This is a genomic window from Streptomyces sp. NPDC007901, from assembly GCF_042959465.1.
Lineage (GTDB): Bacteria > Actinomycetota > Actinomycetes > Streptomycetales > Streptomycetaceae > Streptomyces.
Genome location: NZ_JBIBKW010000019.1, coordinates 57,236 through 112,108 on the forward strand (window position 1 = coordinate 57,236; position 54,873 = coordinate 112,108).

Here is a 54,873-nt window from a genome sequence, read left to right on the forward strand (position 1 = left end):
CCGGGGCGGCCCGGTCGCCTCCCTCGACGCGGCGACCCGAGCGGCGATCGACCAACTCCGCGCGCTCCCCGCCGAAAACGTCGACTGCGACGCCGCCACCGCCGTATGGGAGCAGGCCCTACGGGCCCCGGCCTCGCAAGAACCCCCCGTCTGGCTGCACGCCGACCTCATGCCGGGCAACGTCCTCCTCGACGCCGACGGCAGACTGGCCGCAGTCATCGACTTCGGCTGCGCGGGCACCGGCGACCCGGCCTGCGACCTGTTCCCGGCCTGGAACCTCCTCCCGCCGCCCGCCAGAAAAGTCTTCCGCGAAACATTGTCCATAGACGACCCGACCTGGACCCGAGCCCAAGGCCGCACCCTCTCCCAGGCCCTCATCGCCCTCCCCTACTACCGCACCACCAACCCCTCCATGGCCCACAACGCCCGCCACGTCATCACCGCACTACTGACCACTTCCTGACCGCGACCACACCCCTCCGAGACGGCGCGGCACGGGGCATGGGACCGTGGGTGGCGACGGCGCGCCCCTCCGGGGGCGCGGGGAACAGCGCGAAGTCTCACGACGGCGCGGCACGGGGCATGGGACCGTGGGTGACGACGGCGCGCCCCTCCGGGGGCGCGGGGAACTGCGCGAAACCGCACCACGGCGCCGCACCGGCCATCCGACCGTCCGCCCCCCCCGGCGCTCCTGCCCAACCAGCCACCCGGGCAACGAAAAGGGCCGACCCGGTATCGAGTCGGCCCCTTACGGCAGCTGCCCGCTCAGTCCGTGCCCAGCTCCATCGCGGCCCGGTCCAGCAGCTCGTCGGCGTCCGGCGCCGCCTCCCCGCGGGACGCGATCGCCTCGGCGCCGCCCTCCGGCATGGTGCCGATCAGACCGGTCGCCGCCGCCTGCGCCGCACCGATCGCCGGGTTGGCGGAGCCGATCAGGCCCAGCCCGGCGTACTGCTCCAGCTTCGCGCGGGAGTCGGCGATGTCCAGGTTCCGCATGGTGAGCTGGCCGATCCGGTCCACCGGACCGAACGCCGCGTCCTCGGTCCGCTCCATCGACAGCTTGTCGGGGTGGTAGCTGAATGCGGGACCCGTGGTGTCGAGGATCGAGTAGTCCTCGCCGCGCCGGAGGCGGAGCGTCACCTCGCCGGTGACCGCCGCGCCGACCCACCGCTGCAGCGACTCCCGGATCATCAGTGCCTGCGGGTCCAGCCACCGGCCCTCGTACATGAGCCGACCGAGCCGCCGGCCCTCGTTGTGGTACTGCGCGACCGTGTCCTCGTTGTGGATCGCGTTGACCAGCCGCTCATACGCCGCGTGCAGCAGCGCCATGCCCGGCGCCTCGTAGATGCCCCGGCTCTTCGCCTCGATGATCCGGTTCTCGATCTGGTCCGACATGCCGAGCCCGTGCCGGCCGCCGATCGCGTTGGCCTCCATGACCAGCTCGACGGCGGTCTCGAACTCCTTGCCGTTGATGGTGACGGGGCGGCCCTGGTCGAAGCCGATCGTCACGTCCTCGGGCAGGATCTCGACCTCGGGGTCCCAGAACCGCACGCCCATGATCGGCTCGACGGTCTCGATGCCGTTGTCCAGGTGCTCCAGGGTCTTCGCCTCGTGCGTGGCGCCCCAGATGTTGGCGTCGGTGGAGTACGCCTTCTCGGTGCTGTCCCGGTAGGGCAGCCCGTGGGCCACCAGCCACTCGGACATCTCCTTGCGGCCGCCGAGCTCGGTCACGAAGTCCGCGTCCAGCCAGGGCTTGTAGATCCGCAGGTGCGGGTTGGCGAGCAGGCCGTAGCGGTAGAACCGCTCGATGTCGTTGCCCTTGAAGGTCGACCCGTCGCCCCAGATCTGGACGTCGTCCTCCAGCATCGCCCGGACCAGGAGGGTGCCGGTGACGGCACGGCCCAGCGGGGTGGTGTTGAAGTACGCCCGCCCGCCCGAGCGGATGTGGAACGCACCGCAGGTGAGCGCGGCGAGGCCCTCCTCGACCAGCGCGGCCCGGCAGTCGACCAGGCGCGCGATCTCGGCACCGTAGGTGTGCGCGCGGCCGGGCACCGAGGCGATGTCGGGCTCGTCGTACTGGCCGATGTCGGCGGTGTAGGTGCACGGGACGGCGCCCTTGTCGCGCATCCACGCGACCGCGACCGAGGTGTCGAGCCCGCCGGAGAAGGCGATGCCGACGCGCTCGCCGGCGGGAAGGGAGGTGAGGACCTTGGACATAGGAAGATTATGCATGAGACCGCATGGTCATGCAACGTCCCTGTTGGAACCGCCCCGGTCCGGCGCAGGCGGCCGGCGCGGTGGTGATCATCCAGTGGCTGAAGGCCGCGTACCGCTCTGCGAACTCCTCCCCGTCGGCGGCCCGCTCGACGGCGTCCGCGTGCGCCCGGACCTCCTCGAGGCGGGCGGCGCGCGCGGCCTCGTACCGCGCGAGCGCCTTCGCGGTGTCCGGCTCGTCCGTCAGGGACGCGCGCAGGACGCCCACGTCCTCGATGCCGAGGGTGCCGCCCGCCGGGATGTGCGGGGGCAGCCCGTGCGCCGCGTCCCCGATCAGCGCGACCCGCTCGCTGGTCCAGCGTGCCGGCGGGGGGACGTACATGATCTGGTTCTCCAGGATGGCCTCCTCGGTGGTCTCGGCGATCATCCGCGGCAGGTCGTCGTGTCAGCCCGCCTCGGCCAGGTTCCGTGCCCGCCGCAACGCGCGGTCCCGGTTTGTGCCGGTGCGACACCCCGGCCGTCCCCGCCGTCCTGGCCTGGCAGGCCCGCCACGACCGCGACGCCGCGCACCGCTGGCTGCGCACGCCGATCGCGGACACCCTGACCGCGATCGGCAATAGGGTGCGCCCGTGACCGATCGCGCGGAGCGCCCACTGCTGTTCCTGGACGTCGACGGCACGCTGCTGCCCTGTGCGGGAGCGCGGCTTCCGACGACCCCGCAGGGGTGGGCGGACTGGCAGCCGGCGTCCAATCCCCAGCTGGCGCGCATCGACCGCGGGCACGGTCCCCGTCTGCTCGCGCTGCCCTGCGTGCTGATGTGGGCCACCGCGTGGATGACGGACGCCAACACGGTGATAGCTCCGCGGCTCGGCCTGCCGGTGCTGCCGGTGGCGGATCTGCCCCCGGCGCCGGAGGAGTATCCGGCCGACACGCTCAACTGGAAGACCCAGGCCCTCGTCCGGGCGGCCGCGGGCCGCCCGTTCGTCTGGGTCGACGACTCGATCACCGACCTGGACCGGGCGTGGGTCTCGGCGCACCACCGGGGCGGCCGGGTTCTCCTGCACCGCGTCGACCCCATGACCGGCCTCACGGCCGCGGACCTCACGGTCGTCGGCGACTGGTTGCGGGCCGCACGCTAGCCGCCTCTCCGGTGACCTGTGACAGCGAAGTTGGGCCATTTGCCACCAAAGTCGGGCCAACGCTAGTTTGTGGCAGCGAAGTTGGGCCTGTGGGGAAATCGTCAGGCGGGGGACACGGTGGAGTTACCTGTCCGTGCAGTCGATCAGGCTGTGCTCACGGGCTTTGAGCTGGACTTCTCTGTCGACGGGGTGCGTAGGCGTCGGCTGCTGCAGACGAGCTGGGATGTCCGGTTCGAGGCGGTGGAGCCCGTCCGTGAGTTCACCTGGCACAAGTACTGCCGGGGCTTCGCGGGCTGGTACTACTCGGTGACCGTACGGGATCACGTCGGCTACGAGTCGTGGCTGGAGCGGGACCGGTTGGTCCTGCTGGACCGGGACCCGCAGGTCACAGTCATCGCCTCGCAGCCGTTCTGGCTGCACTGGCACGACGGTGTCCGCAAGCGTCGGCACGCTCCCGACTACTTTGTCCGGCTGGCTGACGGGCGGGCCCGCGTGGTCGACGTCCGTGCCGAGGACGACATGGACGAGGAGACGCGGGAGTCCTTTACCGCGACTGAGCGCGCTTGCGAGGCGGTGGGCTGGGAGTTCGCCTGGGTCGGGCGGCCCGATCCGGTGTTCATGGCGAACATCCGCTGGCTAGCCCGCTACCGGCGGACGCGCTGCGGTCGGCCCGCGGTGGTGGCCGACCGGTTGTTGGACGTCTTCCGCGAACCGAAGGGGTTGTGGGAGGGCGCCGGTCTGGTCGGGGACCGGTTGCGGGTCCTGCCGGTGCTGTTCCACCTGCTGTGGTCCGGCGCATTGGGAACGGACCTGGTGGGCGGCTTGATGGAGACCGACAGCCTGGTCTGGACGGAGGGAGGCAAGTGAGCGGGTTGAGGAGACCGCCGGCCCTGGCGGTCGGCCACAGGATCCGGTTCGAGGGTCAGGTGAGGGGGGTTCTCGAGGTCACTGCCCAGGTGGTGACGCTGGAGGACGCGGAGGCTCCGCACCGGGTGGTCGCCTTGATCGACCTGTTCGAGGCGGCGGACTTCGAGGTCCTGTTCCAGCCCGGGCGGATGCCGTTGCCCCAGGTCGGGCTGCTGGAGGCGTTCCCGCCCGAGGTGGTGAAGCAGGCGCTGTGGTGGGAGAGGCAGATCCTTGAGGTTCTGCACGGGATCGCGCCTGACGCGGAGCCCGGCACGGAACCGCGGCCGGGTTACGGACCGGGCTCGTCGGTGACGTCGCGGCAGCGGGTGAAGGCGGCCGAACTGGCTGTCGCCGGGCACGATGTCGCGGCCAAGACGATCGGCAACCGGCGTCGCCGCTACCAGGAACAGGGCCTGGTCGGGCTGGCCGACCATCGCCCGGTCCGCAGGCGCGCGGAGTTCGGCTCGGTGCCCGAGGCCGTCGTCGAGGCGATGCGGAAAGCGATCAAGGAGGGCGTCGACACCTCGACCCGCAACGGGGCCTACCTGATCTGGCGGACCGGGGAGATCCTGCGGGAATCGGGCGGTGAACCGGTCGAACTGCCGGCCCGGCGGACCCTCTACCGGCTGCTGGCGAAGCTGACGAAGGGCACCCACACGACCGGCTCGGCCGTCACGCGCCGCTCGAAGGCCCACGGGGCGGCGGCCCCGTTCGGCGAGCTGACGGTGTCGGCTCCGGGCGAGGTCATGCAGATCGACTCCACCCCGCTGGATGTGATGGTCCGCCTCGACAACGGGGTCGTCGGCAAGGTCGAGCTCACCGGCATGATCGACGTCGCGTCCCGGACACTGTCGGCGGCGGTGCTGCGGCCGACGACGAAATCGGTGGACGCAAGCGTGCTGCTCGCCCGCACCGTCACCCCTGAGCTGATGCGGCCGGGCTGGGTCGAGGCGCTGAGGATGTCCCGGTCGGTTCTGCCACACCGCAGGCTCCTGACGTTGGACGAGCGGCTGGAGTACGCGGCGGCCAAGCCGGTCATCGTCCCGGAGATGATCGTCTGCGACCACGGCAAGGCATTCATCTCCCGTAACTTCCGGGCTTCCTGCCGGTTCTTGGAGATCGACTTCCAGCCCACCCACAAGGGCTCGCCCTTCCAGAAGGGCCACATTGAAAAAATGCTGGGCTCGGTGGCCACGATGTTCGCCCAGTTCCTGCCGGGCCACACCGGCCGCAACACGGACCAGCGCGGCAGGCACCCCGAGCAGGAGAACCTGTGGTCGCTGCCCGAGTTGCAGGACCTGCTGGACGAGTGGATCGTCGCGCACTGGCAGAACCGCCCGCACGAGGGCCTGCGTGACCCCGACCACCCGGGGCGGCTGTTTACCCCGAACCAGAAGTACGCGGCCCTGGTCGAGGCATGCGGCTACGTCCCGGTCGCGCTCAGCGGGCAGGACTACGTCGAGCTCCTGCCCGCGGCCTGGCGGGCCGTCAACTCCTACGGCATCCGGATCAACAACCGCACCTACGACAGCCCCGACCTCGGTCCGATGCGCCTGCGTGACTCCGGTGTCACCGCGAAGCGGGGGCTCTGGGAGGTCCACCGCGACCCCTACGACGTCTCCTACGTCTGGGTACGCAACCGCCGAGGCGAAGGCGAGTGGGTCCAGGCGACCTGGAAATACCTGAACCGGGCGCCGGTCCCCTTCGGAGACCTGGCCTGGGATCACGTCAGCCACCAACTGCCCGGAGCCACCGAGGAAGAGCTCGCCCAGGCCGTCGCCGACCTGCTGACCCGCGCCCACGCCGGCCCCGACCGGCCGGCCGCGAAGAAGAAGGACAGGAAGGTCGGGTCGGGCAAGGCGGTCAAGGCCGAGCGGCGGGTCGCCGCCCGGACGAAGGCCGCCCCGGCCACCGTCCCTTCCCCGACGCCCGAACCCCCGCAGCAACCTGAGGCCGAAGCACCCGCCGAGGACGACGATCTCGCCGAGGTGATCCCGCTCGGACTGTTCAACCCGCTCGAAGACCCCTGGGGACGCTCGTGACCACGCTGCCTGCCGACGATCCGGACGCGGACTTCGGACAGCAGCTGACCACCCTGCCCGGCTGGCGCGAGTTCGTCGGCGCGTCCCTCAGCGAACCCATGGCGGCGCTGACGAAGGCCGAGTACGACGCGTTGGAGGCGGAGAGCCAGGACGCCTACGACGACGACCGGCTCGACCACCATGCCCGCCTCCAGGTGGTCGCCACCTCTACGGTCCGCTCCACCGTCACCTGCGGGCGCCGACTGACCATCCTCAACCGCGGGGCGATCAGCGCTCGCCGCGGCCTGATGGTCTCTGGTCCGGCAAACACCGGCAAGACGATCGCCCTGACCCAGCTCGGCCTGGCCCACGAGCTGCAGGACCGCCGTCGGCACCCCGGACAGGATGACCGCATCCCGGTCATCTACATCACCGTCCCGCCGGCCGCGACACCCCGCATGATCGCCGCCGAGTTCGCCCGCTTCCTGGGCCTGCCGGTCCTGCGGCGTTCGAACATCACCGACCTCACCGAAGCCGTCGTCGGGGTCTGCACCAAGGCCCGGACCGGCGTGATTCTGGTCGACGAGATCCACAACATTTCGCTGATGACACGTCACGGAGCCGAAGCCTCGGACACGTTGAAGTACTTCTCCGAGCGCATCCCAGCGACCTTTGCCTACGCGGGCATCGACGTCGAGTCCGGCAGCCTGCTTTCCGGCACCCGAGGAGACCAGATCGCCGCCCGCTTCACCTCGATGGCCACCCACCCCTTCCCCTACAACACCGAGTGGAAGGCGCTGGTCGCTCAGATGGAGGCGAACCTCATGCTGCACGAGCACAAACGCGGCACCCTGACCCGCCTGGACCGCTTCATCCACACCCGCACCGGCGGCATGATCGGCACCCTCTCCCACCAGATCCGCGGAGCCGCCGTCGACGCCATCCTCGGCCGCACCGAGAAGATCAACAAGGCGGGCCTGCTGGCCGTCGACCTGGACATCGCGTCCCGCCGCAAGCGCCCGGACGCAGGCCGGTGATCCCGCCGGCCGGGGAAAGCCCCGTCGTCCGGCTGCCGTTCCAGGTCCGTCCGCAGAGCGGCGAAGGAGCCCGATTGTTCATCACCCGGCTCGCTCATGCGAACTGTCTTCCGCCCGCCTACCTGCGGAAATACCTCGCCGAGCCGCCCTCGCACCGCGGCACCCCGAGCTGGGACCGTATCGCCGCAGCTGCTGGGCGCGATCTGGTCGAACTGCGGCAGGTCCTGGAGACCATCGAGTGCGAGGAGTGCGGCGCCCCGATGCGGCCGATGGCGAGCTTCGGCGTCAAGCCTCGAACCTGCTCGAAGGCCTGCCGGCAGAAGAGATACCGCCGACGCATCCCAGCGGCGGACTGGAAGAAGGTCCCCTGCCGCGTCTGCGGGCAGATGATGAAGCGGCTCGGACAACGCCGCCACATGTGCTCCTCGCACTGTCGACGGGTCGCTTTCCAGTTCCGCCAGCGCGGTGAACCACTGCCGAGGCCGCCGAACTCCAAGGCCGACGCCGGGCCCGCCGACGAGGACGAACTCACAGGCCGCTGCCCGGTCTGCGAAAGACCGATGAACATCGCCACCAGGCGAAAAGCATGCTCGAAACGCTGCAGTGTCAGGATCTCCCACTGGACCCGCAGCCAGCTCCCGACCGCGACCTGCCGTCACTGCCAGGAACCACTCCTTCCCAGAGCCGACGGCCGGCCCCGCGAGTGGTGCTCGTTCGACTGCAGAACCAAGGAACGGCGCGGCCAGCGGAACCCGGTCGACGCCGCGATCCCGTCCCAGGGAGCGGAAGTCGAGCTCGATCCGGCTGGACTGGAGACCTCTGGCCCCTTCGGCACGACAGCCTGTCGGGGTTGCAGGCGGTACTACCGGCCCCTCAGGCCCAACCCCTGGTGCTCTCGCGACTGCCTGGGGCACGAGGTGCTGAAACGCGCTGAACTGCAGGAATGCGGGGGCTGCGGGGCCTCGATGGCCCACCTCAAGCAGCGAACTGCCCGCATCTGGTGCTCGATCTCATGTCGCCAGAGAGCCATCAACTGGAAAGCGGAATTTCGGGCCCGAGCCCAGTTGATGATTAGCGTCTGCGAAGGTCGGCCAGAGCCGCGCCCGCCGACCTGTCGGGGCTGCCACCGCAGCTACCAGCCCCTCAGACCCAACCCTTGGTGCTCGTATCAGTGCTTTGACCAGGAAGCCCTCGCTCGATCCGACCAGCAGGAATGCGCAGCCTGCGGCACCTCCATGGCCCAACGCAAGCCGGTTACGGGTCGCAAGTGGTGCTCGGGCGCCTGTCGGCAGAGGGCGATCCGCTGGCGAGCGGAGCTCCGCGACCGCACAACGCGAGTCACTATCGGTCCAACTTCACTGTCACAAACCATGCAGTGACCCATCTTCGGTGACACAGATGGCCGTCGGTCCAACTTCGGTGACAAACGGGCCACCTCCACTGTCACAGATCATCCGGGCTCTTCCGAGGGGCTTGCCATCCGAATGCTTCCGATATATCGTTGAGGCATCGCGAACGATACGCGACAGATCAACGATGGAATGGAGTGGTTGTCATGCGTTCCCACGGATTCGAGCGTGGACATGGCCAGGACCGCCCGCACGGCCGGGGCGGCTTCGGAGGACGTGACGGTCGCCGTGCGGCGTTCGGGCCCTTCGGCCCGGGCGGGCCCGGTTTCGGTCCCGGCGGACCCGGCTTCGGACCGGGGTCCTGGGGGCCGCGAGGGCGCGGCGGTCCCAGGGGAAGGGCGCGGCGCGGTGATGTACGGGCCTCGATCCTGGCCCTGCTGAAGGACCGTCCGATGCACGGTTACGAGATGATCCAGGAGATCGCCGAGCGCAGCGGCGGCGCGTGGAAGCCGAGCCCCGGCTCGGTCTACCCCACCCTGCAGCTGCTGGAGGACGAGGGCCTGATCACCAGCGAGAGCGAGGGCGGCAAGAAGCTGTTCTCCCTCACCGACAGCGGCCGCACGGCCGCCGACGAAGGCCCGGACGCCCCTTGGGAAGAGGCTTCCCGCGGTGTCGACTTCGAGGCGCTGAACGAGATCCGCCAGGCCGGCTTCGGTCTGATGGAGGCCTTCGGCCAGGTCTGGAAGACCGGCAGCAAGGAGCAGCGCGAGAAGGCGCTGGCCGTCATCAACGAGGCCCGCAAGAAGCTGTACCTCATCCTCGCCGACGAGGACTGACCAGCGCACAGGGCGCCCCTCGGATCACTCCGGGGGGCGCTTTTCCATGCGTGGGGGCTCAGGCCACCAGCCCGCCCAGCTTGCGCAGCGACTCGTTGAGGGCCGCTGTCGCCGAGTCCTTGAGCTTGCCCGCCATCAGCGACACGGCCGCGCCCGTGAACTCGCCGTCGATCCGCACCCCGGTCGCGTCCCCTTCGGGAGTCAGGGTGTAGCGCGTCGCGACGGTCACCGCCATCGGTCCCTTGCCGCGGATCGCCAGTACCCGGGCCGGCTCCAGCTCCTCGATGGTCCACTCGACCTCGGCCGGGAACCCCATCAGTTTCATGTTCTCCTGGAAGGTCCCGCCCACTGCCAGCGTCTCGGGGCCGCCCTTGGGGAAACTGGTGTGGGTCGCGTTCCACTCGCCGTACGCCGACCAGTCGGTGAGCTGTGCCCACACCTTCTCGGCCGGTGCCTGGATGCGTGACTCCGCGCTGACTTCGGCCATCGGGCCACCCCTTCGTGTCGGGCTACGGTGTCGCGGAACGTAGCCCCGGGGCCTCGAACATTCAATACTGATGAACCGTCAGGAAATGTGTGCGTCCGGCCCCGATCCGTGCCGGGTCCGGCTTCTCAGCCCACGCGCCGTATCTCCGCCGCGTCGAACAGGTCCCACGCGCGCGGGAACGCGCTCTCGTCATGGCAGTGCCACGCCTCCCAGAACAGGTCCGCGAGCAGCGCGTCCTCCGGGGCGTACACCCGGTACACGTACTGTCTGCCGTCGACCGCCGGCAGGGCGACCAGCCGGCAACCGCACCCGCTCTCCACATCGGTGAGGGACGTACGACCGGTGCGCGGCGGTTGCGCGAGGGGCGCACGGCAAGGCGGCGCGCGCCCCAGGTGGCACCTCGGCCTGATCTCATCCGTAAGGAGGAGATTTGGGCCGTCGCCGTCCACTCTGCGTGGGACGCGAAAATGCTTCCCTCCGCCGATGACTCAGGCCGCGGGGGTTGATGAGGTGGGGGATGTGCAACCCCGTATTCCCCGCCAGCCCGCCCAGGACCACGGCAGTATCCACGCGGACGACGATGCCGGGCTCGGTGCCGAGCTGGCAGCGGTGGTGGCCGGTGCCCGCCGCAGGGCCGTGCGGGACGGGGACCGTCAGGTCGACACCGCCCATCTGCTGCACTCGCTCATCGAGTACGACCCCGAGGTCCGGGACGTCATCGGCGACGCCCCGCAACTCGCCCGTCTTCTTGGCTACCTCGTGCAGCGCAGCATCGGCTACGGGCTGCGCTGGCAGAGCGGGGTCGAGGACTCCGGCGCGCTGCCGGCCGTCCCGCACGCCGCGGGCAGGGCCGACGGCGCCTGGTCGCCGGTGGCCGCGGCCGCCCTGGAGTACGCCCGCTGCCGCGCCCGGCACCGCGGCGACGGCCCCGCGGACGGCATCGACCTGCTGGCGGGACTCGTCGTCGACCCGGAGTCGCGTGCCGTGGAGGTGCTGGAGCGGGCCGGTGTGGCCGCCCGTGCCCTGGCCGTAAGGATCGACGGGGACGGCGAAATCCGGGACGCCGGGGCGGAGCGCCGCACGTCCAGCCGCTGAGACAGGTGCCATTGGGGGTGACGCTCATGTCGCCCCCTGCCATCATGTGCCGGTGCACACCACTGACAGCAGCCATGGCAAAGGCCTCGGGCTCTCCCTCGCCCTCGGATCGGCGCTCGCCTTCGGGGGCTCCGGCGTCGCCGCCAAACCCCTCATCGAGGCCGGACTCACGCCGCTGCAGGTGGTGTGGTTGCGGGTGGCGGGCGCCGCACTGGTGATGCTGCCGCTGGCCGTCCGTCACCGGGACCTGCCGCGCCGCCGGCCCGCGCTGCTCGCCGGGTTCGGGCTGCTCGCCGTCGCGGGCGTCCAGGCCTGCTACTTCGCCGCGATATCCCGCATACCGGTGGGGGTGGCGCTGCTCGTGGAGTACCTCGCTCCGGCGCTGGTGCTCGGCTGGGTCCGCTTCGTGCAGCGACGGCCGGTCACCCGCGCGGCCGCGCTCGGGGTGGTCCTCGCGGCCGGCGGCCTCGCGTGTGTCGTGGAGGTGTGGTCGGGGCTGCGTTTCGACACGCTGGGACTGCTGTTGGCGCTGGGGGCGGCGTGCTGCCAGGTGGGGTACTTCGTGCTGTCGGACCACGGCGGTGGCGAGGGGGCCGATCCCCTGGGGGTGATCGCGTACGGGCTGCTGGTCGGGGCGGGGCTGCTGACCGTGGTGGCCCGGCCGTGGGAGCTGGACTGGTCGGTGCTGGGCGGCTCGGCGCGGATGAACGGGACGACGGTGCCGGCGGTGGCGCTGCTGGGGTGGATCGTGCTGGTCGCGACGGTCGTCGCCTACATCACCGGGGTGGTGTCGGTGCGGCGGCTGTCTCCGCAGGTGGCGGGGGTCGTGGCCTGTCTGGAGGCGGTGGTGGCCACCGTGCTGGCCTGGGTGCTGCTGGGGGAGCACCTGTCGGCGCCGCAGGTGGTGGGCGGGGCGGTGGTGCTGGTCGGGGCGTTCATCGCGCAGTCGTCGGCGCCCGCCAAGGGCTCTGCCGAGCCCTTGGCGCGGAGTGAGGGTGTCGTACGGGAGCCGGCTGTCTGAGCGGTGTCGGCTGTCGGTCCGTTGTCCTTGCCGTGACTCCGGTCAGGCGCCGTTCTTCAGGTACGACGGGACCGCGATGTCCGCCGCCACGTCGTCGTTCGTGATCGGGGCGTCGTAGCCCTTCCGCAGCGGGACCACGCCCGCCCAGTAGGGGAGGTCCATGTCCTCGGGCTCGTCGTTGGCGCCGCCGGTGCGGGTCTTGGCGGAGACCTCGTTCAGGTCCAGGCGGATCACCGCGGTCGCGGCCAGCTCCTTCTTGTCGGCCGGGCGGGAGTCGGCGGAGCGGCCCGGCACCACGTGGTCGACCAGGGCGTCCAGCGCGAGGCGCTTCTCCTCGGGGTCGGTGACCTGGTGGGCGACGCCGTGCACCACGACCGAGCGGTAGTTGATCGAGTGGTGGAAGGCCGAGCGGGCCAGCACCAGGCCGTCGACATGGGTGACCGTCACGCACACCGGGAGCCCCGGGTCGGTCTGCCCGGTCATCCGCAGCGGCCGCGAGCCCGTCGAGCCGTGCACGTACAGCACCTCGCCGACCCGGGCGAACAGCGTCGGCAGCACCACCGGCGCGCCGTCGCGGACGAAGCCGAGGTGGCAGACGTAGGCCTCGTCGAGGATCGAGTGCACCGCTTCCCTGTCGTACGACGCCCGTTCGGCGGAGCGGGTGGGGACGGTGCGGTCGGTCTTGGGGTAGGCGGCGGGCTGGGCCGGGACGGTGCCCTGGACGGCGGTCTCCATGTGACATCTCCATTGCACTAGTGCATAATATGCTTTGTGCTAGGAGAATATCGGATCGAAGGGCGTGGCGCAGCAGAGATTGCGGCCAGCGTCGAGCGCGCGGTGGGTTCCGGAGAGCTGGAGCCGGGGCAACTGCTTCCGCCCATGCGGGAGTTGGCGACCCGGCTCGGGGTGAATCCCAATACGGTCGCGGCCGCCTACCGCACCCTGCGCGAGCGCGGGGTGATCGAGACCGCCGGCCGGCGGGGCAGTCGTATCCGCCCCAAACCGGCCACCACCGGGCGGGACCAGAGCCGGATCGACGTCCCCGCCGGGGTGCGCGACCTGTCCTCCGGCAATCCCGACCCCGCCCTGCTCCCGTCCCTCGCACCGGCCCTCGCGGCCGTGGCGGCCGAGGGGGACCGGGCGCCGGTCCTCTACGGCGCCGACCCCGTCGAGCCCGAGCTGGAGCGGATCTCGCGTGCCGAGTTCACCGCCGACGGCGTGCCCGAGGGGCCGTTCACCGTCACCTCCGGCTCCCTGGACGCCGTCGAACGCGTGCTGCTGGCGCACCTCAAGCCCGGCGACCCGGTGGCCGTCGAGGACCCCGGCTGGGGCCGCACCCTCGATCTCATCCCGGCGCTGGGGCTGCGCACCGTCCCGGTGGCCGTCGACGACGAGGGGCCGCGCCCCGACGGTCTGCGCCGGGCGCTGGAGTCCGGGGCGCGCGCCCTCATCGTCACGGCCCGGGCGCACAACCCCACGGGTGCCGCGGTGAGCGCCGCACGCGCGCGTGCGCTCCGTGCCGTCCTGCGCGAGCACCCGCACACCGTGCTGATCGAGGACGACCACGGCCACGGCATCGTCGACCTCCCCCTGCACCCCCTGGTGGGCGGCACCCACCACTGGGCCTTCGTCCGCTCGGTCGCCAAGGCCTACGGACCCGACCTGCGGCTGGCCGCCCTGACCGGTGACGAGACCACGGTCGACCGGGTCAGCGGCCGGCAGCGTCTGGGGCCTGGCTGGGTGAGCCGTCTGCTGCAGCGCACCGTGGTGCGGCTCTGGACGGACGGCGCGGTGGACGGGCCTGCGGTGGCGGCGGCCTACCGGGACCGCCGCGACCTCCTGATCGGCGCGCTGGCGGACCACGGTGTCGAGGCCCACGGCCGCAGCGGCATGAACGTCTGGGTGCCGGTCCCGGACGAGACGAGCGTGGTGTCCCGTCTGCTGCACGAGGGGTGGGCGGTGGCCCCCGGCGCGCGCTACCGGCTGGCGACCCCGCCGGGCATCCGCATCACGGTCTCGACGCTGACGCCCGAGGAGACCGGTCCGCTGGCGGACGCGGTGGCGGCGGCGGTGGTCCCGGCGCGGGGGCGGGTCCAGGCCTAGGCGCGGCCGTTCTTCCGGGGCCGCACCTGGGTGAGCGCGGCCCCGGCCAGCACCACGACCGCGCCCACCGGCGTGCTCCAGCGCAGCGACTCGCCCAGCACTGCGACCCCCGCCGCCGTGGCGATGACCGGAATGAAGTAGGTGACCATCTGCGCGGTGGTCGGTCCCACCTCCGCCACCAGGCCGTACTGGATCAGCACCGCGAGTCCCGTGCCCAGCGCACCGAGTGCGGCGATCGCCAGCAGCGGCACCCAGGACACCTGCCCGGGGAACGAGGTGAACAATGGTGTGACGACGGCCAGTTGCAGCGTCGCCAGCAGCAACTGCGCCCCGGTCATGGAGAGATGCGACTCGCCCGTGCCCGCCAGCGTCCGCCGGACGTAGATCCAGCCGATCGGATAGCTGAGCGACGCCAGCAGCGCCATCACCGTCCCGGTGGCGTCGAGGCCGTGGAACCCCTCCCAGGCCCCCAGCACCGTCAGCACCCCGAGAAAGCCCAGACCGAGCCCGGCGAAGCGGACCCGGGTCGGCCGGTCCTCCGACAGGGCGACCAGGGACAGCGCCATTCCCCACAGCGGCGAGGTCGCGTTGCAGATCCCGGCCAGCGTGGACGGGATGGTCAGCTCCGCGTAGGCGAAGAGGGAGAACGGCAGCGCGTTGAGCAGGAACGCGGCGACCGCCAGCCGGCCCCAGGTGCGGGCCCCGCGCGGCAGCCGCTCCCGCTGCACCGCCATCGCCGCCGCCAGTACCGCCGTACCGAACACCAGCCTGCCCAGGGTGACCTGGAACGGCGCGTACCCCTGGGTCCCGACCTTGATCAACAGGAAGCTGAAGCCCCAGATCAGTGACAGGGCGCCGAAGCGGAGGCGCCAGTCGAGGCGCGGGCGGGAACGGTCGGTGCCGAGGGCCGGCCGACCGGTGGTGGTGGCAGTGGTGACGGTGCTCATGCCCTCCACCCTGGGGGAGCCGACGTCGTAGCACAATCGAGATTTCCCACCCGGTATCTCGTAGAATCACTTACATGTTGAACATGGAGCGCCTGCGTACCCTCGACGCCCTCGCCCGGCACGGCTCGGTCAGCGGGGCCGCCGAGGCCCTGCATGTCACGACGTCGGCGGTCTCCCAGCAGATGGGCAAGCTGGAACGCGAGGTGGACCAGCAGCTCCTGGCCAAGAACGGGCGCGGGGTGCGGCTCACCGACGCGGGCCGGCTGCTCGCCGAGCACGCGGCCCGGATCCTCTCCCAGGTGGAGCTGGCCCAGTCCGACCTGGAGGCGCACCGGGGTCAGGTCGTCGGCGAACTCAGACTCTCCGCGTTCCCGACGGCCGCCCGCGGCCTGTTCCCGACCGCGCTGGCCGACCTGCGGGGCCGGCACCCGGCGCTGCGCGTCCGCTCCACCGAGCTGGAACCGGAGCGGGGCATCGCCGGAGTCGTCCGCGGTGACCTCGATCTCGCGGTCGTCCTCGACTGGTACAACAAGCCGATGCCGCTGCCCGACGGACTGGTCAAGGCGCCCCTCCTGGACGACCCCGCCGAGGTGGCGCTGCCGGTCGGGCACCGGCTCGCCGACCGGGACGAGGTGGACCTGGGTGAGTTCGCCGACGACGAGTGGATCACCTGGGGCGAGGGCGAGTTCTGCCACGAATGGCTGATGTTCACCCTGCGCTCGCGCGGGATCGAGCCGATCGTCGGGCACCGCGCGGCCGAGACGCACACCCAGCTCAACCTGGTCGCCGCCGGCCTCGGGGTCTGCATCGCCCCGCTGCTGGGCCGTCACCCGGTGCCCGGGGGCGTGGTCATGGTGCCCCTGAAGCAGCGGGTGCGCCGCCATGTGTACGTCGTCTGGCGGGCCGACGCCGACCGCCGCCCCTCGATCCGGGCGGCGGCGCAGGCCCTGCGGGGCGCGGCCGAGACGATCGCCTGAACCTGCCTACGCCCCGCCCAGCTTGCGGAAGTCCCAGGACGCGGTCTTCGTCGGGGTCAGCCGGGCCCAGGCGTGCCGGCCGTCGTGCGGCATCTCGTCCAGGCCGAAGTTCTTGCGGGCGAACAGCGTCTCCACGTAGTCGAGTTCGGCGACCAGTTCGCCGGTGCGCGGGACCTCGCCCACGAACTCGACGGACCCGCGCAGCTCGACCCCGCGCAGACTGTCGTACTCCTCACCGGAGTCGACCACGACCGCCACCCGCGGATCGCGGGTCAGGTCCTTCCAGCGCTGGCTGCGCACCACCGAGTACAGCCACAGCGACGTGCCGTCCCACGCGAACCACAGGGCGCTCACGTGCGGCGCGCCGGACGCCGAGACGGTCGCGACCCGGCAGGTGCGCTGTGTGGTGAGGAACTCGTCCAGCTCACCGGGCGTCATCATGATCTTCCGGCCCCGGCGCTGAGTGACGGTCATGCGGCCCCCCTCTTCTTCTCTTCTTCCGTTCCCGCGCGATGGCGGTTAGTGTCGCCCGCCCCGCACCAAGGCGGAAGGGGGCGCCATGCCGTCGTCGTACGAACGGCTCGCGGAGCTCGTCGATCCCGCGAGCACCGTCCTGCTCACCGTCGAGTGCCAGCAGGGTGTGCTGGGCCCGGACAGCGCACTGCCCGAACTCGCCCACGAGGCACGGGCGTCGGGGGCTCTCAACAACATCGCCCGGCTGGTCGCCGCCGCGCACGACACCGGTGTCCAGGTGATCCACGCGATCGCCGAACGCCGTCCCGACGGCCGCGGCGCGAACCACAACGCCCGGCTCTTCCGCGCCGCCGAACGGCTGCCCGTCCAGCAGCTGTCCGGCACCGCGGCGGTGCGTGTGGCGCCCCCCATCGAGGTCTCGGAGGAGGACCTCGTCGTACGACGGCTGCACGGTCTGTCGCCCATCCAGGGCACCGACGTCGACCCGCTGCTGCGCAACCTCGGCTGCCGCACCCTGGTCGTCACCGGTGTCTCGGCGAACGTGGCGATCCCCAATGCCGTGTTCGACGCGGTGAACCGGGGCTACACGGCTGTCGTCCCGGCCGACGCCATCGCGGGAGTGCCCTCCGAGTACACCCCCGCGATGGTCCGCAACACCCTCGCGTTGGTCGCCACGGTCGCGACCACGGACGAGGTGCTCGGCTGCCTCAAGCGCCCGCGCCGACGGACCTGAGCGTCAGGCCAGCGTGATCTGGTCGCCGGAGACGGTGATGTTCGCGGCCGTCAGACCCGTGGTGGCGGGGCCCTTCTTCACGCTGCCGTCCTCGATGGAGAACTGGCTGCCGTGACACGGGCAGACGATCGCGCCGTTGGCCACGCTGGTCACCGGGCAGCCGGCGTGCGGGCACTTCGTCGCGAACGCCTTGTAGGTGCCCGCCGTCGGCTGGGTCACCACCACGGCCTGGTCCTTGTAGATCGTGCCGCCGCCCTCGGGGATGTCCGTGGTCTTGGCGAGCGCGGTACCGCCGGCCGCGGCGGTGGAGCCGCCCGAGCCGTTGCTGTCCTGGGTGGTGGAGCCGGCGCCGGTGTCGGCCGCGCCGTTCGTGGTGCTCGACGAGTCGTCGTCCGACGACCCGCAGGCGGTCAGCGCGGCGGCGAGCCCCGCCGCTCCGGCCGCCGCCATGACGGTACGGCGGGCCGGTCCGGTTGAGGGGTTGAGCGATGCGCTGGTCATGAGGGGTTCCCTTCCGCGGAGCTTCTCGTTGATCCGTCCAGGGGTACGGCCTACGGGCACCACCTGTTCAGACGGCATCCAGATAGTCATCACCCCGACATGAGGCTTCGATGAACCGGCGCTGTCGGTTCCCTGTCGGTGCCGCCGGCCGGGAACCTGGTTCAGGCCATGGCGTTCCGGATCGCTCCGCGCGGTCGGTCAGCCGGCCGCGGGGAAGCGGTCGATGTCGTCCTCCACCCAGGTGCGCAGGTGGGCCAGGGGGCGGCAGGCGTCCTCGCCGAGCAGGTCGAGCATGTCCCGGCAGGGGCAGCCGTTCGGGCAGGCCGCCGTGGGCGTGCCGGTGCCGTGACCCGGCCGGGTCGGGTTCTGAACGGGGGCGTCCCCCGCCACCGGGGCACACCGCGCCGCCGATCACCCTTCGTTACTATGCTTCTCGCCCACCTCCGGACCGGTCGTGGAGCGCACGGTGCACGAGACGGGTGGCCTGGGAACATGCTGAAAGCGGTCACCGCGACCCGCTACATCACACCCCTGCGGGAGGGCGGTTCGCTGCCGGGGCTCGTCGAGGCCGACGACTTCGGGACGTACGTCCTGAAGTTCACCGGCGCCGGGCAGGGGCGCAAGACGCTGGTCGCCGAGGTCGTCTGCGGCGAACTCGCCCGCCGGCTCGGGTTCCGGATGCCCCGGCTGGTCACCGTCGCACTCGACCCGGTGCTGGGGCTCGGCGAACCCGAGCAGCAGGTGCAGGACCTGCTGCGGGGCAGCGGCGGCACCAACCTCGGCATGGACTTCCTCTCCGGCGCCCTCGGCTTCGACCCGCTCGCGTTCTCCGTGGGCCCCGAGGAGGCCGGCCGGATCGTCTGGTTCGACGCGCTGATCAACAACGTCGACCGCTCCTGGCGCAACCCCAACCTGCTGGTGCACCGCGGCGAGCTGTGGCTCATCGACCACGGCGCCACCATGATCTGGCAGCACAACTGGCCGTCGGCACAGACCTCCGCCGCCCGGCCGTACGACGCCTCGGACCACGCCCTCGCCCGGTTCGCCCCCGATGTCCGGGCGGCCGCCGCCGAGTTGGCGCCCCGGGTCACCGAGGAGCTGCTCGCCGAGGTCACCGCCGAGATCCCGGACGTCTGGCTGGCCGGCGAGCCCGGCTTCGACACGCCCGACGACCTCCGGCGCGCCTACGCCCGGCCGCTGCTGGCCCGGGCCGCCGGCATCCACGAGCGCATCACCGGCATCGAGGGGACCCCGTGAGCGAGACCCATATCCACATGGCCGGGCATGTGACCGAGCGCCACATCACCCGGGCCGGCCAGGGCGGCGACCGGGACGTCTTCGAGTACGCCCTGCTGCGGGTCGTACCCCGCGTGGAGCGCGGCGAGTGCATCAACGCCGGCGTGATCGTGTACTGCCGGGCCAAGGCCTACGTCGGTGCCCGCACCCATCTGGACGAGGCCCGGCTGCTGGCCCTGGACCCGGACGCGGACGTCGCCGGGGTGCGGGCCGCGCTCGGGGCCGTCGAGGGCGTCTGCGCGGGCGGGGCGGCGGCGGGACCCGCGGCCGGGGACGACCCGGGCAGACGCTTCCGCTGGCTCGTCGCGCCCCGCTCCACCGTCGTACAGCCCGGGCCGGTGCACACCGGGCTGACCCGCGATCCGGCCGCCGAGACGGCACGGTTGCTGGACCTCCTGGTGAGGTAATGGATCACACCCGCGCGGTGTGACGTTGACACCGCGTGCCAGGGCTTCTAGCGTCACGTCTACTGAAGGTACTAAGCGGTCGCTCACCGCGGAGGGGCTCCGCGAGCGGGCTCTCTCGATCAGTTCTCTCAAGGGCGAGGAGACACAGGAATGTCCACCACTGAGCAGCGGGTAGCCGTCGTCACCGGTGCGGCGCGCGGTATCGGCGCCGCCACCGCCGTACGCCTGGCCGCCGAGGGCCGCGCGGTCGCCGTCGTCGACCTCGACGAGGCCGCCTGCAAGGACACCGTCGAGAAGATCACCGCGGCCGGCGGCAAGGCGATCGCGGTCGGCGCCGACGTCTCCGACGAGGCCCAGGTCGCGGCCGCGATCGCACGGGTCGTCGAGGAGCTCGGGGCCCCGACGATCCTCGTGAACAACGCCGGTGTGCTCCGCGACAACCTGCTGTTCAAGATGTCCGCGTCGGACTGGGACACGGTCCTGAACGTGCACCTGCGCGGCTCGTTCCTGATGACCAAGGCCGTCCAGCAGCACATGGTCGAGGCCGGCTGGGGACGCGTGGTCAACCTGTCCTCCTCCTCGGCGCTCGGCAACCGCGGCCAGGCCAACTACTCCGCCGCCAAGGCCGGTCTGCAGGGCTTCACCAAGACCCTCGCCATCGAGCTCGGCAAGTTCGGCATCACCGCCAACGCCGTGGCCCCCGGCTTCATCGCCACCGAGATGACCAAGGCCACCGCCGAGCGGGTCAAGATGGGCTTCGAGGAGTTCAAGGCCGCCGCCGCCACCCAGATCCCCGTGCAGCGCGTCGGCGAGCCCGAGGACATCGCCAACGCCATCGCCTTCTTCACGAACGAGGCGGCCGGCTTCGTCTCCGGCCAGGTCCTGTACGTGGCCGGCGGGCCGCTGGACTAGCGGGCAGCAGAGACCCATCGGGACTATCGAGGATCACACACATGACTGAACTGCCCGAGCTGTCCGGCAAGGTCGCCGTCGTCACCGGCGCCAGCCGTGGCATCGGCTACGGCGTCGCCGAGGCGCTGATCGCCCGCGGCGACCGGGTCGCCATCACCGGCCGCAACGAGGAGGCCCTCAAGGAGGCCGTCGAGAGCCTCGGTTCCGAGCGGGTCATCGGCATCGCGGGCAAGGCGCACGACCTCGCCCACCAGGCCGAGGTCGTCGAACGCACCATGGAGGCCTTCGGCCGCGTCGACTACCTGGTCAACAACGCCGGCACCAACCCGGTGTTCGGCCCGATCGCCGACGTCGACCTGGACGTGGCCCGCAAGGTGTTCGAGACCAACGTGATCTCGGCCCTCGGCTTCGCCCAGAAGACCTGGCACGCCTGGCAGAAGGAGCACGGCGGCGCCATCGTCAACATCGCCTCCGTCGCCGGGCTCTCCGCCGCGCCGTTCATCGGCGCGTACGGCATCAGCAAGGCCGCGATGATCAACCTGACCCAGCAGCTGGCGCACGAGTACGCGCCCGGCGTCCGGGTCAACGCGATCGCCCCGGCCGTCGTCAAGACCAAGTTCGCCGAGGCCCTGTACGAGGGCCGGGAGGCGGAGGCCGCCGCGGGCTACCCGCTCAAGCGGCTCGGCGTCCCCTCCGACATCGGCGGCGCCGCGGCCTTCCTGACCTCGGAGCAGTCCGACTGGATCACCGGCCAGACGCTCGTCGTCGACGGCGGCATCTTCCTCAACGCCGGCGTCGCCTGACGGCACCACAGGTCGTCCGACCCGCCTCCGGGCGTCGTTTTCGTCACAGACATTCCGTCCCAGGAGAGACGAAACGGCGCCCGGACGGCTGTCCCCGATCCGCACCGTCAAATGACAACGTCGTCATAGCACATTCGATCAACGCCCGTGTTTCCGGGGTGGTTCAAGGCGCGCAACGCTGCGGTATGGTCTGCCGCCGACCCCTGGTGCGGCGGATCGAGGAGTGTGCGCGTGTTCAACCGGAACCGAAGCCTGCGAAGAGCGGCTGCGGTCGCGTCGATATCCCTGGTGGCCGGCTGCGGCGTGTTCTCCGGCAGCAGTACGACTGACAGCGGGCCGATCGTCGTGGGGACCACCAGCGCTCCCAGCACCCTGGACCCCGCCGGCTCCTGGGACGGCTCCTGGGAGCTGTTCCGGAACATCTACCAGACCCTGCTCGCCTACCCCAACGGCGCCACCACCCCCCAGCCCGACGCGGCCTCGAAGTGCGCCTTCACGGACTCCGGCAACCGCACCTACCGCTGCGAACTGCGCTCCGGCATGAAGTTCGCCGACGGCGACACCCTCGACGCCACGGCCGTCAAGTACTCCATCGACCGGATCCGGAGCATCAACGCGCCCAGCGGCCCGGCCGGACTGCTCGGCAGCCTCGACCGGGTGCAGGCGCTCGGCGACCGCGAGGTGGTCTTCCACCTCAAGAAGGCCGACGCCACCTTCCCGTTCGTGCTCGCCACCCCGGCCATGTCGATCGTCGACCCTGACGACTACCCGGCCCACTCGCTGCGCAAGGACTCCTCCGTGCACGGCTCCGGGCCGTACACGCTCAAGTCCTACGACGAGGGCAAGGAGGCCGAGCTCGTCCGCAACGACAACTACCAGGGCTTCGCCGACCGGCAGAACGGCGCGGTGACCATCCGCTACTTCCAGGACTCGGCCACCATGGTCAAGGCCCTGCGGTCCGGGGACATCGACGTCACCTACCGCGGCCTCGCCGCCTCCGACATCGTCGCCCTGCAGGCGCAGCGGAAGACGGACCTGCAACTGATCGACGGCACCGGCACCGACATCAGCTACCTGGTGTTCAACCCCAAGGACCCGTGGGCCAAGCTGCCGGCCGTGCGCAAGGCCGTCGCCCAGCTCGTCGACCGCTCCGCGATCGCCCACACCGTATACAAGGGAACCGTCGACCCGCTCTACTCCATGGTCCCGGCGGGCCTCACCGGACACACCACCGGCTTCTTCGACGACTACGGCGACCGCAGCACCTCCAAGGCCCGCAAGATGCTCGCCGACGCCGGCATCACCCAGCGGGTCCCGCTCACCTTCTGGTACACCACCGACCGGTACGGCTCCGAGACCGCCAAGATGTTCCAGCTGCTCAAGCAACAGCTGGACGACTCCGGGCTGTTCACCATCACCCTCAAGAGCCGACCCTGGAAGACCTACGTCGTCGGCTACCAGAAGGGCGAGTACCCGGTGTTCGGGCGCGGCTGGTTCCCCGACTTCCCCGACGCCGACAACTTCATCGCCCCGTTCGTCGGCGAGCAGAACGCCCTCGGCACGCCCTACCCGTCGCCCGTGATCACCGGCAGGCTGCTGCCCGAGTCGCGCACCGAGAGCGACCGCGGCGAGGTCGTCAAGGACTTCCAGGAAGCCCAGCAGATCCTCGTCAACGACGCCCGGCTGATCCCGATCTGGCAGGGGCGGCAGTACGTCGCGGCCAGCGACGACGTCTCCGGCGGCGAACAGGCGCTCGACCCGTCGACGATCATGATGATGTGGGAGCTGCACCGCAAGACCAGCTGGTGAACCGGCGGTCCGGCACCCGTTGTCAGTGGTCGCCTGTAGGTTCTTCGTCATCGGCAGGAACCGCAAGTGACCGCAATTCGTGAGGACGTTGACGTGACCGACATCGCCATGCTGCCCGAGTCCTGGCGCGGGGTTCTGGGTGACGAGCTGCAGCAGCCCTACTTCAAGGAGCTGACCGAGTTCGTCGAGGAGGAGCGGGCGAACGGCCCCGTCTACCCGCCCCGCGAGGAGGTCTTCGCCGCGCTCGACGCCACCCCGTACGACCGGGTCAAGGTCCTGATCCTCGGCCAGGACCCGTACCACGGCGAGGGCCAGGGCCACGGCCTGTGCTTCTCCGTCCAGCCCGGCGTGAAGATCCCGCCCTCGCTGCGGAACATCTACAAGGAGATGAAGGAGGAGCTGGGCTGGGAGGCGACGCCGGACAACGGCTACCTGATGCCGTGGGCCCGGCAGGGCGTGCTCCTGCTCAACGCGGTCCTCACGGTCCGCGCCGGTGAGGCCAACTCGCACAAGAACAAGGGCTGGGAGAAGTTCACGGACGCGGTGATCCGCGCGGTGGCCGAGCGCCCCGACCCGGTGGTCTTCGTCCTGTGGGGCGGCTACGCGCAGAAGAAGCTCCGCCTCATCGACGAGACCCGGCACGTCGTCGTCCAGGGCGCCCACCCGTCCCCGCTCTCCGCCAAGAAGTTCTTCGGCTCCCACCCCTTCACCCAGATCAACGAGGCGGTCGCGGCCCAGGGCCACGACCCGATCGACTGGCGCATCCCCAACCTCGGCTGAGCGACGACAGAGGGCGCCTCGAAGCCGACCTGGGGGCAACCCCCTAGGGGCGCGGGGCTCTGTCGATGTGCGGCTCCGCCGCGTGGGCGCGACCAGCCCCCACCGGCCCGCGGCCGCCCACCGGCCCGCCGCGAGACGGCGCCGCCTGACCATAAAAACAGGCGGCTCCACCTAACGTCGGCAACACACAACCGGCCTACAGCCCGGAGGGCCCCGTGGCGGAGCGACAGGAGCGCACGGCACCCGACGCCGTGCTCACGCGAATCGGCCAGGTGGTGATGCTGCACCACGCCGGGGACCGCGAGGAGGCCCGTCGCCGCCTCCTCGACCTGTGGGCGGAGATCGGCGAGCACGGCGCCCCCCTGCACCGCTGCACCCTGGCCCACTACCTGGCCGACACCCAGGACGACCCGGGCGACGAACTCGCCTGGGACCTGAGGGCGTTGTCGGCGGCGGACGAGGCCACGGACGAGACGACGGACGGGACGGAGGGAGCCGCGGGGCTGCGGGGCTTCTACCCCTCCCTGCACCTCAACCTCGCCGCCGACTACGTCAAGCTCGGCCGCACCGAGGCCGCCCGCACCCACCTGCGCCGGGCCCGCGGCGCGTCCGACGCCCTCGGCGAGGACGGCTACGGCGACGGGGTCCGGGCCGCCATCAGCAGACTGGCGCTGCGGCTGGGGGAGGACGACGCACCGGGCGGCGACTCCTGGGGCCCGCCACGGCAGCGCCCGAACTAGCGCCCGAACTGGCGGGCTCACCAGGGCCTCAGCAGCGGCTTCAGTGCCCGTACGTCTGCTCGCAGATCCGCGCCTGAGGACTGTCCGCGCGCCAGCCGCCGTACTGCTTGCCGAGGGCGCAGACGTCCGGCGCCTTCGGTACGGAGCCGGTGACGTCGGGGAGGTCGGTGCGCGGAGTGTGCGTGCGGTGCGGCTGGGGGTGCGGGGTGGCGGCGCGTGCGGCCGGCGGCCGGTGGTGGGCCGGGGGAGGGGGCGGTGCGGGAGGGTGCGGCGGGGTGGCCGAGGGGCGCGCCGGGGGCCGGGACGGGCCGACCATCTCCAGGGCCTCCTTGACCGGCGCCTGGACCACCTTCGGCTCGGCGCTGCCGTCCGGACGAGGCACCGACGGCAGTGAGGGCGCCGTCCCCGGCGGCGGGCCCGGCGCCGCCGGACGCTGGACCGTCACACAGCCGGAGAGGGCCGAGACGGCCACGGTGGCCAGGAGCGCTGCGGTGGTGGTCGTTCGATGCACCCGCGCAACTCTGCTGGCTCGGCGCGGGCGTTGACACCGCCGACGGGAGTTTGGTGCCCCGCACGGGTGATCTCGCGCCCCGTACGGGGGGCGGGTGGGTGCGAGGCTGACGTCACTCGCCCGTCGCGCCGTCGATCCGCTCCCGGATCAGGTCGGCGTGGCCGTTGTGCCGGGCGTACTCCTCGATCATGTGCGTGTGGATCCAGCGCAGGCTGATCTGCTCTCCGGTGCGGCGATGGCGGCCCTTGGAGAGATCGTCCAGGCCGAAGCCGGCCGCGGCGCTCCGGGCGGCCTCGATCTCGGCCTGCCACACCGCGTACGCCTCCTGCCAGGTGTCCGCCTCGGTGAGGTGGAACTCGCCGTCCGGATCCTCGTCGCTCCAGTAGAGCGGCGGCGCCGCCTCGTCGCCGAGCACCCTGCGGTACCAGGACCGCTCCACGTCGGCCATGTGCCGCACCAGCCCCATCAGGGACAGCGGGGACGGCGCCACGGAGGCGGTCCTGAGCTGGGCGTCGGTCAGACCCTCGCACTTCACCGCGAGGGTCTGCCGGTGGAACTCCAACCAGCCCTCCAGCATGGTGCGTTCGTCGGCGTCGACGGCGGGCGCGTGGCGTTCGGTCGTCATGCCCCGCATCCTCGCTCAGTCCGCTCGGGGCCACCACGGATTTTCGGCGCCGTATGCTTCGGGACAGGCACGCGTGGACAACCGCTAGGGGAGCGCCAGTGAAGGTCGGCTGCATCGGGCTCGGCGACATCGCGCAGAAGGCGTATCTGCCGGTCCTGGGCACGCGGCCGGGGCTGGAACTCCACCTCCAGACCCGCACCCCGGCCACCCTGGACCGGGTCGCCGACAGCCTCCACCTGCCCGCCGCCCATCGGCACCGGACCCTCGACGACCTGCTCGCCCAGGACCTCGACGCCGCCTTCGTGCACGCGCCCACGGGCGCCCACCCCGAGATCGTCACCCGGCTGCTGGAGGCCGGCGTACCGACGTACGTCGACAAGCCCCTCGCCTACCGGCTGGCCGACTCGGAGCGGCTCGTGACGCTCGCCGAGGCCCGGAACGTGTCGCTGGCCGTCGGCTTCAACCGGCGCCACGCCCCCGGTTACGTGCAGTGCGCCGACCATCCGCGCGAGCTGATCCTGATGCAGAAGAACCGCATCGGACTGCCCGAGGAACCCCGCACGATGATCCTCGACGACTTCATCCACGTCGTCGACACCCTGCGCTTCCTCGCCCCCGGCCCGGTCGACGACGTCACCGTCCGGGCCCGGGTCGCCGACGGCCTGCTGCACCACGTGGTGCTCCAGCTGTCCGGGGACGGCTTCACCGCGCTGGGCGTGATGAACCGGCTGAGCGGCTCGGCCGAGGAGATCCTGGAGGTCTCCGGGCAGGACACCAAGCGCCAGGTCGTCAACCTCTCCGAGGTGATCGACCACAAGGGGCAGCCGACGGTCCGGCGGCGCGGCGACTGGGTGCCGGTCGCCCGGCAGCGCGGCATCGAACAGGCCGTGCTCGCCTTCCTCGACGCCGTCCGCGCCGGCAAGGTGCTCAGCGCCCGGGACGCACTGGCGACCCATGAGCTGTGCGAGCAGGTGGTACGAGAGGTTGGCCGGCACCCCGGCGCAGCCTGACCGTCCGCAGTCCCTCCGACAGGCAGTAGACCGCCAGCACCAGCAGCGCGCCGTCCACGGGCCAGTCGCCGTACCGCACGAACGGGGTGACACCGCGGGCGATCGGCACCGTGTAGACCTGTGCCGTGCTCGCGTCCGTGCCGAGCCACGGGCCCACCCGTTCCCCGCCCGGGCCGTACACGGCGGAGACTCCGGTCAGGGTGGCGTGCACCATCGTGCGGCCGGTCTCGGCGGCCCGCAGCGCGGCCAGCGAGGCGTGCTGCTCGGGGGCCCAGCTGTGCTGGAACGACGAGGTCGAGGACTGGCCTATCAGCACCTGAGCGCCGTCCTGGGCGAGGTGCCGGCTCATGTCGGGGAAGGCCGTCTCGAAGCAGACCAGCGGGCCGACCCGCAGCCCGTGGCCGACGTTCATCACCACCTGCTCGGTGCCGCGCCGCCGGTCCTCGCCGGCCGCCTTGCCGACCGAGGTGGCCCAGCCGAACAGTGAGCGGGCCGGTATGTACTCGCCGAACGGGACCAGCCGCATCTTGTCGTACCGCTCGCCGGTCGGGCCGTCCGGGCCCACCAGGATGGAGCTCTTGTAGATGCCGGGCCGGTCGGAGCGCCGGGCGTCGACGTTGACCAGGATGTCCGCGCCGGTCTCCCGGGAGAGGACCGCGATCCGCCGCGCGAGATCGGGCCGGTCCCCGAGGTCGTACCCGACGCTGCTCTCGCCCCACACGATCAGGTCCGGATGCTGTCCGGCCAGCTGCCTGGTCAGCTGCTCCTCCCGGTCGAACCGCCGGTCACCGCTGTCGCCGCCGTCGACGACACCGGGCTGTACGACGGCGATCCGGACGTGCCCGTCGACGTCCGGGCGCGGCGCCCACACCCAGGCGGCGGAGGTCGCGGCGGCCGTGGCCACCAGCGAGGCCACCGCCGGTACCCGTGCCTCGCGCACGGAGACGAGCACGGCGACCGCCACGTTGACGGCCACCACCAGGAAGCTCAGCAGCCACACCCCGCCGACGGAGGCCAGCCGCAGCGCCGGCGTCACCTGCCACTGGGTCGCGCCGAGCATGCCCCACGGACCGCCGAGCCCCTGCCAGGACCGCACCAGCTCCACCATCAGCCAGCCCGACGGCAGCACCAGCACCGCGACCGCGGCCCGGGCCGGCGACGGCACCCCGCCCAGCAGCCGGTGCGTCAGCCAGCCCCAGGGCGCCCAGAGCAGGCTCAGCAGCCCGGCTATCAGGAAGATGAAGACGTGCAGGCTCGGCAGCAGCCAGTGGTGCACCGCGACCATGAACCCGAACCCGCCGCACCAGCCGTCGTAGGCCGCCCGCCGCCCGGTCGGCGCCGAGCGGGCCAGCAGCAGCCACGGAACCAGCCCGACATACGCCAGCCACCACAGCGACGGCGCCGGGAAGGCCAGGACCGGCAGCGCGCCCGCCAGCGCCCCGGCGCAGGAACGCCGCCAGGGGGAGGTGAGCCAGCGCTCGACGGTCCTCATGCGTCGCCTCCTGCCTGCGGGTCCTTCCAGTGTGCGGGACCGGGCGGGATCTCCGACAGGGGGCATGGGAGCGGGCTCAGTCGGTCAGGGCGGCCGTGCGCTCGGCCATCTTCCGCCACTTCTCCTCGACGACCACCCGGCGCAGCCGCCAGCCGTCCCGGGTGCGCAGCAGCCCGAAGGAGTAGCGGCCGCCGCACACGAAGTCGGGGGCCGTGGAGACGCCGTCGCCGCCGGCGAAGCGCATGGGGTTGATGTAGTCGGCCTGGACCTGGGCGCTGTCGCCGGTGTCGTGCTCCAGCACCCCGAACCGCGTCCGGCGGTTGACGATCAGATGCTGGCGCATCGCGAACAGCGCGAGGCTCTCGGCGAGCCACCCGGAGATCTGCTCCGCGTCCCCCTCGATCCCGCCGGCGGACCGGTAGTCGGCCCGCCCGTCCGCGGCGAACAGTCCGCGGTACGCGGCCCATTCACCGTCGTCCACGGCCACCGCGTACTGGGTGACCACCTCGTCCACGGCCAGCCGGTCCATCACGGTCGCGAGCTCCACACGCTGCGTCATCGGCACAGTGTTGGGCACGGGGCGGGCCGAGCCAAGGGGTACGGGCGATTTTCGGGGGGTGTTCGATCTCGGCCACGGGTACAACACCGCGGTCACTCGGCAGCAGCCGGCACCTTGCCGAGCTTCTTCAGCTGTGCCCTGATGACCGCCTCCGGCACGGCGGCCGGCTCCTGGCCCCTCGGTCCGCTGGGCAGGTTGAAGGTGGTGAACATGGCGACCGTCGCCCCCTGGCGGACCGCCACCACCGCGTACGGCACCCGCACCGGCTCCTCGTCCGCGCTGCCGGCCGCCAGTTGGGTGAGCCGCAGGGACACGGACTCGTCGCCGTAGCCGGGGTCGGGGCGGACCTGGACCTCGTCGTAGTCGAAGTCCACCAGGACGTCCTTGAAGGTCTTGCACCGCTCGGCGGCCGTCCGCAACGCGTCGATCACCCGCTCCGCCTCTCCGGAGCCGTGCGACGAAAGGGTCAGGTGCGCACTCGGTCCGTGCGCCTTCGAGAAGACGATCCGGGCGGTACGCGCGGTGGCGGCGAAACCGCTGCTGCCGCCCACCGCCTGCACGGCGGGGGCGCATTCGGCGGGCTCCGCCGTCTTGCGGGACGCGGAGGTGGCCGCCAGGTCCCGCTGCACCTCGTAGCCGTCGAGATCCGTACCCGTGAGCGCAGCCTGCTCCAGTGCGGCCTTGCTCAACGGCTTGGCCGAGGCGCCCTCCTGGGCATCCTGCCCGGCTCCGCAAGCGGCGAGCACCCACGCCAACGAGGTCATGACCATGGCAATCCCACTACCGGCACGTCTTCGGCGAACCACTGTTTCCCCACCCGTTTGTTTCCGGAACGCGAGCCCTCTACCCCGGCTCGGAGCATCGAGCAGCAGAGTAGATCGTCGGGCCGGGAACTGAACCGGGTTTTCGCGGACGCCTGGGAGGATGCCCTGTGATCCATTACCTGAGGTTCTTCTTCGAGATCGGCGTGGACACCCCGTTGTGGCCGGAGGACATGGACAGCCCGTACGGCTATCCCGTCGACCTGGACAGGCTGCCGATCGGCGCGGCCACCCGGGAGGAGCTGGCGCGGTTGTCCGCGTGGTACCAGTCGTCGATCGACTGGGCGTATCCGCCGGACCCGTCGCCGTGGTCGGACGAGGAGCGGGAGGCCTTCAAGCAGCGGGCACGCGCGGCCCTGGCGGCGCTGCGTGAGGAGTTGGGGGAGGGGTGGAAGGTCCGGGACGAGAGCCTGCTCTGAAGCCCTCCTTTATTTCTGGGGGCTCGGGTATCTCTGGGGGCTCGGGCGCCGGCGGTCGTAGGATCTTGGTCCGGTCCGGCTTCAGGAGGTTCGTATGACACGTCCCGTCACGGTCGTCACCGGCGGCAGCCGGGGTATCGGCGCCGCGACCTGTCTGCGGCTCGCGGCCGACGGGCACGATCTGGTGATCGGGTACCGCCGGGACGCCGACGCCGCCGAGACGGTCGCGGAGGGGGTGCGGAAGGCCGGGGCGCGCGGTGTCGTCGTACCGGTGGACACGGCCGTGGAGGCCGATGTGGAGCGGCTCTTCGACACGGCGGAGGAGCGGCTCGGGCCCGTCACGGGGCTGGTGAACAACGCGGCCGTGACCGGGCCGTTCGGGCGGCTGGTGGATGCCGGGACCGCGGATCTGCGGCAGGTCGTGGAGGTCAACCTGCTGGGCACGCTGCTGTGTTCGCGGCGGGCGGCGCGGCTGATGGCGGCGCGCGGGAGCGGGGCGATCGTGAACGTGTCCTCGGCGGCGGCCACGCTCGGCAGCCCCGGCGAGTACGTCCACTACGCGGCGACCAAGGCGGCCGTGGACGCGCTCACCGTGGGCCTCGCCAAGGAACTCGGCCCGGACGGTGTGCGGGTGAACGCGGTGGCGCCCGGCGTGATCGAGACGGAGATCCACGCGGCCATGGGCGACCCCGGCCGGGCCGAACGGGTCGGCGCCACCACGCCGTTGGGCCGCGCCGGCCGGCCGGAGGAGATCGCCGGCGCCATCGCCTGGCTGCTGTCGCCCGAGGCCTCCTACACGACGGGCGCGGTGCTGCGGGTCTCCGGCGGGCGCTGAACCCGGCGCCGGGTCAGGCCGCCTCGATGATCCGCTCGCGGATCGCCTCGGCCCACTCGACCACCAACAGCTCGTACTCCGCCCGCTCCTGGGCCGACAGGGATCCGCCCGCACGCAGCCACAGCGCCCGGATGTGCTCGTTGACCTCGGCAGCAGACCGCGCGGAACCAGGGGTTCGGGAATCGGGGGACATACGGAACAGCGTAGGGGCAAGAACTGACGGTGCGCTACCGGACCACTACGCAGACCGTATGGGGTTGGTCACGGGCGATACGGCGGGCGGGTGGCCGCGCCTTGGCATTTGCCGGACGGGTGGTCACGGCACGGACCCGGCCCTGGGCCCCTGGTCAGGCCTTCGCCCTCACCGGAGCCGAGTACGACGGCCCAACGCCCGGGAAAACGGGGGGATTTCGTGGTTGGCCGAGATGTGGCGCCCGGGCCGCACTCACGCCGTGGGCGCCGCCGAGGCGAGCAGGGCCAGCTTCTCCGCGCTGTCGCTGCCCGGGTCCGGGTGGTAGACGACGAGCGTCTGGCCTGCCGTGCCGCTGACGCCCAGCCGCTCCCGGTGCAGCCGGAGCCGGCCGACCTGCGGGTGGTCCAGACACTTGGCGGCACCCTCGCAGGCGGCCACGTCGTGACGGGCCCAGAGGCGGCTGAACTGCGGGCTGGCGAGGGAGAGTTCACCGATCAGGTCGATGACGCGGGGATCGTCCGCGTCGGTCCCGACGGAGCGGCGGAAACCGGCGACCATGCCCGCTCCGGCGTTCTCCCAGTCCGGGTGGAGGGCCTGCTCGGCGGGGTCGAGGAAGGTGTCCCGCAGCCGGTTGGCGCCCACCGTGAGCCGGGGTGACAGCGCGGTCGCCAGGGCGTTGGCTGCGAGCACGTCGAAGTAGCGGCCCTCGACGACGGCGGGCAGCGGCAGCGTGGCGACGAGCTGGACGATGCCGGGCGGGACGGTCTCCCTGCGGGCGCGGCGGCGCCGGCGGGGCCTTGCGGTGCCCGGGCCGACCAGGCCGAGCAGATACGCCGTCGCGTCCTCGTCGAGCAGCAGCACGCGGGCCAGGGCCTCCAGGACCTGTACGGACGGATTGCGGTCGCGGCCCTGTTCCAGACGCAGGTAGTAGTCGGCGCTGATCCCGGCCAGCATCGCGACCTCCTCCCGGCGCAGGCCCGGCACCCGCCGTGTCCCGAGCACGGGGATGCCGGCCTGCTCGGGCGTGACGAGCTCGCGGCGGGCCCGCACATAGGCGCCCAGCAGGTTCGGTGCGTCGGTCATCCCGCCACGGTAGTCCGGGCCGCCGCGCCCGTGCCTGGCCCTGTCACCCCCAGGATCGCCGGGGCTCTGCCGCGGCCGGAGCCGGGCCGGAAGCGTGCTCGGCGACAGCCGCGAACGACCCGAGGAGCACGATCATGTCGACGTATCTGCTGGTGCACGGTGCCTGGCACAGCGGGGAGTGCTGGGAGCGGGTGGTCCCGCTGCTGACCGCGGCCGGGCACCGGGTGTACGCGCCCTCCCTGACGGGCCACGGCGACAAGGCCGGTCTGCTCGGCCCCGACGTCGGCCTGGACACCCACGTGGACGACATCGTCGGACTGATCACGGACGAGGACCTCGACGACGTCGTCCTCGTGGGGCACAGCTACGCGGGGCTGGTCGTCTCGGCCGCCGCCAACCGGGTCCCCGGCCGGATCGGCCACCTGGTCCACCTGGACGCGATGGTCCCGGAGCACGGCGAGACCGCCGCCGACATCCAGCCCGTGACCCGGGCCCTGATCGACCGCGCCCTGGCCTCCGGCGACGGCTGGCGGGTCCCGCCACTGCCCGAACTCCCGCCTCCGTACGGCCTGTTCGGGGTCACCGAACCGGCGGACCTGGCGTGGCTGCGCACGATCCTCTCCGACCACGCGGTGCGCTGCTTCCAGCAGCCGGTACGGCTGGACGACCCGGCCGTGCGCACGATCCCGCGGACCCACATCCACTGCGTGGGCGCCGTACCGGAAGGCATCGTCCGCCGCCCGGTGCCCGCGGGACAGCCGGTGTGGGAACTCCCCACCGGCCACGACTGCATGATCACCATGCCCGCCGAACTCGCCGAGCTGCTGCTCAAGATCGCCTGAGCGCCGGAGAACTCGCTGGGACCGCGCGGCGATCGCCCGTAGACTCCCCTCCCATGACGGACGAGAACGATCAGGCGGTACGGGCGGCGATCGACGCCGAGTCGAAGCTTCTCGATCCCGAGGTGCGCGCCCGCCCGGAACTCGTCCTGGAGCTGCTCGACCCGGAGTTCACCGAGGTCGGGGCCTCGGGCCGGCGCTGGGACGCGAGGTCGATCCTCACCGTGACCAGCGGCGGATCGGTGTCCCCGGACTCGCCGGTCGTGGTGACCGGGATGTCCGGCACCGTCCTCGCCCCGGGCGTCGTCCACCTGACGTACTTCGCGGACCACCAGGGCAGCCGCGTGTGGCGCAGCTCCCTGTGGCGCCTGACGGGGACGGGCTGGCGCATGTACTACCACCAGGGCACGCCGGCGGCCTGAGGGCGCCCGGGGCCCTACCTAGCGCCCGCTGGCGGCGGCGGCCTCGTCGGGGCGAGGCGGCTCGATGCGGTCGATCGTCTGCTCGCTCCAGGCCCGGATGACCGCGGCCTGTTCGGGGGTGAGCGAGTCCAGGAAGTGGCGGCGGATGTTGCCGGCGTGCCCGTCGATGGCGCTCTCCGCGGCCCGGCGGCCCTCGGCGGTGAGCCCGATCCCGGTACGACGGCCGCCGGCCCCGCTCTGGGTCGTCTCCACCAGGCCGCGGCTCTCCATGCGCGTCAACTGGTGGGAGACGCGGCTCTTCTCCCAGTCGAGCGACTCGGAGAGCTCACCGACGCGCATCTCGCGGCCGGGGGCCCGCCACAGCGTCACCAGCACGCTGAACTCGGGTTTGGAGATGCCGCAGTCGCGCTGCAGACCGCGCTCCAGCTCCCGGGCGAGCAGCCGCTGCGCGCGCATCCAGGTGTCCCAGAACTCCCACTCGTCGGGGTCCAGCTTACGAGTCTCCGCCATGGCCGGAATCGTACGAGGGAGCGAGTTGACGCGTCAACTCCATGTTTGCCTAGGATGGGGCGGAGTTGACGTATCAACTCCTCTCGGAAGGGTGCTTCACATGGCACTTCGCATCGGCATCGTCCTCGGCAGCACGCGCCCCGGACGCCGTGGCGAGCAGATCGCCTCCTGGGTGCTGGACACGGCGCGCGCCCACGGCGGCGCCGACTACGAACTGGTCGATCTCGCCCACCACCGCCTCGGCAACCTCGACGAGGGCGGCAACCCGAACCTCCGCCAGTACCAGCACCCGCACACCCGCGACTGGTCCCGGGTGATCGACGGCCTCGACGGCTACGTCTTCCTCGTCCCGGAGTACAACCACTCCTTCCCGGGTGCGCTGAAGAACGCGCTGGACTACGTCTACCGGGAGTGGAACGACAAGGCCGCCGGCATCGTCAGCTACGGCGGCTGGGCCGCCGGGGTCCGGGCCGCCGAGGCGCTGCGGCTGGTCCTCGCCGAACTGCAGGTGGCCACGGTCCGCGCCCAGCCGGCCATCCCCGCGATCCCCGCCTTCGCGACCGGCGCCTTCGTCCCCGGCGAGGGCCTCGACGCCTCGGTCCACGGAATGCTGGACCAGGTCATCGCCTGGGCGGAAGCGCTGCGCGGAGTGCGCGAGGGCAGGGCGGGGGCGGCGGCCTGAGGGCGGGTGCCTGTGCGGGCGAGACCGCCGGGCGGTACGCGAAGACGGCGACCATGTGCCCGGCCGCACCGCACGGCGTCGGGAGGTCCGTGGGGCCACCGTCACGGACGGGCTGGTCCACCCCGACGATGCGAGCGACCCGGCAGGGCGGCTCCATCGCCGCGCGTGCCGAAGGTCCCCGGAGAGGCCGTTCCGGCGCCGGCGCCTAGTGCAGTGACCGGAAAGGTTTGCCGGGAAGCTCGCGGCGTCCGGTGCGGTGCATCGCAAGGCGGAGCATCGCCCGCGTACTGGACGTACTCGGGTGATGCGACAACGCGGCGAGGTGCCGTGCCGGGCGTCGCGAGCCGGTGAACCTTTCCGGTCGCAGCACTAGCTCGCCGACTCCGCCGCGTGCGGGCTCAGTACGTCTGCCGAGACCAGGGCGATGATGACGATGCCGAGGGCGACGCGGTACCAGACGAAGGGCATGAAGCTCTTGTTGGAGATCCACTTCATGAACCAGGCGATGACCGCGTATCCGGAGACGAAGGCGATCACCGTCGCGAGGAGGGTCGGGCCCCAGTCCACATGCCCCTCGCTCACCGAGTCCTTGACCTCGAACGCGCCGGAGGCCAGCACCGCCGGGATGGCGAGGAGGAAGGAGTAGCGGGCCGCCGCCTCGCGCTTGTAGCCCATGACCAGGCCGCCGCTGATGGTGGCGCCGGAGCGCGAGACGCCGGGGATCAGGGCGCAGGCCTGGCAGAGGCCGAAGATCAGGCCGTCCTTGACGCTGAGGTTCTCCAGGGTCTTGCGCTGCTTGGGCGCCCGGTGCTTGCCGCCCGTCTCGTCGCGGGCGGCAAGCCGGTCGGCTATGCCGATGACGACGCCGACGACGATCAGCATGGTCGCCGTGATCCGCAGATCGCGGAACGGGCCCTCGATCTGGTCCTTGAGTGTCACGCCCAGCACGCCGATCGGGATCGAGCCGACGATCACCAGCCAGCCCATCTGGGCGTCGTGATCCGACCGCATCGCCTTGTCGAACAGCGACCGGAACCAGGCGGAGATGATCCGCCCGATGTCCTTGCGGAAGTAGATCAGCACGGCGGTCTCCGTGCCGATCTGGGTAATCGCCGTGAAGGCCGCGCCCGGGTCCTCCCAGCCGGAGAAGGCCGCGGTCAGCCGCAGATGCGCGCTGGAGGAGACGGGCAGGAACTCGGTCAGCCCCTGGACGAGTCCGAGGATCAGCGATTCAAACCAAGACATGAAGGTACGGCGTCCCAGGGGTGAGGGGGCGGCTGGAGGTCGCGGCGGCGCGCGTGATCATGCGTGTGCAACGGCAGCGTAGCGGGCCCGGATGACAGCCCGGACACAGGGGTTGGGCGGGCGGACCGGGGGCAGGGGCGGGCGGGAGAGTGGGCGGGAAGCGGGTGGGGAGCGGGCGGGAAGATCGACATGATCGGCCGGACATCCGAGGGGGTGTTGACCGGTTGAGGTGCCGCCGCTTACGTTTCCCCAGGAGAAAGCGCTTGCTCCCGCACATCCGGGTGCGTGTGCGGCGCACGTCGGGCGGTGGTTCGCACCCATCGTCGGTACACGCCCCGAGGAGTGCTGATCACGTCCATGCCCCGCTCGCCCCGCTCCCCAGCTCCCTTCACCGGCCGGCGCATCCGGGCCGTCGTCGTCGGCGCCGGCGCCATCGGCCGTGGTTCGCACCTGCCCGCGCTCGCCCGGCTGGCCGAAGAGGGCGAGACCGAGGTCGTCGCCGCCGTCGACATCGATGCCAAGGCCGTCGAGGAGTTCTGCGCCGAGGCCGGCATTCCGCACGCCTACACCGACCTGGACCGGATGCTCGACGAGCAGCGGCCCGACCTGGTCACCATCGGCACCCCGCCCACCCTGCACAAGGCCCAGACGCTGGCCGCGCTGCGGGCCGGTGCCTGGGTGTGGTGCGAGAAGCCGCCCGTGCCGTCCCTGGCCGACTTCGACGCGGTCGAGGCCGAGGAGGGCACCGACGGCGGGCCGTACGCCTCGATCGTCTTCCAGCACCGCTTCGGCTCCGCCGCCACCCATGTGCGCCGGCTGCTCGCCGAGGGGGCGCTGGGCCGCCCGCTGGTCGCCCACTGCCAGACCACCTGGTACCGCGACACCGCTTACTACGCCGTGCCCTGGCGGGGCCGCTGGGCGACGGAGGGCGGCGGCCCGGCCATGGGCCACGGCATCCACCAGATGGATCTGCTCCTGGACCTGCTGGGACCGTGGAGCGAGGTGCGGGCGATGGCCGGCCGGCTGGTGCACGACGTGGAGACCGAGGACGTCTCCACCGCCCTGGTCCGGTTCGCGAACGGCGCCCTGGCGACCGTCGTGAACAGCGTGCTCAGCCCCGACGAGGTGAGCCGCATCCGGATCGACTGCGAGCGCGCCACCGTCGAACTGACCCACCTCTACGGCCACCGCAACGAGAACTGGCGCATCACCCCCGCCCCCGGCGTCCCCGCCGAGGAGGCGGCGGCCTGGCAGGACTTCGGCCCGGACGTGCCCAGCTCCCACCTGGCCCAGCTGCGCGAGCTGATCGCCAGCATGCGGGCGGGGGAGCGGCCGCGCAGCAGCGGTGCCGACGGGCGCACCAGCCTGGAGCTGATCACCGCGCTGTACAAGTCGGCGTTCACCGACACGACCGTGCGCGCGGGCGGGATCGGTCCGGGTGATCCTTATTACACGGCCCTGCACGGCGGAGCCCCGGGCTGGGCGCCGGTCGAGCGCGAGGAGGTGTCCGCGTGAGCGGCGAGCTGCGGATCACGCACGCCCACGGCGACCGGGTCACGGTGACCGAGCCGGTCACCGGGGTGCAGCTCTTCGCGTACGTCTACCGTCCGGAGGCGGCCTGGGAGGCGCCGCGGCCCTACCTCCACCCGATCCGCACCCTCGCCGGGGACGTCGTCACCGACTACCGGCCCAACGACCACCGCTGGCACAAGGGCCTCTCCCTGACCGCCTCGCACCTGTCCGGCGCGAACCTGTGGGGTGGCAACTCCTATCTCCACGGCCAGGGTTACGTCGCCATCCCGGAGCGCGTCGGCTCGATGCGGCACCTCGGCTTCGACGAGCTGTCGTCGGCGGACGAGCGGCTCGTCCTCGCGGAACGGCTGAGCTGGCACCCGTACGACGGCACGCTGTGGGCGGACGAGCGGCGCCGCATCGAGGTCCACGACGTCGACCTCGACTCCGGCTCCTGGGCACTGACCTGGGACAGCGCGATCACCAACCGCCGTGACGAGCCACTGCTGTTCGGCAGCCCGACCACCGCCGGGCGCGAACAGGCCGGCTACACCGGCCTGTTCTGGCGCGGCCCGCGCGCCTTCCGGGACGGCCGGATCATCGGCCCGGACGGGGAGGGCCCGGAGCTGATGGGTTCCCAGTCCTCCTGGCTGGCCCTCTCCGGCGAGCACGACGGCGCCGACGGCCATGCCACCGTCGTCTTCGAACACGCCCCGGAGAACGACCACTCGGGCGCGGCCGGCACCCACCCCGCCCACTGGTTCGTCCGCAACGACCCGTTCGCCGGCATCGCCCCCTCCTGGGCCTTCCACGACGAACTCGAACTGGCCCCCGGCGACACCCTGCACCGCCGCTACCGGGTGGTGGTCGCGAACGGCGCCTGGGAGCGCGCGGACATCGCCAAGTACCTGGAGGCGCATCCGTGGTAAACGGCGGGGAGTTCGCGTTCGCGGGCCTGCCGGGCGGGGTCGCGGTCTCCCGCCTGTGCGTGTACGACTGGCCCGCCGCCGACGGCGTTCGCGGCGGAACTCCCCATCTGCACCTGGCCTGTTCGGAGGCGTACGTCGTCACCGGCGGCCGGGGTGCGGTACAGACGCTCACCACCTCCGGATACGAGGTCACGCCCCTCGTGCCCGGCACGGTCGCCTGGTTCACGCCGGGCACCGTCCACCGCCTCGTCAACGAGGACGACCTGCGCATCACCGTCCTGATGCAGAACAGCGGACTCCCGGAGGCCGGGGACGCGGTGCTGACGCTGCCGCCGGAGTACCTGGCCGACCCGGAGACCTACGCGGCCGTGACCACCGTCCCGGCCGACGCGCCGGAGGCCGAGCGGGAGCGGATCGCCCGCGCCCGCCGCGACCTCGCCCTGGAGGGCTACCGCGCCCTGCGCGAGGCCGCGGGACCGGAGCCGCTGGCCGCCTTCCACCGGGCCGCCGCGGCGCTCGTACGGCCCCGGCTCGACGAGTGGCGCGAGCGCTGGCGGCGCGGCGCGCGGGCCGCCGCCGCGGCCACGGGGGAGCAGCTCGACCGCCTCGGACGGGGCGACGTCGCGCACCTGGCCGAGGCCGTCGTACAGGCCGAACAGCCCTTTGAGCAGGGTCGGTTCGGGATGTGCGGGCGGCTCGACGTGTACCGGCAGGGGCAGTAGCGGGCGGTAGCGGCTGTCAGTCGGCCGCGGGGCCGGCGATCGTCCAGCCGGGGGACTGCGGGTGGGCCGTCAGGTCCTCGTGGCGGACCGGGTCGCCGCAGGCCGTGCAGGTGACGACCGGGGTGAGGGTCTTCCCGCAGCTGTGCTCGATCACCATGGGGCGGTCGCCCTCCTGGCGGAGGTGGCGGTCGCCCCAGGCCATGAGGGTCATCAGGATCGGCTCCAGTTCGAGGCCCGCCGGTGTGGGCCGGTACTCGAAGCGCTGCGGGCGCTCGCTGTAGACGCGCTTGGTGAGGATCCCGGCGTCCACGAGCCGGCGCAGCCGGGTGGCCAGGATGTCGCGCGGGGCGCCGATGTTGCGTACCAGCTGGTCGAAGCGGCCGTTGCCCAGGAACACCTCCCGCAGCACCAGCAGCGAGTGCTTCTCTCCGACCAGTGCCAGGGCGTCGGCGATCGAGCAGGGTCGGGGATCTTTCGGGGCGGCCATGTCCGCCAGTCTAGAGGCATTTCCTGGGTGGGTTTGATTTTCCAACTGGTCGAGCTATGGTGAGTCCGGATTTCCTACTCACTGGTAATCAAGAATGGCAATCGAGGTCCCGTGATGCGTGACGCAGTCATCGTCGAAGCCGTACGCACTCCTGTCGGGAAGGGCAAGCCGAACGGCTCCCTGGCGCACGTCCACCCCGTCGAACTCCTCGCCCACACCCTGCGCACCCTCGTCGAGCGCTCCGGCGTCGACCCGGCCCTCGTCGACGACGTCATCGGCGGCACCGTCGACCAGGTCGGCGAGCAGGCCATGAACACCACCCGGTACGCCGTGCTCTCGGCGGGCTTCCCGGAGACCGTGCCCGCGACCACCGTCGACCGGCAGTGCGGCTCCTCCCAGCAGGCCGTGCACTTCGCGGCGCAGGGGGTCATGTCCGGCGCCTACGACATCGTCGTGGCCTGCGGGGTCGAGTCGATGAGCCGGGTGCCGATGTGGTCCAACGTGCCGCCCGGCAAGGACCCCTTCGGCCCCGGAGTCGCCGCGCGCTACCCGGAGGGCCTCGTGCCGCAGGGCATCAGCGCCGAGCTCATCGCCGCCAAGTGGTCGCTCTCGCGGGCGGAGCTGGACGCGTTCGCGGTCTCCTCGCACCAGCGGGCCGCGGCCGCGTGGGAGGCGGGGCGGTTCGACGCGGAGGTGGCGCCGCTGGACGGGGTGAGCCGGGACGAGTCCGTACGGCCCGGGACCACTGCCGAGATCCTCGCCGGGCTCAAGCCCGCCTACTACGACCCCGGGTTCGCCGAGCGCTTCCCGCAGATCGAGTGGAGCGTCACGGCGGGGAACGCGAGCCCCGTCAACGACGGGGCCTCCGCCGTGCTGATCATGGCCGGGGAGACCGCGGAGCGGCTCGGGCTGCGGCCGCTGGCCCGGCTGCACGCGTTCGCCGTGACCGGCTCGGACCCCTTGCTGATGCTGACCGGGGTGATCCCGGCGACGGAGAAGGTGCTGCGGCGGGCCGGGCTCTCGGTGGGAGACATCGACCTCTTCGAGGTGAACGAGGCGTTCTCCAGCGTGGTGCTGGCCTGGCGGCAGGAGACGGGGGCCGACCTGGCCAAGGTGAACGTGCACGGCGGGGCCATCGCGCTGGGGCATCCGCTGGGGGCGAGCGGGACTCGGCTGACCACGACGCTGGTGCATGCGATGCGGGAGCGTGGGGCGCGGTATGGGCTGCAGACCATGTGTGAGGCGGGTGGGTTGGCGAACGCGATGATTCTGGAGGCGGTTCGGTAGGGGGTGCTGTGCGCCTACGGGGGTGGTGGGCTGGGTTGGGGGGCGGCGCCGTGGGGGCTGGTCGCGCAGTTCCCCGCGCCCCTTACGGGGCGCTGTAGTACGGGGCGTTGAAATGTGTGGGCGTTCGGCAGGTGGCTTATTTCGCTCGCAGGTGGTGGCGTTTGCGCCAGGCCACCACTGCGCCGGCGACCGCGGGGACGACGATGGCCGCGACCGAGATCAGGAAGACCGGGGAGGTCGGAGTGGAGGCGCGGGCGCCCGCTACCACGTACGCGGCCACGTTCGGGATCGAACCCAGGCCCGTGGCCAGCAGATACGGGGCGTAGCGCATGCGGGAGACGGCGGCGGCGTAGTTGGCGGCCCAGAAGGGGACGCCGGGGAAGAGGCGTACCGCCAGCATCGAGCGGAAGCCGTGCCTGCTGAACTGGTGGTCGGCGGCCTTCAGCAACCGGCCGCGCAGCAGCGGGCGCAGGGCCTCCTGACCGAGCATCCGGCCGAGCGCGAAGGAGAGCCAGGCGCCGAGCAGGGTGCCCGCCATGGCCGCGCCCAGGCCCAGTGCGGAGCCGAACAGCGCGCCGGCCGCGAGGTTCAGGATGGGCCGGGGCACGAACGCCACCGTGATCAGGCCGTACGCCACGGCGAAGATCACCACCGCGGTGGTCCCCTCGACCTGCGGCGGCCAGCCCCGGGTCATCAGTCTCTGCGGCTCGAAGAGCAGCACCGACGCCCCGGCCGCCGCCAGCAGGGCGACGAGCAGGGCCAGCCGCGACCACGGTGACAGCAGCACGCGGGTGCAGCGCGCGGTGAAGTTCACCGGAGCGGGCAGGGCAAGGGGCAGCTCCTTGGCGGCGGCCGGGGGAACGGCCGTGGCGGTGCCAGAGCGGTTGGCATCGAGCATTCGGTGACAGTAACCGAAGCCGATGTGTGATCGCCGTATGGATGCTGTCCATTGGGCGAACCGGCGCCGGAGAAAACCGTTCGACGTGGGGCGACGCATCGGCAATGATCTGCGTCATGTTCCGGTTCGCCTTCCTCGTCGCAGCATCCGCAGTCGCGGATGCGCCGAAGGCTGCCGTCCCCGTTCTCACGGCCGCTGTCGACGGCGCCCGAAGCTGACCCTCCCCGGATCGCCCGGCGGACCCCGCAGGGGGAGGGTCGGCGGATCACCCGGGGTCCCCGCGTCCCGCCATGACGAGACGCATCACCGCAGTTCAGGCTTTGAGGTAGAGCCATGCCCAAGACGGCATACGTCCGCACCAAACCGCATCTCAACATCGGCACGATGGGCCACGTCGACCACGGCAAGACCACCCTGACCGCCGCCATCACCAAGGTCCTCGCCGAGCGCGGCACCGGCACGTTCGTGCCGTTCGACCGCATCGACCGGGCCCCCGAGGAGGCACTGCGCGGCATCACCATCAACATCGCGCACGTGGAGTACGAGACCGACACCCGGCACTACGCCCACGTGGACATGCCGGGCCATGCCGACTACGTCAAGAACATGGTCACCGGCGCCGCACAGCTGGACGGGGCGATCCTCGTCGTCTCCGCGCTCGACGGGATCATGCCGCAGACCGCCGAACACGTGCTGCTCGCCCGGCAGGTGGGCGTCGACCACATCGTGGTCGCGCTCAACAAGGCCGACGCCGTCGACGACGGCGAGGACACCGTGCTCACCGACCTCGTGGAGCTGGAGGTCCGGGAGCTGCTGACCGCACAGGGGTACGGCGGTGACTCCGTGCCCGTCGTACGGGTCTCCGGCCTCAAGGCCCTGGAGGGGGACCCGCGGTGGACGGCGTCCATCGAGGCGCTGCTGGACGCGGTGGACACGTACGTGCCGATGCCGGAGCGGTACCTCGACGCGCCGTTCCTGCTGCCGGTGGAGAACGTGCTCACCATCACCGGCCGCGGGACCGTGGTGACCGGTGCGGTGGAGCGGGGCACCGTGCGGGTCGGGGACCGGGTCGAGGTGCTCGGCGCGGACGTCGAGACCGTCGTCACCGGGCTCGAGACCTTCGGGAAGCCGATGGACGAGGCGCAGGCCGGGGACAACGTGGCGCTGCTGTTGCGGGGCGTGCCCCGGGACGCGGTGCGGCGGGGGCATGTCGTGGCGGCGCCGGGGAGCGTGGTGCCGGCCCGGCGGTTCTCGGCGCGGGTGTACGTGCTGTCCGGGCGCGAAGGGGGTCGTACGACTCCGGTCTCGACCGGGTACCGGCCGCAGTTCTACATCCGTACGGCGGATGTGGTCGGGGACGTCGACCTCGGTGAGGTGGCGGTCGCCCGGCCCGGGGACACGGTGGAGCTGACCGTGGAGCTGGGGAGGGCGGTGCCGTTGGAGGCGGGGCTCGGGTTCGCCATTCGTGAGGGTGGCAGGACGGTGGGGGCGGGGACCGTGACCGCGGTGGAGTGAGGTCGCGGTGGGTGGGGGACTGCGGGCCGGTGGGGGCCGGTCGCGCAGTTCCTCCCCCAGCCTTCGGCCGGGGGTACCCCCAGCGCCCCTGCCGGGGCGCAGTTGTCGCCGTCGGGCAGTGCGCGGGGCCCTCTGGGGCGGGCGACAATGGTGCCGTGAGTGAATCCATACCCGTCGTCCGTGTCACCGAGCACGGCACCGCCAAGCTCATGCCCGATGTCGATCGGGAGCGGGCCTGGCTGCTGACCGTCGACGGGGCGCCCCAGTCGTACGTCGATCTGGACGAGCCCACGCATCTGGAGTTCGAGTACGCCCGGCGGCTCGGGCATGTGCTGGACGCCGTGGCGGAGGCCGGGGCGCCGCTCGACGTGCTGCATCTCGGCGGGGGTGCGCTGACGCTGCCCCGGTACGTGGCGGCGACCCGGCCGGGGTCCCGGCAGGATGTCGTGGACGCCGACCGGGGGCTGCTGGAGCTGGTCACCGAGCACTTGCCGTTGGCGGACGGCGCGGGGATCGCCCTGCACGCCGCCGACGCCCGGGGCTGGCTGGAGGGGGCGCCCCGGGACTCGGCCGACGTGCTGATCGCCGATGTCTTCGGGGGGTCCCGGATCCCCGCGCATCTGACCTCGCTGGACTACGCGCGGGAGGCCGAGCGGGTGCTGCGCGCCGACGGGGTCTATCTCGCCAACCTCGCGGACTCCGCCCCCTTCGACTTCCTGCGCTCCCAACTCGCCACCTTCGCGGTGGTGTTCGAGGAACTGGCGGTCATCGCCGAGCCGGGGGTACTGCGCGGGCGGCGGTTCGGGAACGCGGTGCTCATCGCCTCGCACCGGCCGCTCGATGCGGGCGGGCTGGCCCGCCGCACCGCCGCCGACGCCTTTCCGGCGCGGGTCGAACACGGCAGCGTGCTCAGGGAGTTCGTCGGTGGGGCCCGGCCGGTCGGGGACGCGGACGCCGTGCCGTCACCCGAGCCCCCCGGTGGCACGTTCGGGATCGGGTGACTCCGCCGACGCGGTGACCGGGAGGGTGCGGCGGGTGAGGTTGCGGACGTCCGGGACCAGGAGGACCGCGGCGGTCACGGCGACGACCAGGCCGGCGCAGCCCCACAGGGCCGGGCTCCGGCCGAAGGCGTCCTCGGCGGGGCCGGCCAGGGCCGTCGCCAGCGGCAGCAGGGAGACGGAGCCGAACCAGTCGTACGCGGAGACCCGGGAGAGCTTCTCCTCGGGGATCTCCTGGTGCAGCGCGGTCATCCAGGAGACGCCGAAGACCTCGACGGTCGTGCCGGCCACGAACATCACCGCGCAGAGCACTCCGATGGGGACGGGGACCGCCAGCGCCGCCGAGGGGAGGGCGAGCGGGAAGATGCACAGGGTGCCCACGAACAGCAGACGGCGGGGTTTCCAGCGGGTCATCAGCAGGGCGCCGGCCACCGTGCCCGCGCCGAAGGCGCCCAGGGCGAGACCCCAGGGGCCCGGTCCGCCGAGGCTGTCGCGGGCGACCAGCGGGCCGTAGACCGCGTCGGCGGCGCCCACCACCGCGTTCGCGATCGAGAACTGGACGACGATGCCCCACAGCCAGGGGCGGCCGGCGAACTCGCGCCAGCCCTCCTTGAGGTCGGCCAGCAGCCCGTCGCCCGGGGTGCGCGGCGGGATGTGACTCACGTCGAGGAAGGAGCGGAGGGTCCCGGCGATCGCGAAGGCCGCCGCGTCCACCGCCAGCACCCAGCCGGGGCCGATCGCGGCCACCAGCGCGCCGCCCAGCGCCGCACCGCCGAGGGCCGCGCCCTGCATCGCCATCCGGAACACCGCGAAGGCCCGGCCCGCCTGTTCCCCGCTCACCGAGGACATCAGCATGCCCTCCGCCGCCGGGCTGAAGAACGCCTGGCCGGTGCCGCCCAGCGCCGTGAGCAGCATCATCTGCCACAGGCGCGGCTCGCCGGCGAGCACGAGGACGGCGAAGGTGCCCTGGGAGAGGAAGTTGAGCGCGTTGGCCGCGACCATCACACGGTGACGGGGGAAACGATCCGCCACCGCGCCGCCGATGAGCAGGAAGAGCACCAGCGGGAGGGTGCGGGCGGCCGCCACCAGTCCGACGTCCCCGCCGTCGCCGCCCGCGTCCAGCACCGCGAACGCGGCGGCGATCAGCGAGCCGTTGGCGCCCAGGCTCGTCACGATCGCCGCCGCGGTCAGCAGGCTGTAGTTGCGGCCCGCCCAGGCGGGTCTGCGCAGGCGGGAGGGGGTGCCGGGGGAGTCGGAGGTGGAGGTCACCGACCGACTATCCCCGCCGGGGGCCCGGCTTGCCAAACCGATTGTCGGGCATATCGTCGCCCGATCCGGTCAGCCTCCGGCCGGCTCCCGGTCAGCCTCCGGTCGGCGTGCCGTGCAGCCGGACCGTGCTGAGGATCTTCATGATCGTCGCGGTGGGGACCTCGCCGTTCACGCCCTTGGCGCCGTAGAAGTCCCACGACACCAGGTCGCCGGCCGAGTTCTCGAAGCCGAACGTGATCGCCTTGCCGTCGGTCGCGCACTTCCCCTTCGCGGGGGAGTTCGTCGAACGCGCCCAGGCGTAGGCGCCCTTGAGGCCGGACGCGGTGGTGTAGGCGGTGGCCTTCTTGTCGTAGCCGAGGGACTTCTTGTCCGGGTACGTGTAGCCGCCGTACACCCACCAGGGGACCTCCCGGACGGCCGCGTCGCCCGGGGTCTTCGCGCCGCTCTCGCCCTTGGTGCCCACCGCTGCCAGGGCGGTGTCCTCGGTTCGGCCGTCCTTGTCGTCGTCGCTCGTGCACCACTTCGACTTGTACTGGGCCGGCGCCGACATCGTGATGATCGGCTTGCCGTCCTTGTCCTCGAAGCCGACGGAGGTGCCCGCGGTGAGGACCTCCCAGTCGGCCGGTACGTCGAAGGCCGTGCCCCACTTGGGGTTCACGACGACCTTCCAGCCGGCGATCGTCGGCTGTACGGCGTCGTCGTCACCGCGCGTGCTGTCGTCCGTCGAGGCGGACGCGGACGCGGTGGGAGAGGGAGTCGGCGACTGGCTGGAGTGCCGGTCCTTCCCGCTGTCCGCCTTGTCGTCCTTCTTGCCGCCGAGCACCAGGAAACCGGTCACCCCGGCCGCCACGACGACGGCCGAGGCGGCGATGATCGCGACCAGTTTCGTCCGGTTGGCGCCTCCGCCGCCTCCGCCGCCGCCTCCGCCCTGCGGTGCCTGCGGTGCGCCCGCCGGGCCGGGCGGCCCCCACTGCGGCTGCTGCCCGTACCCGCCCGGCTGCGGGTACTGCTGGTAGCCGGGCTGCTGGTACGGATTCGGCTGCTGGTAACCCGGTTGCTGATACGGGTTGTTCTGCGGGTACTGCTCGCCCCCTGGCGGCTGCTGTTCTGGCCACATGGCCCGTAACCCTAGTGCCGCCGGGGACACGATTCGGTCACCGGGCCTCGGCGGAGGCGTACCGAAACGGCCGGCGGCCGTCCGCACCGTGCGACGGCAATCACCCTCGCACCACTCTGGCCAGAATCTGCTACCCGTGAGTAACATGCCCGTCATGAGCACTGACCAGATGTCGATCGGCGAGATGCTCGCCGCCACGGTTCCGATGGTGCGGACCCTCAACCTGGAGTACCTGGAGACCACTCCGGAGCGGGCCGTGCTGTCCATGCCGGACCAGGGCGACTTCCACAACCACATCGGCGGCCCGCACGCCGGGGCGATGTTCACCCTCGCCGAGTCCGCGAGCGGCGCGATCGTCCTCGCCGCCTTCGGCGACCAGCTCTCCCGGGCGGTGCCGCTCGCGGTCAGCGCCGAGATCGCCTACAAGAAGGTCGCCCTCGGCCCGGTCAAGGCCACCGCGACCCTCGGCCGCCCGATCGCCGACGTCGTCGCCGAACTCGACGAGGGCAAGCGCCCCGAGTTCCCGGTCACCGTCGCCATCACCCGCGAGGACGGCGCGGTCACCGGCGAGATGACCGTGGTCTGGACCCTCCGCCCCAACGGCTGACCGATCGAGGGGGGCTTGGGGGCCGACTGGTCGCCGGCCGTAGAGCCGGCCAATTCCGGAGTCGGCCGGTTCCGGGTCCGCCGATCCCGGAAGCGCCGGATGGGGTGAGGGCCGCAGGGTCCTCACCCCATCCTCCATGAGGGGCCGGTCAGGCGGCGGCGCGGCTTGGGCGCCGCTCGGCCCCGTTCTTGTCCAGGCCCGCGACGAAATCCTTGAGCCAGGTTGTGAACTCGGGGCCCAGGTCGGGGCGTTCGCAGGCCAGGCGGACCACTGTGCGGAGGTAGTCGCCCTTGTCGCCGGTGTCGTAGCGGCGGCCGTCGAAGACGACGCCGTGGACCGTGCCGCCCGCGGCCAGTTCCTGCAGTGCGTCGGTCAACTGGATCTCGCCGCCCCGGCCGGGCGCGGTCCGCTCCAGGACGCCGAACACCTCGGGGTCGAGGACGTAGCGGCCGATGACCGCGTAGTTGCTGGGCGCGTTCTCCGGGGACGGCTTCTCCACGAGGCCGGTCACCCGCACCACGCCGTCCTCGTCGGAGGGCTCGACGGCGGCGCAGCCGTACAGGTGCACCTGCGACGGGTCGACCTCCATCAGCGCCACCACACTGCCCTGGAAGCGGTCGCGGACGTCGAGCATCCGGCTGAGCAGCGTCTCGCGGGTGTCGATCAGGTCGTCGCCGAGGAGCACCGCGAAGGGCTGGTCGCCCACATGGTGCTTGGCGCACAGCACCGCGTGGCCGAGGCCGAGCGGGTCGCCCTGGCGGATGTGGTGGATGTCGGCGAGCCGCGCGGGATCGCGCACGGCGTCCAGCCGCACCGTGTCGCCCTTGGCGGCCAGTGCCTGCTCCAGCTCGAAGGCGTTGTCGAAGTGGTCCTCGATGGCCCGCTTGTGCCGGCCGGTGACCATGAGGATGTCGTCGAGCCCGGCCTTCGCGGCCTCCTCCACGACGTACTGGATGGCCGGCTTGTCGACGACCGGCAGCATCTCCTTCGGCGTCGCCTTCGTGGCGGGCAGGAACCGGGTGCCGAGTCCGGCGGCCGGGACGACGGCCTTGCGCACGGACCTGGGGGACGCGGGGACGGGGGAGGCGTGCGGAGTGTGGGGGGCGATCATGCGGCCCATGCTGGCCCACCGGGATGGGAGCGCGCCGGGAGAAACATGGGAGACGGCTGTGGAACGCCACGTTCCGCCGGCCGTGACCGCGGCCGTCCGGGAGTTGAAGATTTCGTGTGCCATCGGGTCCTTGTCGCACACAAGTTGAACCTGTGCTGCCGCTGATTAACGCGAGGGCAAGGATACCGCCGGTAACTTATCTGAATTCCCGCGACTTTGAACTTGGGTCACCTCACCTTCTTGTTTCCTGTGAGGCCGGTGTGCGAAGGTGAGCCTTCCCGCGGGAGGGTCCAGAGGCCGGTGTGGCCGTAAGGCCGGTCCTTATGGGCTCGAAAAGGTACGCACCAATCAGGCACTGCATTCCTCAGGGCGCCGTTTCGTATGCCGTCCTGCGGCTCGGAAGGAAATGGTTCAGTGCAATCCCCCTACCCCCCACGCCCGCCTTACCCGCCTCGCCCCGGTTCGGCCCCGGCGGAGTCCGACCGCAATCTCGTCGCCCGTCTCACCGGAACCCCCGCCGAGCGCCACCACGCCGTCGCCCTGCTGCTGACCCGGCACTGGCGTGCCACCTGTGACTACGCCGTCGTCTGCCTCGCCTCCGCCACCCCCACCGCCCAGTTGGTGGCCAGCGCCGCCTTCGAACGGGTCCTCGGCCGGCTGGCCGGCGGCGCGGTCGGGGGCGCCCTTCGTCCGCAGCTGCTCGTGACCGTACGGGAGACGGTCCGCGCGTGGGCCGCCGACGAAGCCATTTCGGTGGTCGCACCGGAGCTGCGCAAAACCACCGGAGGCCGCGGACTCGGCGCCGCGAGACCCGGCACGCCCGAAAGGCGGCAACTCGCCGAGCGTGCTTTCCAAGCCCTTCCCGGAGCCTCGCAATGCCTCCTCTGGCACATCGAGGTCGAAGCCGAACCCATATACATACCAGCTGGTCTGTTGGGTGTCGACACCGATACCGCAACGGCTGCCCTGGACCAGGCCCGTGAACAATTCAGGTCCGGCTTGGTACGCGCCCACCGGGAACTCGCGCCCTCCAAGGAATGCCGCTTCTACAACCGGCTCCTCGACGTTCCCATACGCCGGGGCGGCTCGTTGCTCCCCGATGTGCAACGGCATCTCACCGAGTGCCGGTACTGCCGGCACGCCGCCGAACAGCTCAGCCATTTCGACGGCGGCCTGGAGGTCCTGCTCGCCGAGACCGTGCTCGGCTGGGGCGCCCGCCGCTATCTCGACTCGCGGCCCGGCCGCGGCGCGGTCGTCGAGGCCTGGCCGTCCGCGGCCGAACCCGATCCCGCCGCGTCGCCCGGCGGCCGGCACCGCACCGTCTCCGAGGGCCGCCGGCGCAAGGCGCTGGCGGCCGGCGTCGGCCTGGTCTCCCTCGCGCTGCTCGCCACCGTGCTCGTGGCGAAGAGCTGGTCGGATGACAACGGTGTCCCACACCCCGGTGCCACGACCTGGGGAGCCCCCGGCGGCGGTGCCACCCGGCCCCGCCCCGCCGCCGACGCCCCCTCCTCGGCCTCCCCGTCCCCGGCCTTTGCGGGCGAGCCCGTCGAGATCGCCCACGGCCGGCTGCGCAGCCTCGACGCCGGGCTCTGCCTGGACGTGCGCGGCGGCCGGGTGCGGGAGGGCGCGGACCTGCGGCTCGGCCCGTGTTCGGACGCCGGCTCCCAGCAGTGGTCGTACCAGGACGACGGCATGCTGCGCAGCCCGCTCGACCCCACCCTCTGCCTCGCCGCCGACCCCGGCACGCGCAGTGTGGTGGTCTCCGGCTGTCTGGTGCACGCGGGCGAGGTGTCGTACGACCTGACGGTGCGCGGCGAACTCCTGCTGCGCTGGGACAAGGGTCTGGCGCTGGCCGCGGACGGCGCGCATGTGGTCGTGGCCGGGCGGAACGGGTCGGTGCGGCAGCGGTGGGACCTGGACCCGGGCGGCGGGGGAGCGGCGGCGACGCCCGGGGCCACGCGGTCCGCATCGGCACCCGCGCCGAAGAAGGACGGGCGGACGGACACCCCCGGTCCCCTGCCGGTTCCGGAGGACTCGCGGGAGGCGCCCGGCGCTCCGCAGCAGCCGTACGGCACCCGGGTCGCCCAGGCCGGGTCCCACGACCGGCCCGCCCCGGTCGCGCGTCCCGGGTACCCGGGGGAGCCCGTCGGCCCGCTCGCCGAGGCGGCCGGTGACGCCGTGGACTCCGTGACCGGCTCCGTGAGGGACTCGGTCAAGGCCGCCCTGCCCGCCACCGAGAGGGACCTCGTCGGTGGAGTGGGGGGCCTGCTCGGTTAGTCGGGGTCGGGAGTGACGGTTGTCGGAGGGCCACGGTGCGAAGTGGCCCTCCGTTTTCGCTTCTTGTCGGCTCGGGGGCGATTTCTGTTCAGATCGTTGACACGAGTCACCAGCGGATCTACGTTTCCGACGCGCCGGTGGTGCGAATGACGGGCCGTCAAGGTCCTGTGGCGGGTGTTGCGTTCACAGGCCGAACGCGGTCCGGGTGCCCGGGCGCGCTCGCGGTTCACATCGTCGTGCCCGCACACCGAAGGAGTGACGGCTCATGTCCGAAACCGTCTCCCGACGATCCGCCCTGCGTCTGACGGCCGGCGCCATCGCGGTCGCCGCCGCGGCCACCGGCGGACTCCTCCCGCTCACGCCCGCCGCCGCGGCCGGCAGACCCGGGGCCGGGGCCGGCCCCCGCGTCGAGCGGCTGATCGCCAGACTCACCCTCGACGAGAAGATCTCCCTGCTGCACGGGGCCACCGACCCCGGCTCGCTCGGCCAGGCCGGCTATGTACCCGGCGTCCCCCGGCTGAACATCCCGCCCCTCAGACTCGCCGACGGCCCGGCGGGCGTCCGGATCACCGAGCACGCCACCGCACTGCCCGCCCCGGTACTCCTCGCCTCCGCCTTCGACCCCGAACTGGCCCGCCGCTACGGCCAGGTGATCGGCCGTGAGGGCCGCGCCCTGGGCCAGGACGTGCTGCTCTCCCCGATGGTCAACCTCATCCGCACCCCCTACGCGGGCCGCAACTTCGAGACGTTCAGCGAGGACCCGCTGCTCGCCTCCGACCTGGTCGCCGCCGAGATCCGGGGCATCCAGGGCGAGGGCCTGATCGCGACCGTCAAGCACTTCGCCCTCAACAACCAGGAGAAGGACCGCAACTCGATCGACGTGCGTGCCGACGAACAGACCATGCACGAACTCGAACTGCGCGGCTTCGAGGCGGCGGTGGAGGCCGGCACCGGCGCCGTCATGGGCTCCTACAACAAGGTCAACGGCACCTTCGCCTGCGAGAACCCGACCCTGCTCACCGACATCCTGCGCGACCAGTGGGGGTACCGGGGCTGGGTGATGACCGACTGGTTCGCCGCGCACAGCACCGCCGCCGCGATCACCGCGGGCCTCGACATGGAGATGCCCGACGGGACCTACTTCGGTACGGCCCTCAAGTCGGCGGTGCAGAACGGCAGCGTGGCCGAGGCCTACGTCGACCGCGCGGTCCGCCGCATCCTCTCGGTGATGGACCGCTTCGGCCTCCTCGACGGCAGCGCCCCGCCCCGCCCCGACCGCGACGCCGCGGCGGGCGCCGCGGTGGCCCTGGAGGTCGCCAAGGCCGGCGCGACCCTGCTGCGCAACGAGCACGGCACCCTGCCCCTGGACGGCGGCGCTGTCGCGGTCATCGGACCGACCGGCGAACTGCCCTTCGTCAGCGGCGGCGGCAGCGCCCATGTCGTCCCCGACCACGCCGACAGCCCCCTCGACGCCATCCGGGCGCGGGCACGCGGCACCGTCACCCACACCCTCGGCGAGGACCTGTTCGGCAAGGCGATACCCGCCTCCGCCGTCAGCCCGGCCTTCGACAGCGAGGGGCAGACGGTGGCAGCCGGGAAGACCTGGGAGTACGACGGCTCGCTCACCGTCGGCGAGGACGACGAGTGGACCTTCGTGCTGCACTTCTCGTCCGCGGCCACCGCCCGCCCCAAGGTCCTGCTGGACGGCGAGGAACTCTTCCCCCTCGCGGCCGGCTACGGCGAGTACTTCTCGGGCGGCCTGGTCGCCGTCGCCCCCGACGGCCTCGGCGTCCGCCGCAAGACGCTGCAACTCGCGGCGGGCGCCCACACGTTGAAGATCACGGCGGACGGCGGGGACGCCGGCCTGCTGTTCCGGCTGCGCCGGATCACCGGCGCGACGCGCGCCCAGGACGTCGCCGACGCGGTGAGCGCGGCCCGGGCCGCACGCCATGTCGTGCTGTTCGCCTACGAGGACGCCACCGAGGGCCTCGACCGCACCACCGTCGCCCTGCCCGGCCACCAGGAGCAGCTGATCCGGGCGGTGGCCGCGGCCAACCCGCGCACCACCGTCGTCCTCAACACCTCGTCGTCCACCTCGATGCCCTGGCTGGCGCAGACGGGGGCGGTGCTCCAGATGTACTACCCCGGTCAGGAGGGCGCGGCCGCCACCGCCGCCGTGCTCTTCGGCGACAGCGACCCGGGCGGGCGCCTCACCCAGTCCTTCCCGGCCGACGACGACCACCATCCGGTCGCCGGTGACCCGCGCCGCTACCCCGGAGTCGACGGCACCGAGGAGTACTCGGAGGGCATCCACGCCGGCTACCGCTGGTACGACGCGCAGGGCGTGCGGCCCCTGTTCCCCTTCGGGCACGGGCTGTCGTACACCTCCTTCGCCTACTCCGAACCCGGGACGCGCTGGACTCACGACGGCCTGGAAGTGACGTTCACCGTGCGCAACACGGGGCGCCGGACCGGGGTCGCGGTGTCGCAGGTGTATGTCGGACCGTCGCCCGACCTCCGACTCGACCAGGCCGTAAGGGTGTTGGGCGGCTACCGGCGGCTGGTGCTGCGGGCGGGGGAGCGGCGCCGGGTGACCGTGCGGGTCGCCGCGCGCACTCTGTCGTCGTGGGACGCGGGGCGGCACCGCTGGGTGCTCGGCACCGGCCGGCGCACCGTCTGGGTGGGGGCCTCGTCCGGTGACCTGCGGCTGCGCGCCGGTGCGCGGGTGGGCGGCGGCCACCGCTGAATTCCTGTCAATGAGCGGCCGGGGAGCGAGGGCTCTCCGGCCGCTTTACTTCAAGGGTTTACGAGAATTTTCCCCACTGCGTGTTTCATTTGAAGTAATACAGTTGGCGTCAGGTTTCTGTCAGCCTTGGGTCACGGTTGGCGCCATGGCGTTCGGAACCGCTTTCCGGTGTGCCAGGATCGAGCCAGCGGACCGAAGTCATCCCGAATTTACAGAGCTCGGCGCGCCCGCACGGCGCGTTGCGCCGACGTGAGTGCTCGGTGAATGGCCGGGGTGCTTTGACGGGCTTGTGTCGGTGTGGCGCCGGTGGCCGGCACGCCGAACGGCCGTCGATCCGAAGGGGATTGCCAGGTTTTTCGGCTCTTGCGGTGAATTCCCCGGGCTGGCCGAATCAATACTGCCGGACGTCATGGGCCCCCTCCGTTATTGACCCACGAGTAATGAACTCGCTAGTTTCCGGTGGCCTCACCCCCGCGCTTTCCGCCGCACACATCCCCCACCGTGCTGTCCTCCCGATTATTCGGAGCATCATGACGTTGCCTGTGCGTGCCGTCGACCTGATCATCTGCATCACCCCTTTCGGGCAACCCGATGCCAGGCTCGCCACGGCGGCCTGTGCCGCCGGCGGACTCGGCGTCCTCGACCTGGGGCCCGGTGACCGAAGAACCCGGGAGGCGCTGACCCGGCTGAAACGGGCGGCACCGGGACCGTACGGCGTGCGGGTGGCCGCGGGCTGCGCGCTCACCCCGGCGGACCTGGGCCCGGCACCCGACACGGTGGTGTTGGCCGCCGAAGCGCCCTGGAGCGTCGCTCAACTCGCCCGACATTCAAGGGTGTTGGCGGAGGTCACCGATCTGGGCGCGGCACGCGAGGCGGTCGCGGCCGGAGCGCACGGGCTGATCGCCCGGGGCGCCGAGAGCGGCGGCCGGGTCGGCTCGCTGAGCACCTTCGTCCTCCTCCAACAGCTGCTCGCCGCACAGGAGTTGGACGTGCCGGTCTGGGCCTGCGGAGGCATCGGACCGCGTACGGCGGCTGCGGCTGTGGCCGGAGGCGCCGTCGGGGTCGTCCTGGACAGCCAGCTGGCCCTGCTCGCCGAGTCCCGGCTGCCCGAGGCGACGGCCGCCGCGCTGCGCACCCTCGACGGCTCCGAGACCGTCGTCCTGGCCGGACACCGGGTACTGCACCGCCGCGGCCCGGACACCGTACGGCCGCCCGCCGACGACCCGGTCGCGGTCGCCGCGCTGCTCGGCGCCGAGGATCCGCGCACCCAGCTGCTGCCGGTGGGCCAGGACGGCTTCCTCGCCGCGCGGTTCGCCGAGCGGTGGGGCGATGTGCGCCGGACCGTACGGGAGTTGACGGCCGAGATCCGCACGGACCCGGGCGCGGCCGAGGCGCTGCGTCCCGCGACCTCCGCCATGAGCCGCGCCCTCGGCACCCGGCTGCCCGTCGCCCAGGGTCCGATGACCCGGGTGAGCGACCGGGCCGCCTTCGCCGCCGCCGTCGCCGACGACGGGGCGCTGCCCTTCCTGGCGCTGGCACTCGCGGACGGCACCCGCACCCGCGAGATG

58 protein-coding genes (2 of these 58 only partly in view) are annotated in these 54,873 nt (G+C 72.0%); 35 read left to right on the top strand and 23 right to left on the bottom strand.

The window, feature by feature from the left end; genetic code table 11:
* Nucleotides 1-463: the 3' portion of a phosphotransferase gene (locus ACFZDK_RS41925; protein WP_390980792.1), read on the top strand. Its footprint begins 440 nt before the window's first position; only the last 463 of its 903 coding nucleotides appear in the window; its start codon lies off the left edge, out of view; its stop codon occupies nt 461-463.
* A 302-nt stretch (nt 464-765) separates the two neighbouring features.
* Here ACFZDK_RS41925 and argG read toward each other — a convergent pair whose 3' ends face one another.
* Together argG and ACFZDK_RS41935 are read right to left on the bottom strand one after the other, a co-directional pair.
* A complete protein-coding gene (gene argG, locus ACFZDK_RS41930) occupies nt 766-2,214 on the bottom strand; it encodes an argininosuccinate synthase (RefSeq protein WP_390980794.1) in 1,449 nt (482 codons plus the stop codon).
* Between the two features lie 7 nt (nt 2,215-2,221).
* Nucleotides 2,222-2,638, bottom strand: coding sequence for an FAD-dependent monooxygenase (locus ACFZDK_RS41935; protein ID WP_390980796.1), 417 nt, complete (start codon nt 2,636-2,638; stop codon nt 2,222-2,224).
* A 41-nt stretch (nt 2,639-2,679) separates the two neighbouring features.
* Between ACFZDK_RS41935 and ACFZDK_RS41940 the strand changes: the two genes are divergently transcribed.
* From ACFZDK_RS41940 to ACFZDK_RS41965, 6 genes are all read left to right on the top strand, one after another.
* On the top strand, nt 2,680-2,844 hold the full coding sequence (locus tag ACFZDK_RS41940) for a hypothetical protein (RefSeq protein ID WP_390980798.1): 165 nt from the start codon (nt 2,680-2,682) through the stop codon (nt 2,842-2,844).
* Nucleotides 2,841-3,350, top strand: a complete 510-nt coding sequence (locus ACFZDK_RS41945; protein WP_390980800.1) for an HAD domain-containing protein — start codon at nt 2,841-2,843, stop codon at nt 3,348-3,350. The genes ACFZDK_RS41940 and ACFZDK_RS41945 overlap by 4 nt, the downstream gene beginning before the upstream one ends.
* A gap of 150 nt (nt 3,351-3,500) precedes the next feature.
* Nucleotides 3,501-4,217, top strand: coding sequence for a TnsA-like heteromeric transposase endonuclease subunit (locus tag ACFZDK_RS41950; RefSeq protein WP_390980802.1), 717 nt, complete (start codon nt 3,501-3,503; stop codon nt 4,215-4,217).
* Nucleotides 4,214-6,298 carry a Mu transposase C-terminal domain-containing protein gene (locus ACFZDK_RS41955; RefSeq protein WP_390980804.1) on the top strand — a complete coding sequence of 695 codons (2,085 nt, stop codon included), beginning with the start codon at nt 4,214-4,216 and terminating at the stop codon, nt 6,296-6,298. The genes ACFZDK_RS41950 and ACFZDK_RS41955 overlap by 4 nt, the downstream gene beginning before the upstream one ends.
* Nucleotides 6,295-7,314, top strand: coding sequence for a TniB family NTP-binding protein (locus ACFZDK_RS41960; RefSeq protein ID WP_390980806.1), 1,020 nt, complete (start codon nt 6,295-6,297; stop codon nt 7,312-7,314). Before ACFZDK_RS41955 ends, ACFZDK_RS41960 begins: the two co-directional genes overlap by 4 nt.
* Nucleotides 7,315-8,869: 1,555 nt before the next feature.
* A complete protein-coding gene (locus tag ACFZDK_RS41965; protein ID WP_390980808.1) occupies nt 8,870-9,499 on the top strand; it encodes a helix-turn-helix transcriptional regulator in 630 nt (209 codons plus the stop codon).
* A gap of 58 nt (nt 9,500-9,557) precedes the next feature.
* Here ACFZDK_RS41965 and ACFZDK_RS41970 read toward each other — a convergent pair whose 3' ends face one another.
* Nucleotides 9,558-9,986, bottom strand: a complete 429-nt coding sequence (locus ACFZDK_RS41970; RefSeq protein WP_390980810.1) for an SRPBCC family protein — start codon at nt 9,984-9,986, stop codon at nt 9,558-9,560.
* 125 nt (nt 9,987-10,111) lie between these two features.
* On the bottom strand, nt 10,112-10,306 hold the full coding sequence (locus tag ACFZDK_RS41975) for a hypothetical protein (RefSeq protein WP_390980812.1): 195 nt from the start codon (nt 10,304-10,306) through the stop codon (nt 10,112-10,114).
* Nucleotides 10,307-10,505: 199 nt separating this feature from the next.
* On the opposite strand from ACFZDK_RS41975, the gene ACFZDK_RS41980 reads away from it, so the two are divergent.
* Nucleotides 10,506-11,081 carry a Clp protease N-terminal domain-containing protein gene (locus ACFZDK_RS41980; RefSeq protein WP_390980814.1) on the top strand — a complete coding sequence of 192 codons (576 nt, stop codon included), beginning with the start codon at nt 10,506-10,508 and terminating at the stop codon, nt 11,079-11,081.
* A gap of 46 nt (nt 11,082-11,127) precedes the next feature.
* Nucleotides 11,128-12,102, top strand: a complete 975-nt coding sequence (locus ACFZDK_RS41985; protein WP_390980816.1) for an EamA family transporter — start codon at nt 11,128-11,130, stop codon at nt 12,100-12,102.
* 42 nt (nt 12,103-12,144) lie between these two features.
* Here the strand turns inward: ACFZDK_RS41985 and ACFZDK_RS41990 are convergent, their stop codons facing one another.
* Nucleotides 12,145-12,837 (bottom strand): pyridoxamine 5'-phosphate oxidase family protein, encoded by a 693-nt coding sequence (locus ACFZDK_RS41990; RefSeq protein ID WP_390980818.1) that lies wholly within the window; start codon nt 12,835-12,837, stop codon nt 12,145-12,147.
* Between the two features lie 36 nt (nt 12,838-12,873).
* Between ACFZDK_RS41990 and ACFZDK_RS41995 the strand changes: the two genes are divergently transcribed.
* Nucleotides 12,874-14,205, top strand: coding sequence for an aminotransferase class I/II-fold pyridoxal phosphate-dependent enzyme (locus tag ACFZDK_RS41995; RefSeq protein WP_390980820.1), 1,332 nt, complete (start codon nt 12,874-12,876; stop codon nt 14,203-14,205).
* Here the strand turns inward: ACFZDK_RS41995 and ACFZDK_RS42000 are convergent.
* The gene (locus ACFZDK_RS42000; RefSeq protein ID WP_390980822.1) at nt 14,202-15,152 is read right to left on the bottom strand and encodes an EamA family transporter; all 951 of its coding nucleotides are present in this window, start codon (nt 15,150-15,152) and stop codon (nt 14,202-14,204) included. The two genes, ACFZDK_RS41995 and ACFZDK_RS42000, sit on opposite strands and share 4 nt — an antisense overlap.
* 74 nt (nt 15,153-15,226) lie before the next feature.
* Here ACFZDK_RS42000 and ACFZDK_RS42005 point away from each other — a divergent pair, with 74 nt between their 5' ends.
* Nucleotides 15,227-16,129 (top strand): LysR substrate-binding domain-containing protein, encoded by a 903-nt coding sequence (locus ACFZDK_RS42005; protein ID WP_390980824.1) that lies wholly within the window; start codon nt 15,227-15,229, stop codon nt 16,127-16,129.
* A gap of 6 nt (nt 16,130-16,135) precedes the next feature.
* On the opposite strand, the gene ACFZDK_RS42010 is transcribed toward ACFZDK_RS42005, so the two are convergent.
* The gene (locus ACFZDK_RS42010) at nt 16,136-16,603 is read right to left on the bottom strand and encodes a pyridoxamine 5'-phosphate oxidase family protein (RefSeq protein ID WP_355714488.1); all 468 of its coding nucleotides are present in this window, start codon (nt 16,601-16,603) and stop codon (nt 16,136-16,138) included.
* Nucleotides 16,604-16,688: 85 nt separating this feature from the next.
* On the opposite strand from ACFZDK_RS42010, the gene ACFZDK_RS42015 reads away from it, so the two are divergent.
* Entirely contained in the window at nt 16,689-17,336 is a 648-nt protein-coding gene (locus tag ACFZDK_RS42015) for an isochorismatase family protein (protein ID WP_390980827.1), read from the top strand.
* Nucleotides 17,337-17,339: 3 nt separating this feature from the next.
* Here the strand turns inward: ACFZDK_RS42015 and ACFZDK_RS42020 are convergent, their stop codons facing one another.
* Both ACFZDK_RS42020 and ACFZDK_RS42025 read right to left on the bottom strand, forming a co-directional pair.
* Entirely contained in the window at nt 17,340-17,837 is a 498-nt protein-coding gene (locus ACFZDK_RS42020; protein ID WP_390980829.1) for a Rieske 2Fe-2S domain-containing protein, read from the bottom strand.
* Nucleotides 17,838-18,035: 198 nt separating this feature from the next.
* Nucleotides 18,036-18,227, bottom strand: a complete 192-nt coding sequence (locus tag ACFZDK_RS42025; RefSeq protein ID WP_390980831.1) for a hypothetical protein — start codon at nt 18,225-18,227, stop codon at nt 18,036-18,038.
* Nucleotides 18,228-18,329: 102 nt separating this feature from the next.
* On the opposite strand from ACFZDK_RS42025, the gene ACFZDK_RS42030 reads away from it, so the two are divergent.
* The 7 genes from ACFZDK_RS42030 to ACFZDK_RS42060 all read left to right on the top strand — a co-directional run bounded on the left by ACFZDK_RS42030 (nt 18,330) and on the right by ACFZDK_RS42060 (nt 24,584).
* Complete coding sequence (locus tag ACFZDK_RS42030; protein ID WP_390980833.1) at nt 18,330-19,094, top strand: HipA family kinase; 765 nt, start codon at nt 18,330-18,332, stop codon at nt 19,092-19,094.
* Entirely contained in the window at nt 19,091-19,540 is a 450-nt protein-coding gene (locus ACFZDK_RS42035; protein ID WP_390980835.1) for a DUF3037 domain-containing protein, read from the top strand. Before ACFZDK_RS42030 ends, ACFZDK_RS42035 begins: the two co-directional genes overlap by 4 nt.
* 150 nt (nt 19,541-19,690) lie before the next feature.
* Nucleotides 19,691-20,452 carry a 3-oxoacyl-ACP reductase FabG gene (gene fabG / locus ACFZDK_RS42040; RefSeq protein WP_359216777.1) on the top strand — a complete coding sequence of 254 codons (762 nt, stop codon included), beginning with the start codon at nt 19,691-19,693 and terminating at the stop codon, nt 20,450-20,452.
* A 41-nt stretch (nt 20,453-20,493) separates the two neighbouring features.
* On the top strand, nt 20,494-21,255 hold the full coding sequence (locus ACFZDK_RS42045; protein ID WP_390980838.1) for a glucose 1-dehydrogenase: 762 nt from the start codon (nt 20,494-20,496) through the stop codon (nt 21,253-21,255).
* A gap of 231 nt (nt 21,256-21,486) precedes the next feature.
* Nucleotides 21,487-23,064 (top strand): ABC transporter substrate-binding protein, encoded by a 1,578-nt coding sequence (locus ACFZDK_RS42050; RefSeq protein WP_390980840.1) that lies wholly within the window; start codon nt 21,487-21,489, stop codon nt 23,062-23,064.
* 93 nt (nt 23,065-23,157) lie between these two features.
* Nucleotides 23,158-23,844: a uracil-DNA glycosylase gene (gene ung, locus ACFZDK_RS42055; RefSeq protein WP_390981057.1), complete on the top strand. Its 687-nt coding sequence runs from the start codon at nt 23,158-23,160 to the stop codon at nt 23,842-23,844.
* Between the two features lie 215 nt (nt 23,845-24,059).
* A complete protein-coding gene (locus ACFZDK_RS42060) occupies nt 24,060-24,584 on the top strand; it encodes a hypothetical protein (RefSeq protein WP_390980842.1) in 525 nt (174 codons plus the stop codon).
* 40 nt (nt 24,585-24,624) lie between these two features.
* Here the strand turns inward: ACFZDK_RS42060 and ACFZDK_RS42065 are convergent, their stop codons facing one another.
* Together ACFZDK_RS42065 and ACFZDK_RS42070 are read right to left on the bottom strand one after the other, a co-directional pair.
* Nucleotides 24,625-25,095, bottom strand: coding sequence for a hypothetical protein (locus ACFZDK_RS42065; protein WP_390980844.1), 471 nt, complete (start codon nt 25,093-25,095; stop codon nt 24,625-24,627).
* A gap of 112 nt (nt 25,096-25,207) precedes the next feature.
* Nucleotides 25,208-25,720, bottom strand: a complete 513-nt coding sequence (locus ACFZDK_RS42070) for a DinB family protein (RefSeq protein WP_390980846.1) — start codon at nt 25,718-25,720, stop codon at nt 25,208-25,210.
* Nucleotides 25,721-25,818: 98 nt separating this feature from the next.
* Between ACFZDK_RS42070 and ACFZDK_RS42075 the strand changes: the two genes are divergently transcribed.
* Nucleotides 25,819-26,730: a Gfo/Idh/MocA family oxidoreductase gene (locus ACFZDK_RS42075; protein WP_390980848.1), complete on the top strand. Its 912-nt coding sequence runs from the start codon at nt 25,819-25,821 to the stop codon at nt 26,728-26,730.
* On the opposite strand, the gene lnt is transcribed toward ACFZDK_RS42075, so the two are convergent.
* The 3 genes from lnt to ACFZDK_RS42090 form a co-directional block, all read right to left on the bottom strand.
* Nucleotides 26,648-28,222 (bottom strand): apolipoprotein N-acyltransferase, encoded by a 1,575-nt coding sequence (gene lnt / locus ACFZDK_RS42080; protein ID WP_390980850.1) that lies wholly within the window; start codon nt 28,220-28,222, stop codon nt 26,648-26,650. The two genes, ACFZDK_RS42075 and lnt, sit on opposite strands and share 83 nt — an antisense overlap.
* Nucleotides 28,223-28,298: 76 nt before the next feature.
* Nucleotides 28,299-28,781 (bottom strand): nuclear transport factor 2 family protein, encoded by a 483-nt coding sequence (locus tag ACFZDK_RS42085; protein ID WP_390980852.1) that lies wholly within the window; start codon nt 28,779-28,781, stop codon nt 28,299-28,301.
* A 92-nt stretch (nt 28,782-28,873) separates the two neighbouring features.
* Nucleotides 28,874-29,545, bottom strand: a complete 672-nt coding sequence (locus ACFZDK_RS42090; protein WP_390980854.1) for a hypothetical protein — start codon at nt 29,543-29,545, stop codon at nt 28,874-28,876.
* Nucleotides 29,546-29,712: 167 nt separating this feature from the next.
* Between ACFZDK_RS42090 and ACFZDK_RS42095 the strand changes: the two genes are divergently transcribed.
* Together ACFZDK_RS42095 and ACFZDK_RS42100 are read left to right on the top strand one after the other, a co-directional pair.
* Complete coding sequence (locus ACFZDK_RS42095) at nt 29,713-30,021, top strand: hypothetical protein (RefSeq protein WP_390980856.1); 309 nt, start codon at nt 29,713-29,715, stop codon at nt 30,019-30,021.
* A gap of 94 nt (nt 30,022-30,115) precedes the next feature.
* Nucleotides 30,116-30,856, top strand: coding sequence for an SDR family oxidoreductase (locus ACFZDK_RS42100; RefSeq protein WP_390980858.1), 741 nt, complete (start codon nt 30,116-30,118; stop codon nt 30,854-30,856).
* 13 nt (nt 30,857-30,869) lie between these two features.
* Here the strand turns inward: ACFZDK_RS42100 and ACFZDK_RS42105 are convergent, their stop codons facing one another.
* Both ACFZDK_RS42105 and ACFZDK_RS42110 read right to left on the bottom strand, forming a co-directional pair.
* Nucleotides 30,870-31,049: a hypothetical protein gene (locus tag ACFZDK_RS42105; RefSeq protein ID WP_390980860.1), complete on the bottom strand. Its 180-nt coding sequence runs from the start codon at nt 31,047-31,049 to the stop codon at nt 30,870-30,872.
* 252 nt (nt 31,050-31,301) lie between these two features.
* Complete coding sequence (locus ACFZDK_RS42110) at nt 31,302-32,132, bottom strand: helix-turn-helix domain-containing protein (RefSeq protein ID WP_390980862.1); 831 nt, start codon at nt 32,130-32,132, stop codon at nt 31,302-31,304.
* Nucleotides 32,133-32,266: 134 nt separating this feature from the next.
* On the opposite strand from ACFZDK_RS42110, the gene ACFZDK_RS42115 reads away from it, so the two are divergent.
* Together ACFZDK_RS42115 and ACFZDK_RS42120 are read left to right on the top strand one after the other, a co-directional pair.
* On the top strand, nt 32,267-32,974 hold the full coding sequence (locus ACFZDK_RS42115) for an alpha/beta fold hydrolase (protein ID WP_390980864.1): 708 nt from the start codon (nt 32,267-32,269) through the stop codon (nt 32,972-32,974).
* A gap of 53 nt (nt 32,975-33,027) precedes the next feature.
* The gene (locus tag ACFZDK_RS42120) at nt 33,028-33,393 is read left to right on the top strand and encodes a DUF4440 domain-containing protein (protein WP_390980866.1); all 366 of its coding nucleotides are present in this window, start codon (nt 33,028-33,030) and stop codon (nt 33,391-33,393) included.
* A gap of 18 nt (nt 33,394-33,411) precedes the next feature.
* Here ACFZDK_RS42120 and ACFZDK_RS42125 read toward each other — a convergent pair whose 3' ends face one another.
* Complete coding sequence (locus ACFZDK_RS42125; RefSeq protein WP_390980868.1) at nt 33,412-33,903, bottom strand: MarR family transcriptional regulator; 492 nt, start codon at nt 33,901-33,903, stop codon at nt 33,412-33,414.
* Nucleotides 33,904-34,003: 100 nt separating this feature from the next.
* Here ACFZDK_RS42125 and ACFZDK_RS42130 point away from each other — a divergent pair, with 100 nt between their 5' ends.
* Complete coding sequence (locus ACFZDK_RS42130; RefSeq protein WP_390980870.1) at nt 34,004-34,585, top strand: NAD(P)H-dependent oxidoreductase; 582 nt, start codon at nt 34,004-34,006, stop codon at nt 34,583-34,585.
* 369 nt (nt 34,586-34,954) lie between these two features.
* On the opposite strand, the gene ACFZDK_RS42135 is transcribed toward ACFZDK_RS42130, so the two are convergent.
* On the bottom strand, nt 34,955-35,830 hold the full coding sequence (locus ACFZDK_RS42135; protein ID WP_390980872.1) for an undecaprenyl-diphosphate phosphatase: 876 nt from the start codon (nt 35,828-35,830) through the stop codon (nt 34,955-34,957).
* A 357-nt stretch (nt 35,831-36,187) separates the two neighbouring features.
* Here ACFZDK_RS42135 and ACFZDK_RS42140 point away from each other — a divergent pair, with 357 nt between their 5' ends.
* Genes ACFZDK_RS42140 through ACFZDK_RS42150 form a run of 3 tightly spaced genes read left to right on the top strand, consistent with a single transcriptional unit; the run spans nt 36,188 to nt 38,993 of the window.
* The gene (locus tag ACFZDK_RS42140) at nt 36,188-37,345 is read left to right on the top strand and encodes a Gfo/Idh/MocA family oxidoreductase (protein WP_390980874.1); all 1,158 of its coding nucleotides are present in this window, start codon (nt 36,188-36,190) and stop codon (nt 37,343-37,345) included.
* Nucleotides 37,342-38,271: a DUF6807 family protein gene (locus ACFZDK_RS42145; protein ID WP_390980876.1), complete on the top strand. Its 930-nt coding sequence runs from the start codon at nt 37,342-37,344 to the stop codon at nt 38,269-38,271. The genes ACFZDK_RS42140 and ACFZDK_RS42145 overlap by 4 nt, the downstream gene beginning before the upstream one ends.
* Nucleotides 38,265-38,993 (top strand): cupin domain-containing protein, encoded by a 729-nt coding sequence (locus tag ACFZDK_RS42150; RefSeq protein ID WP_390980878.1) that lies wholly within the window; start codon nt 38,265-38,267, stop codon nt 38,991-38,993. The genes ACFZDK_RS42145 and ACFZDK_RS42150 overlap by 7 nt, the downstream gene beginning before the upstream one ends.
* Before the next feature lie 16 nt (nt 38,994-39,009).
* Here the strand turns inward: ACFZDK_RS42150 and ACFZDK_RS42155 are convergent, their stop codons facing one another.
* Nucleotides 39,010-39,480, bottom strand: a complete 471-nt coding sequence (locus ACFZDK_RS42155; protein ID WP_390980880.1) for a winged helix-turn-helix transcriptional regulator — start codon at nt 39,478-39,480, stop codon at nt 39,010-39,012.
* Nucleotides 39,481-39,594: 114 nt separating this feature from the next.
* Between ACFZDK_RS42155 and ACFZDK_RS42160 the strand changes: the two genes are divergently transcribed.
* Nucleotides 39,595-40,767: an acetyl-CoA C-acyltransferase gene (locus ACFZDK_RS42160; protein WP_390980882.1), complete on the top strand. Its 1,173-nt coding sequence runs from the start codon at nt 39,595-39,597 to the stop codon at nt 40,765-40,767.
* A 136-nt stretch (nt 40,768-40,903) separates the two neighbouring features.
* Here the strand turns inward: ACFZDK_RS42160 and ACFZDK_RS42165 are convergent, their stop codons facing one another.
* The gene (locus tag ACFZDK_RS42165; protein WP_390980884.1) at nt 40,904-41,665 is read right to left on the bottom strand and encodes a VTT domain-containing protein; all 762 of its coding nucleotides are present in this window, start codon (nt 41,663-41,665) and stop codon (nt 40,904-40,906) included.
* 333 nt (nt 41,666-41,998) lie between these two features.
* Here ACFZDK_RS42165 and tuf point away from each other — a divergent pair, with 333 nt between their 5' ends.
* The gene (tuf, locus tag ACFZDK_RS42170; protein WP_390980886.1) at nt 41,999-43,180 is read left to right on the top strand and encodes an elongation factor Tu; all 1,182 of its coding nucleotides are present in this window, start codon (nt 41,999-42,001) and stop codon (nt 43,178-43,180) included.
* 155 nt (nt 43,181-43,335) lie between these two features.
* Nucleotides 43,336-44,181 (top strand): fused MFS/spermidine synthase, encoded by an 846-nt coding sequence (locus ACFZDK_RS42175; RefSeq protein WP_390980888.1) that lies wholly within the window; start codon nt 43,336-43,338, stop codon nt 44,179-44,181.
* On the opposite strand, the gene ACFZDK_RS42180 is transcribed toward ACFZDK_RS42175, so the two are convergent.
* Together ACFZDK_RS42180 and ACFZDK_RS42185 are read right to left on the bottom strand one after the other, a co-directional pair.
* Nucleotides 44,143-45,447: an MFS transporter gene (locus tag ACFZDK_RS42180; protein ID WP_390980890.1), complete on the bottom strand. Its 1,305-nt coding sequence runs from the start codon at nt 45,445-45,447 to the stop codon at nt 44,143-44,145. The two genes, ACFZDK_RS42175 and ACFZDK_RS42180, sit on opposite strands and share 39 nt — an antisense overlap.
* A gap of 91 nt (nt 45,448-45,538) precedes the next feature.
* On the bottom strand, nt 45,539-46,564 hold the full coding sequence (locus tag ACFZDK_RS42185; RefSeq protein ID WP_390980892.1) for a hypothetical protein: 1,026 nt from the start codon (nt 46,562-46,564) through the stop codon (nt 45,539-45,541).
* A 169-nt stretch (nt 46,565-46,733) separates the two neighbouring features.
* On the opposite strand from ACFZDK_RS42185, the gene ACFZDK_RS42190 reads away from it, so the two are divergent.
* On the top strand, nt 46,734-47,171 hold the full coding sequence (locus ACFZDK_RS42190; protein ID WP_390981059.1) for a DUF4442 domain-containing protein: 438 nt from the start codon (nt 46,734-46,736) through the stop codon (nt 47,169-47,171).
* Between the two features lie 148 nt (nt 47,172-47,319).
* On the opposite strand, the gene galU is transcribed toward ACFZDK_RS42190, so the two are convergent.
* Nucleotides 47,320-48,282: a UTP--glucose-1-phosphate uridylyltransferase GalU gene (gene galU, locus ACFZDK_RS42195; protein WP_390980894.1), complete on the bottom strand. Its 963-nt coding sequence runs from the start codon at nt 48,280-48,282 to the stop codon at nt 47,320-47,322.
* A 414-nt stretch (nt 48,283-48,696) separates the two neighbouring features.
* Here galU and ACFZDK_RS42200 point away from each other — a divergent pair, with 414 nt between their 5' ends.
* The 3 genes from ACFZDK_RS42200 to ACFZDK_RS42210 form a co-directional block, all read left to right on the top strand.
* On the top strand, nt 48,697-50,559 hold the full coding sequence (locus ACFZDK_RS42200) for a ricin-type beta-trefoil lectin domain protein (protein ID WP_390980896.1): 1,863 nt from the start codon (nt 48,697-48,699) through the stop codon (nt 50,557-50,559).
* A 265-nt stretch (nt 50,560-50,824) separates the two neighbouring features.
* The gene (locus ACFZDK_RS42205) at nt 50,825-53,305 is read left to right on the top strand and encodes a glycoside hydrolase family 3 C-terminal domain-containing protein (protein WP_390980898.1); all 2,481 of its coding nucleotides are present in this window, start codon (nt 50,825-50,827) and stop codon (nt 53,303-53,305) included.
* A gap of 530 nt (nt 53,306-53,835) precedes the next feature.
* Nucleotides 53,836-54,873 carry the beginning of an SDR family oxidoreductase gene (locus ACFZDK_RS42210; protein ID WP_390980900.1) on the top strand. The gene runs 5,784 nt beyond the window's last position, so the window shows 1,038 of its 6,822 coding nt (coding positions 1-1,038); its start codon is at nt 53,836-53,838; its stop codon lies off the right edge, out of view.

Excerpts from the sequence above, each read along its gene's own strand:
- argG (WP_390980794.1), bottom strand. The coding sequence starts at position 2,214 with ATGTCCAAGGTCCTCACCTCCCTTCCCGCCGGCGAGCGCGTCGGCATC.
- ACFZDK_RS41935 (WP_390980796.1), bottom strand. The coding sequence starts at position 2,638 with ATGATCGCCGAGACCACCGAGGAGGCCATCCTGGAGAACCAGATCATG.
- ACFZDK_RS41965 (WP_390980808.1), top strand. The coding sequence starts at position 8,870 with ATGCGTTCCCACGGATTCGAGCGTGGACATGGCCAGGACCGCCCGCAC.
- ACFZDK_RS41970 (WP_390980810.1), bottom strand. The coding sequence starts at position 9,986 with ATGGCCGAAGTCAGCGCGGAGTCACGCATCCAGGCACCGGCCGAGAAG.
- ACFZDK_RS41990 (WP_390980818.1), bottom strand. The coding sequence starts at position 12,837 with ATGGAGACCGCCGTCCAGGGCACCGTCCCGGCCCAGCCCGCCGCCTAC.
- ACFZDK_RS42000 (WP_390980822.1), bottom strand. The coding sequence starts at position 15,152 with ATGAGCACCGTCACCACTGCCACCACCACCGGTCGGCCGGCCCTCGGC.
- ACFZDK_RS42005 (WP_390980824.1), top strand. The coding sequence starts at position 15,227 with ATGTTGAACATGGAGCGCCTGCGTACCCTCGACGCCCTCGCCCGGCAC.
- ACFZDK_RS42010 (WP_355714488.1), bottom strand. The coding sequence starts at position 16,603 with ATGACCGTCACTCAGCGCCGGGGCCGGAAGATCATGATGACGCCCGGT.
- ACFZDK_RS42015 (WP_390980827.1), top strand. The coding sequence starts at position 16,689 with ATGCCGTCGTCGTACGAACGGCTCGCGGAGCTCGTCGATCCCGCGAGC.
- ACFZDK_RS42020 (WP_390980829.1), bottom strand. The coding sequence starts at position 17,837 with ATGACCAGCGCATCGCTCAACCCCTCAACCGGACCGGCCCGCCGTACC.
- ACFZDK_RS42030 (WP_390980833.1), top strand. The coding sequence starts at position 18,330 with ATGCTGAAAGCGGTCACCGCGACCCGCTACATCACACCCCTGCGGGAG.
- fabG (WP_359216777.1), top strand. The coding sequence starts at position 19,691 with ATGTCCACCACTGAGCAGCGGGTAGCCGTCGTCACCGGTGCGGCGCGC.
- ACFZDK_RS42045 (WP_390980838.1), top strand. The coding sequence starts at position 20,494 with ATGACTGAACTGCCCGAGCTGTCCGGCAAGGTCGCCGTCGTCACCGGC.
- ACFZDK_RS42070 (WP_390980846.1), bottom strand. The coding sequence starts at position 25,720 with ATGACGACCGAACGCCACGCGCCCGCCGTCGACGCCGACGAACGCACC.
- lnt (WP_390980850.1), bottom strand. The coding sequence starts at position 28,222 with ATGAGGACCGTCGAGCGCTGGCTCACCTCCCCCTGGCGGCGTTCCTGC.
- ACFZDK_RS42085 (WP_390980852.1), bottom strand. The coding sequence starts at position 28,781 with ATGACGCAGCGTGTGGAGCTCGCGACCGTGATGGACCGGCTGGCCGTG.
- ACFZDK_RS42090 (WP_390980854.1), bottom strand. The coding sequence starts at position 29,545 with ATGACCTCGTTGGCGTGGGTGCTCGCCGCTTGCGGAGCCGGGCAGGAT.
- ACFZDK_RS42100 (WP_390980858.1), top strand. The coding sequence starts at position 30,116 with ATGACACGTCCCGTCACGGTCGTCACCGGCGGCAGCCGGGGTATCGGC.
- ACFZDK_RS42105 (WP_390980860.1), bottom strand. The coding sequence starts at position 31,049 with ATGTCCCCCGATTCCCGAACCCCTGGTTCCGCGCGGTCTGCTGCCGAG.
- ACFZDK_RS42110 (WP_390980862.1), bottom strand. The coding sequence starts at position 32,132 with ATGACCGACGCACCGAACCTGCTGGGCGCCTATGTGCGGGCCCGCCGC.
- ACFZDK_RS42115 (WP_390980864.1), top strand. The coding sequence starts at position 32,267 with ATGTCGACGTATCTGCTGGTGCACGGTGCCTGGCACAGCGGGGAGTGC.
- ACFZDK_RS42120 (WP_390980866.1), top strand. The coding sequence starts at position 33,028 with ATGACGGACGAGAACGATCAGGCGGTACGGGCGGCGATCGACGCCGAG.
- ACFZDK_RS42125 (WP_390980868.1), bottom strand. The coding sequence starts at position 33,903 with ATGGCGGAGACTCGTAAGCTGGACCCCGACGAGTGGGAGTTCTGGGAC.
- ACFZDK_RS42130 (WP_390980870.1), top strand. The coding sequence starts at position 34,004 with ATGGCACTTCGCATCGGCATCGTCCTCGGCAGCACGCGCCCCGGACGC.
- ACFZDK_RS42135 (WP_390980872.1), bottom strand. The coding sequence starts at position 35,830 with ATGTCTTGGTTTGAATCGCTGATCCTCGGACTCGTCCAGGGGCTGACC.
- ACFZDK_RS42140 (WP_390980874.1), top strand. The coding sequence starts at position 36,188 with ATGCCCCGCTCGCCCCGCTCCCCAGCTCCCTTCACCGGCCGGCGCATC.
- ACFZDK_RS42155 (WP_390980880.1), bottom strand. The coding sequence starts at position 39,480 with ATGGCCGCCCCGAAAGATCCCCGACCCTGCTCGATCGCCGACGCCCTG.
- ACFZDK_RS42160 (WP_390980882.1), top strand. The coding sequence starts at position 39,595 with ATGCGTGACGCAGTCATCGTCGAAGCCGTACGCACTCCTGTCGGGAAG.
- ACFZDK_RS42165 (WP_390980884.1), bottom strand. The coding sequence starts at position 41,665 with ATGCTCGATGCCAACCGCTCTGGCACCGCCACGGCCGTTCCCCCGGCC.
- tuf (WP_390980886.1), top strand. The coding sequence starts at position 41,999 with ATGCCCAAGACGGCATACGTCCGCACCAAACCGCATCTCAACATCGGC.
- ACFZDK_RS42185 (WP_390980892.1), bottom strand. The coding sequence starts at position 46,564 with ATGTGGCCAGAACAGCAGCCGCCAGGGGGCGAGCAGTACCCGCAGAAC.
- ACFZDK_RS42190 (WP_390981059.1), top strand. The coding sequence starts at position 46,734 with ATGTCGATCGGCGAGATGCTCGCCGCCACGGTTCCGATGGTGCGGACC.
- galU (WP_390980894.1), bottom strand. The coding sequence starts at position 48,282 with ATGATCGCCCCCCACACTCCGCACGCCTCCCCCGTCCCCGCGTCCCCC.
- ACFZDK_RS42205 (WP_390980898.1), top strand. The coding sequence starts at position 50,825 with ATGTCCGAAACCGTCTCCCGACGATCCGCCCTGCGTCTGACGGCCGGC.